Genomic DNA, 54,415 nt, shown 5'->3' on the forward strand with positions numbered 1-54,415 from the left:
CCGGGCGCAGAGACGCACCCGCGGACCGCGGGCACGTTCGCCCGCAGCCTGCGCCTGATGGTGCGCGAGCACGGCCTGTGGTCGTGGGCCGAGGCGTTCCGCCGCTGCTCGTTCCTGCCCGCCCGGGTGCTCGACGAGGTCGCTCCGGCCATGCGCGCCAAGGGTCTGCTCGCGCCGGGCGCGGACGCCGACCTGGTCGTGCTCGATCCGGCCGCCGTCACCGACAACGCCACCGTCACGGACCCGACGCGTCCGTCGAGCGGCGTGCGGCACCTGCTGGTCGGCGGCACGTTCGTGATCCGCGACGGCGAGCTCGACCTCGGCGCCTACCCGGGCCGCGCCGTCCGCGGCGAGACGAGGTAGCAGACGGGGCCGTGCTCCGTCAGCCAGGCTCGACGAGCACCGTCGAGCCCAGCCAGCGGGCGGCGACCAGGGCGAGCTCGAGCTCGAACCGGTCGTCGTCCAGCGGTCGGCCCCGCGCCTCGGTCGCTCGCTCCACGCGGTAGCGGACCGTGTTCTTGTGCAGGTGCAGCCGCTCCGCCGTGGCGGTGTAGCTGCCCTGCTCCCCCAAGAACGCGTGCAGCGTCTCGCGCAGCCGTGCCGATCCGGCGGTGTCCTCGGCGAGGCGGCCGAGGGCGGACCGCACGAGCCGGCGGGTCGACTCGAGGTCGCCGGCCAGCATCGCGCCGGCGCGCACCTCCGCGTCGTCGTACGACGTCAGCGGACGGGCTGCGTCCCCAGCGGCCATCGCGAGCTGCTGGGCACGCAGCGACTCCAGGTGGCTGGTCCGGAACCCTTCGACGCCGGCGGCGGGCGTCCCGGTCGCGACCAGGACCTGCCCGGCGTACTGCTCGATCTCGAGGGCGAGCAGCGCCGGATCGGCGAGCACCGCCTCCCGGCCCAGGGGCAACCAGGCCCAGGTGACCGCTCGGTCGCGCGCGTGGACGAGCGGCTGACCGACCGCGCGGGTGAGGCGCGAGAGTGCCTCCAGGACCCGTTCGGCCACCGCCATGTCCAGGCCCGACGTGGCGCCGCGCGACCAGAGGACGATCCCGAGGTGCTGCTGCCGCAGCCGGTAGCCGAGCGCGCGCTCGGCCGCCTCGATCGCCGGCTGCCCACCGCCCAGGATCTCGCTGACCATCGCGACCCGGACCGTGCTGCGGTGCGCGAGCCACCGCTCCCGCTCCGCCTCGTAGGTGTGGACGACCTGCTCGGAGATCGCGTCGATGTAGCCGAAGGTCAGCTCCACCAGGTGCCGCGCGGCCGCGACCGCGACGGCCGGGTCCGACTCCATCTCGGCCAGCTGGTCGAGGGCCCAGTCGAGCAGGCCCTCCTGCCCCAGTCGGTAGGCCCGGACCATGGCGTTCGAGGAGATGCCCCGCTGCGCCAGGAGCCGGGCGAACTCCTGGGCCGCGATCGGCGCCACGGGCTCGGTCGCCCGGACGGCGTAGCGCATGATCCGGGCCAGCGCGTCGAGGTTGCTCTCGGTGCTGGCGGCGAGCAGCCGCAGCAGCTGCTCGTCGCCCTGGAGCGGCTCGATCGTGGCGGCCAGGTGGCCCGCCATGTCGCCGGTGACTCCCGCGAGGTCGCGCGCCAGCAGCTCGCCCAGCTGGGCGGTTCGACGCTCCGCTCCTCGATGCACCTCCATGTGACGCACACCTCCTTTTCGGCATCAGAGACCCAAGAATCATCGACTAACGAGCCCGATTGCACCAATCGAGGGCTCGACTTCGTATCCAGCGTACAAGTTCTGGCAGTCGGAGCGGCCCTACCTTGAGGTGCACGACCATCCCGATCACGAGGACCTGAGTTGACCGTTCCGACCTACCTTCCGTGGCACAGCCGCATCGCCTACGACCTGCGGCCGTGCGTGGCCGACGAGCGACGTGCGCTCACCTACTCCGAGCTCGCCTACGAGGTCGAGGCCGTCGCCGAGCAGCTGGCCGAGCACGGCGTCGACCGCGGCTCGGTCGTCGCGCTGGCACTCCCGAACCAGGTGGAGCTCGTGGTGGCGATGCTCGCCGCCTGGCAGCTCGGCGCCGTCGCGGCCCCGATCGACCCCTCGCTCACCACCCTCGAGTCCGACAGCCAGGTCGCCGCCAGCGAAGCCGCGGTCGTCGTCGCCACCGAGGACCGCTCCGCGCGCCATCGGCGCCGGGTGCTCACCGCCGCCGGCCTGCGCCGGACCCGGATCGGGATGCGCCTGCCGGCGCCCACGACCGCGCTCGATGCGCCCGCCCTCATCGTCCACGCCAGCGACTCAGTCGGCCGGCCCCAGCGCGTCGTGCTCACCCACGGCAACCTGGCCGAGATGGCGAAGTCGCTCGTCGCCCATCTGCGGATCACCCTCGAGGACCACAGCCTGCTGGTGCTCCCGCTGGCCCACAGCACCGCGATCGGGGCGAGCTTCCTCGCGCCGCTCTCGGTCGGGGGCCGGGTCAGCATGATCGGCCACGATGCCTCCGCGGCGTCGGTCCTCGACGCGGTGAAGCGCCTGCGCCCGACGTACTTCTCGGGGACCGCCACGACCTTCTCGACCCTGGCCTCGACCCTGACCTCGACCCTGACCTCGACGCTGGAGGAGCGCCGGGCCGACACCTCCAGCCTCCGCGTCGCGCTGTGTGGCGGCACGACCCCCGCCGCGGACGTCGTCGCGGCCGGTGAGGAGGCGCTCGGCTGCCCGGTCGTGGAGGGCTACGGCCCGATCGAGGGCTCCGGCGCCACGACAGCCAACCCGCTCGACGACCGGCGGCCCGGCACCGTGGGGGTCGCCCTCCCCGGGCAGGAGGTCGCGATCATGGACCCCGACGGCGGGCTCCTGCCCACCGGTGCGTGCGGAGAGGTCGTCGTCCGCAGCCGCACGGTGATGCAGGGCTACGTCGACGACCCCGAGGCGACCGCGCTCGCACTCGGTGACGGCTGGCTGCACACCGGCGACGGCGGCGTCCTCGATGAGGACGGCTTCCTCTTCCTGGGGGCCCGCCTGCGCTCGGGCACGGGTCAGCGGCGGGACCGCTGGTAGCGGTCGAGCGACTCGCGGCGCTCGTCGCCGTGGTCGACGACCTGCTCGGGGTAGCCCTTGGCGTACCCGTCGTCGTACCGCCACGGCTCGTGCGCCTTCTTGCCCGGTAGGTGCGCGAGCTCCGGGACCCACCGGCGGACGTAGTCACCGTTCGGGTCGAACTGCAGGCCCTGCTTCACCGGGTTGAAGATCCGGAAGTACGGCGCCGCGTCGGTCCCGGTGCCCGCGACCCACTGCCAGCCGTGGTTGTTGGACGCGATGTCGCCGTCGTTCAGGTGGTCGAGGAAGTGCCGGGCGCCGACCTGCCAGCGCACGTGCAGGTCCTTGACCAGGAAGCTCGCGGTCACCATCCGCAGCCGGTTGTGCATCCAGCCGGTCTCGAGCAGCTGGCGCATCCCGGCGTCGACGAACGGGAAGCCCGTACGCCCCTGCTTCCACGCCTCGACGAGCTTCTCGTCGTCGTCCCACGGCATCCCGAGCGGGTGCAGGTCCTCCCACGCCGACTCCGGCCGGTGCCACAGCACGTCGGCGTAGAACTCGCGCCAGATCAGCTCGGTGACGAACGCCGGCTCGCTCGTGTGCGCGAGGACGGTCCGCGGGTGGATCTCTCCGTGGCGCAGGTGCTCCGAGAGCCGGCTCGTCCCCTCGACGTCGGGGCGGTCACGCGCGTCGGCGTACTCCTCCTCGCAGAACTCGCGCAGCCGGTGCCGCGCGAGCTCCTCGCCGGCGGTGGTCCGCCAGCGAACGCCGGGCGGGCGCGGCAGCGGCGGCTCTACCTCCTGCTCGCGCCAGGCCCGGGCGAACGGCGTGAACACCTGGTACGGCGTGCCCGCGCCGGTGAGCAGGGTGCCTGGACGGACGGCGTACGGCGTCCCGGTCGCGACCAGCTCGACCCGCTCCGCGACGGCCGCGTCGCGCCGGCGGGCGTACGGCGTGAACTCCTCAGTGACGTGCACCCGGCGCGCGCCGAGCTCGTCGACGAGGCCCGCGATCACGTCGACGGGGTCACCGGTGCGGACCACGAGGGCGCCGCCGGTCGCGTCGTCGAACGCCGCGAGCGAGGCGTCCAGCCGCGCCGACGTGCCGAGCCGGGGGTCGCGGACGAAGACCGGCACCACCGGCCCGTCCTCGGTGGCGGCCCACAGGGCGGGGTGGTCGTCCAGGCGCAGGTCGCGCCGCAGCCAGAGGATCGCGGTCATCGCTCGTCCGTCACCGCTGCTTGGTCAGCGCCGCCCAGGCTCGGACGGGCACGAGGCGGGCCAGCTTCATCGTGACCGCCATCGGCAGCGGGAACACGATCTCGGTGCGGTGCTTCTCCAGGCCGTCGGCGATCGCGCGGGCGGCTTCGTCGGCCTCGATGATGAACGGCATCGGGAACTCGTTGGTGTCGGTCATCGGGGTGCGGACGAAGCCCGGGCACACCGTCGTGACGCGCACGCCGTGCTTGGAGAGCGCGGCCCGCAGGCCCTCGAGCAGGTTGATCTGTGCGGCCTTGGTGGCGCCGTACGCCTCGGCACCGGGCAGGCCGCGGTAGCCCGCGACCGACGCGATGCCGACGATGTGTCCCCGGCGCCTGCCGACGAACCGCGGGATCACGGCGGCCAGCACGTTGTTGAGGCCGAGCAGGTTGACCTGGATGTGCCGCTCGAACACGTCCGCGTCCCACTCGGCGGCGTCGAACTGCTGCCAGTAGCCGGCGCACCACACGACGACGTCGACGTCGCCCAGCTGCTCGGCCGCCGCGAGCACGGCGTCACGGTCGGTCGCGTCGAGCGGCACGACCTGCATGTCGTCACCCGCGACCTCGCGCAGGTCGTCGGCCTTGCGGGCGCTGATCGCCACCTCCGCGCCACGACGGACGAGCTCCTGCGCCAGCGCTGCGCCGATGCCGCTGCTGGCCCCGACCAACCAGTACTTCACCGGCGGGCCATCCGGATCTGCGCGACGTCGAGGTAGCCCGACTGGAAGCCGACCTCGCAGTAGGCGAGGTAGAACTCCCACTTGCGGCGGAACGTCTCGTCGAAGCCGAGCGACGCGAGGTCGACGCCCGCGAACGTGTGCCGCCAGCGGCGCAGGGTCTCGGCGTAGTGCGTGCCGAACGCGTGCACCCGGTCGACGCGCAGCCCGGTGTGCGCCTGGGTGGTGGTGTCGATGGCCTGCAGCGACGGGATCATCCCACCCGGGAAGATGTGCTTCTGGATCCAGCCGTAGGAGCGCCGGGTCGCGAGGTAGCGCTCGTGGCCCATCAGGATCGCCTGGATCGCCGCGACCCCGCCGGGGGCGAGGAGCTTGTCGAGCGTGGCGAAGTACGTCGGCCAGTACTCCTCGCCGACCGCCTCGATCATCTCCACGCTGACGACGGCGTCGTACTCCCCCGTCACGCATCGGTAGTCCTCGATGCGGATGTCGACCCGCTCGCCCACACCGGAGGCATCTGCGCGCTCGCGGGCCAGCGCGGCCTGCTCCCGCGAGAGCGTCACGGTCGTGACCGTGGCACCGCGGCGGGCGGCCTCGATCGCGAGGGTGCCCCAGCCGGTGCCGATCTCGAGCACCCGGCTGCCGTCGCGCACCTCGGCCATGTCGAGGATGGCGTGCACCTTGCGCAGCTGCGCCTCCACGAGGTCCTGGCCGGCGAACGGTCGGCTCTCGTCGAACAGCGCCGAGCTGTAGCTCATGGTCTCGTCGAGGAACGCGGCGAACAGGTCGTTGCTGAGGTCGTAGTGCGCCTCGATGTTGCGGCGCGACCCGGCCAGGTCGTTGCGCTCCGCCGTCGGGATCGGCCGGTCCACGACGCGGCGCAGCTTGGCCAGCGCGGGAGGTACGGCGGTCGTCACCCGCTCCGCGAACGGGAGGAGCACCTCGGCCAGGTCGGTGCCGTCGGCCGGGCGCCACTCGCCGGCCATGTAGCCCTCGCCGATGCCGATCTTCGGGTGCTCGGCGATGCGCCGGAACAGCGCGTCCGGGCGGACGAGGTCGATCGCGGGACCCTCGCGGCGACCCAGCGACGTGCCGTCCGGCATCCGCACGTCGACCGGCACCCGGCGCAGGACGGCCTTCATGATCCGGCGGGCGAGCAGGGTGCGCACGTCGGTCCGCGACAGCACGGGCTGCGGCGGAAGGGGTGCGGTGATGGTCATCGGACGGCCTCCTGGGAGTGCGGGGGTCGGGGCTGGACGGGCAGCTTGGCGAGCCAGAGCTTGATGCCGTGGTAGCGGATCAACGCGCTGACGCGGTGGGTCATGAAGAGGTGGCGGCGGAAGGTGCGCAGGACCGTGCGGGTCGTCGCCGGCACCGGCGTGCCGGTGGTCACGGCCGTGAACACCCGGCGGTGGTCGCGCTCGAGGGCGACGCTCACCCGGACCAGGTCGGGATCCAGCCGGAGCGCGACCTCGTAGCGGCCGGAGGTGTCGTTGAACGGCGACACGTAGAACGCCTTGTCGACCGAGCCACGGCCGCGCTCGTCGGTGTCGAGCAGGTAGGCGTGCCGCTCGCCGTAGGTGTTGTGCACCTCGAACACCACGGCTCGGACCTCGCCGTCGGGGCGCAGGCACCAGAACACCGTGAGCGGGTCGAAGACATGGCCGAGGGTCCGCGCGTGAGCGAGCATCAGCACCCGGTCGTCGGGCTCGAGCTCGACCCCGCGGGCCCGGAGGAACCGGGCGAGGTCCCCACGGATCCCACCCCCACGGCGGCCGCCGTCGAGGTGGTCGCGGGCGTCGAAACGCGCGAGCAACGGCACCCGCGGCAGGTCGTCGACGTCGACCAGCCACTGGTAGTGGGCGTGCTCGAACGAGCGCTGCACGGGCGCGCGGCGCGAGTGGCTGACCGTGCCGACGACCAGGCTCGGCACGGTCGGGGCGACGATCGCGGCCTCAACGCTCACCAGGTCACCCCGAGCCGCGCGGCCGCCTCGACGCCCGAGCGGCAGCCGTCCTCGTGGAACCCCCAGCCCAGGTGCGCCCCCGCGAACGCGAGCCGGTCACCGCCCGCGGCGCGCAGCCGCTGGGCGGCCTCGACGGCCGCCGTCGTGAACACCGGGTGCGCGTACGTCATCTCCGCCACGACGGTATCCGGGTCGACGAGCTCCGCGCCGTTGAGCGTGACCACGAGGTCGTCGGCGACGTCGAGGCCCTGGAGCCGGTTCATCCAGTAGCTCACGGTGACGCCGTCCTCGACCGTGCCCGGACCACAGGACGTGCGGTGGTTCCAGGACGCGCGGGCGGCGCGACGCGCGGGCAACAGCGCCGGGTCGCGGTGCAGCAGCGTGCGGTTGACCGAGTACGTGATCGCGCCGAGGTCGTCCTTCTCCTCCGGCGTCGCGTCGCCGAGGACGGCCAGGGCCTGGTCGGCGTGCGTGGCGAGGACGACCTGGTCGAAGGTCTGGGTGCTGCCGTCCGCGGTGATGACGTCCACCCCGTCGTCGTGCCGGATCACCGACGTGACGGGCGTGCCGCGACGGACGTCGGGCAGCCGGGCGGCGAGCCGCTCGACGTAGGTCCGCGAGCCGCCGACCACGGTCTTCCAGGTGGGCGAGCCGGTGACGGTGAGCATCCCGTGGTGCTCGAGGAACGCGAACAGGTGCCGCGCCGGGTAGGCGAGGGCGTCCTGGTCGCCCGACGACCACACGCAGGACACGAGCGGGACGGCGAAGTGCCGGACGAAGTGGTCGGAGTAGCCGCCGTCGGCCAGGAACTGGCCCCAGGTGACCTCCGGACCCGCGGTCGCGAGCAGCCGACGGGCGTCGCGGTGGAACCGCGGCACCTCGGTGAGCAGCCGGACGAACCGCGGGTCGGCGGCACGCCACGGCTGGGCGAGGACCCCGCGCAGCCCGCGGCCGCCGGCGTACGACAGGCCGCACGAGGTGCAGGTGATGCTCATGCTCATCTCGGTCGGCCGGGTCTCGACACCCAGCTCGGCGAACAGCCGCAGCAGCTGGGGGTAGGTCCGCTCGTTGTGGACGATGAAGCCGCTGTCGACGGGGACCGTGCGGTCGCCGGCAGGGACGTCGTGGGTGTGGGCGTGTCCACCGAGGCGGTCGTCGGCCTCGAAGAGCGTCACCTCGCGGGCGGTGGACAGCACGTGCGCGGCGGTCAGTCCGGACACACCCGCCCCGATGACGGCGACGGTCGACCTGGTCATGGCGGCTCCTGGGGGCGGTGCGGTTGAAGGTTGTTCGACGCCGGCCCCTGGATTGGATTGCCGATCGGTGGGCGTGACGCTAGAGTCTTTGTACAAGGTTTGTCAAAGGTTAGGTCAGACATGGAAATCAGCCGCACGCTGCAGGTCCCGCGACCCCCGGAGGACGTCTTCGCCTACCTCCAGGACTTCACGTCGACCGAGGAGTGGGACCCCGGCACCGTCCGCACGACCCGCCTCGAGGGCGACGGCGGCGTGGGCACCCGCTACCGCAACGTGTCGCGCTTCCTCGGCCGCGAGACCGAGCTCGAGTACGTCGTCGAGGAGGCCGACTCCCCCAGCCGCCTCCGGCTGCGCGGGGAGAACAAGACGGTCGTCTCCGAGGACACCATGACCATGGTCCCCACGGCGACGGGCACCGAGCTGACCTACCGCGCCGAGTTCACGTTCAAGGGGTTCGCCAAGCTCGTGGCGCCGCTGCTCGCCCCGGCGTTCAAGCGTCTGGGCGACGAGGCCGAGAAGGGGCTGCACGAAGCGCTGGGCCGAGGCGTGTCGAACTAGGCATGTACACCATCAAGCGGGCCGCCGAGCAGGTCGGCGTGAGTGAGTCGACGCTGCGCGCCTGGGAGCGGCGCTACGGCGTGGGCACGGCGCACCGCAGCGAGTCCGGCTACCGGTTGTACGACGAGCAGGCGGTGCGCGCGCTGACCGCGATGAACACGCTGGTCGCCGAGGGCTGGTCGGTGAAGTCCGCGGCCGCTGAGGTGCTGCGCCGGACGGCGACGATGGTGGACGAGACCGCGCCGTCGTTCGACCGCGCGCTCGTCCAGGGCGCCGAGGAGTTCGACCTCGCGACCCTGACCGCCGTGCTCGACCACCGGTTCAACAACGCGTCGTTCGAGTCGGTCGTCGACGACTGGTTGCTCCCCTCGCTGCGCGAGGTCGGCCTCGGCTGGGAGGCCGGACGGATCTCGGTGGCCGGCGAGCACCTCGTCGCCGGGTGCGTCGTGCGCCGGCTCGCGGCGGCGTACGAAGCCGCGGGCGAGGGCCCCGTCGGTCCGCGGATCGTCGTCGGGCTGCCGCCGGGCGCGCGGCACGACCTCGGGCTGATGTCGTTCGCGACCGCGGCCCGTCGAGCAGGGCTGGCGACCACCTACCTCGGCGCCGACGTGCCCGTCGACGACTGGGTCACCGCGGTCCTCACCCGCTCGGCCGCGGCCGCCGTCCTCGCGGTGCCGATGGAGCGGGACGCGACCGCCCTCGCCGAGACCGTCGCGGCCCTGGAGGAGCGGGCCCCCGACGTGCTGGTCGCGGTGGGCGGCGGCTTCCAGGACCTGGCCCCCGAGCGGTGCCTGCGCCTCGGGCACCACGTCGGCCCCGCGGCCGCGCTGCTGGCCGAGCACCTCGCGGGGTGACCCTGGCCTAGTGCTTCCCGTGCGGGTGGGGCTTCTTCCCCGGCTTGGGCTTCTTCCCCGGCTTCGACTTCTCGGGCTCCGGTTGCTCCTCCGCCTCGGGGGCGGAGTCCTCGGAGTCCTCGGACTCTTCGGGGGCCTCGGGTGTCGGCGTAGCGGTGGGCGTGGGGGTGGGCGACTCGGCGGGCTCGGGGAGCTGCGCGGCGAGCGCCTCGGCGGCCGCGACGACCTCGGCCTCCTGGTCGTCGTCCAACCGGCCAGCGCGGTCCGCGAGCGCGGCGAGCGCGGTCCGCGCCGCGTCGTAGTCCCCGGCCGCGATGGCCGCGTCCACGCGGTCGAGGTCGCGCGTCAGCCCCGGGACGGAGTCGGCCGGGCCGGGCTCCTGTCCGCAGCCTGCGACGACCGCCGCGGCGACGAGCCCGGCCAGGAGCAGGCGCGCCCTCATCCCTCCACCGCCTCGTGGAGGTCGCGGAGCGGCTGCTGGAGCTCGGTGGGCGTGTCCGGCGGGATGTCGTTCCCGGCCTCGGCGCCACCGGACACGAGTGCCGTCACCAGCAGCAGGACCAGCAGCGCGAACACCGCGCCGGTGGCGCCCCACTGGTGCGCCGGCCGCTGCCGGACCCACGCCCGCCACGCCGGTTCGGGGGGCGGAGCGACGGCGGGCGCCACTCGGGTGCGGTCCGCCGCGGGTGCGTCGCGGAGGAGGGCGGCGACCGCGGACGCCGAGGGCCGGTCGGCCGGCTCGAGTGCGGTCATGGCCACGAGGAGGTCGCGCCAGTTCGCGGGGAGGTCGTCGGGCACGTCGGGCTGGCGCGTGAGCCGCGCGATGGCCGCCTCGGTCGGCGTGCCCGGGTAGGCGCGGACCCCGGTGATCGCCTCGAGCAGCACCAGGCCGAGGGCGTACACGTCCGTCGCGCCGTCGACCTCACGCCCGGTGACCTGCTCCGGCGCGAGGTACGCCGCCGTCCCGATGGCCTGGCCGGTCCGCGTGTGCCGGACGGTGTCACCGATCAGCCGGGCGATGCCGAAGTCGGCGAGCTTGACGCGGTCGCCGTCGCCGAGCAGCACGTTGCCCGGCTTCACGTCGCGGTGCACGACCCCGCGCTCGTGCGCGTAGGCGAGGGCCTCCGCGACCTGGGACCCGATCGCCGCCACCCGCTCCAGGTCGAGCGGGCCGTCGGCGACCAGCGCCGCGAGCGTGGGCCCCTCCACCAGCTCCATCACGAGGAACGGCCGGTCGGCCGTGCAGTCGTCGGTGATCCCGGCGTCGAGGACGGTGACCAGCCCCCGGTGCGAGAGCCGGGCCAGGGTCCGCGCCTCGCCGGTGAACCGGGCCCGGTCGGCGCCGACGTCGGCGCCGTCGCGCAGGACCTTCACCGCCACCGGCCGGTCGAGCACCTGGTCGGTGCCTCGGAACACGTCCGCCATCCCGCCGCGCCCCAGCAGGTCGCCGAGACGGTAGCGGTCGCCGAGCACTCCCGCGGCCCCGTCCGGCTGCTTCGTCTGCTGCAGGGGGCTGTCCACTCCCGTCCCCGTTCCGGCTACCGCGGCGGCAGGCTGTCGCGGCGGCTCTCGACCACGGTCGTCGACCGGGTCCGCTGCTGGTTGACGACCAGCGACACGATGATGGCGAGGACACCTGCGACGAGCAGGATCCAGCCCAAGGTGCCGGTGTCGACCGCCGAGGTGTCGATGTCGACCACGTCCAGCACGAGGACGAGCCCGAGCACGATCAAGACGATGCCCAGTCCGATGACCACAGTGAATCTCCCTGTTCTCCGCCCCCGGAACACTGATGCCGAGGACGTACCCGCTCACGCGTGGTTCGAATCTCCAGAAGGCCCGCGTCGTTCCGCTACAGGCACAGAAAAAGCAGCAGGGCCCGGACTCTCGTCCGGGCCCTGCTGTGATGTGTACTCCGTACGGGATTTGAACCCGTGTTACCGCCGTGAGAGGGCGACGTCCTAGGCCACTAGACGAACGGAGCCTGTCGTTCTTGCCCGGTTTCCCGGCCTCGAACAGCGAGCGAAACTTTAGCCGAAGCGCTTGTCTCGTTCAAAATCGCCGCCCGTGGGCGACGATTTCGCTGGGATACCAGGACTCGAACCTAGACTAACTGAACCAGAATCAGTCGTGCTGCCAATTACACCATATCCCAATGGTGACACCGTTCCGGGCGACCGGAACGAACCGGGGAAACCTTACACGGCATCGCTTTGGCCGACCAAAACGCCCTGCTCCCGGGGCGTCGCGGTGGTCGTCCTGAGCCCGCGGTGGCGGGCGATCCAGAGCACCAGGAACAGGTAGCCGAGCGACTGCGTGAGCGTCACCGGGATCGACCACCAGCTGCCGCCGCTCGGGTTCAGCGACGACGCCATGTCGCCGAACGCGAGGGCGATCCCGAACGCCAGCCAGTTGTTGAGCACGTGCATGGCGATGCCCGCCTCGAGCCCGCCGGTCCGGACGACGAGCACGCCGGCGACGAGGCCGAACGCGAACCGGTCGAAGAAGATCGGCGCGCTCTGCGAGCCGTGCGCGACCGCGAACAGGATCGCCGGGAACAGCACCGCGGCCCACTCCCGGCCGAACAGGCCGCCGAACGCCTGGGTGAGGTAGCCGCGGAAGGCGTACTCCTCCCCCGCCGCCTGCAGCGGGGTCAGCAGCAGCACGACCAGCAGGAAGTTGCGGGTGGTCTCGGTGAAGTCGTTGACGGTGGTGCTGATCTCGGTGCCCTCGCTCTGCTGTGGCAGCAGCGCGGAGACCACCAGCGTCGCGAACAGCGCGACGATCGACACCCCGAAGCAGGTCACCAGCCAGCCCCACCGCAGCCGCGGCGCCACCGACGCCAGCCAGCCCGGGCGGAGGCCGTGCAGCACCCGGCTGATCAGCCAGGTGACGAGGATCGCGCAGGCGATCGTGATGTTGAGGTACGCAAGCCCCAGCGGCGTCGGGTCGTCGAAGTCGAGCAGCTCCTCCATCCCGTCCGAGACGTCGCGGCCGGCCAGCGAGAGGCCGAGCGCGAACGGGACCTGCAGCAGCAGCGGGACGAACACCACGAACGCCGCGATCAGCGCGAGCACGCCGAGGAGCGGTCGCCACCAGCCGGGCCGGCCGCCCCGGTGGATCAGGTGGTACGGGAGCCCGGGCAGGTCGGACACGTCAGGCCAGCGCGCTCTGCAGCCGGCCGAGGCTGCGCTCGCGACCCAGCAGCTCCATGGACTCGAACAGCGGCGGCGACACCCGACGTCCGGTGACGGCCACACGGACCGGACCGAACGCGTTGCGCGGCTTGAGCCCCATCGCGTCGACCAGCTCGGCCTGCAGGGCCTCCTGGATCGACGCCGTCGACCAGGTGTCGACGGTCTCGAGCTTGGCCAGCGCCCGGGTCACCACGGCCCGGCCGTCGTCGTTCAGCAGCTTCTCGACGTCCGCCTCGTCGCGGGTGAACGCGGCCTCGTCGACGAACAGGAAGGCCAGCATGTCGGCGGCCTCGGAGAGCTTGTTGATCCGCTCGGCGACCAGCGGCATCGCCAGCTCGAGGAGCTGCGCGTCCGCGTCGGTGACCGGGTCGGACACGACGCCGGCGTCCTTGAGGAACGGCAGCACCCGGTCGGTGATCTCCTCGACGGAGAGCAGCCGCATGTGCGAGGCGTTGATGGCCTCGGCCTTCTTCAGGTCGAAGCGGGCCGGGTTGGGGTTCACGTCCCTGATGTCGAACGCCGCCACCATCTCGTCCATCGTGAAGATGTCGCGGTCCGCGGCGATCGCCCAGCCCAGCAGGGCCAGGTAGTTGAGCAGGCCCTCGGGCAGGAAGCCCTGGTCGCGGTAGGCCAGCGCGTGCGCCTCGGGGTCGCGCTTGGACAGCTTCTTGTTGCCCTGGCCCATGACGTACGGCAGGTGGCCGTACTCCGGCACGCCGGACGCGACGCCGAGCTCGACGAGGGCGTCGAACAGCGCGAGCTGGCGCGGCGTGCTCGAGAGCAGGTCCTCGCCGCGCAGCACGTGCGTGATGCCCATGAGCGCGTCGTCGACCGGATTCACCAGCGTGTAGAGCGGGTCGCCGTTGGCCCGCGAGAGGGCGTAGTCGGGCACGTTCTCGGTCTCGAAGGTGATGTCGCCACGGACCAGGTCGTTCCAGGTGATCGAGCCGCCGGGCATCCGGAAGCGCACGATCGGCCTGCGGCCCTCGGCCTCCCACGCCGCGCGCTGGGCGGGGTCGAGGTCGCGGCAGAACCCGTCGTACCCCATCACCTTGGAGCCCGACGCCTTGCGCCGCGCGTCGACCTCCTCGTTGGTGCAGAAGCAGTCGTAGGTGTACGACGAGTCGCGCAGCCGGGCGAGGACGTCGCGGTAGATGTCGCCGCGCTCGCTCTGCCGGTAGGGGCCGTGCGGGCCGCCGACCTCGATGCCCTCGTCCCAGTCCAGACCGAGCCAGCGCCACAGGTCGAGGATCGCGTCGTACGACTCCTGGGTGCTGCGCTCCTTGTCGGTGTCCTCCATCCGGAAGACGATCGTGCCGCCGTGGTGGCGGGCGAACGCCCAGTTGAAGAGCGCCGTGCGCACCAGGCCGACGTGGGGCGACCCGGTCGGGGACGGGCAGAAGCGGACGCGGACGTTGCTCAACGCAGTGCCACCTTGTTCGTGAGGGTGCCGAGGCCGGCGATCGAGATCTCGACCTCGTCACCGACCTCCATGGGGCCGACACCCTCGGGGGTGCCGGTGAGGATCACGTCGCCGGGCAGCAGCGTCATCACGCTGGAGATGTGCGCGATCAGCGTCGGGATGTCGAAGATCAGGTCCTGGGTCGACCCGTCCTGCTTGAGCTCGCCGTTGAGGTGCGTCTGCAGACGGCGGCCCTCGGCGAAGTCGTGCGGGTCGAGGTCGGTCTCGATCCACGGCCCGAGCGGGCAGAACGAGTCGAAGCCCTTGGCGCGCGTGAACTGCACGTCGCTCTTCTGCAGGTCGCGGGCGGTCACGTCGTTCGCGATCGTGTAGCCGTAGATCACGTCGGTCGCCTGCTCCGCGGGCACGTCGCGGCAGATCCGGCCGATCACGACGGCGAGCTCGCCCTCGAAGTGCAGGTTCTGCGTCTGCGGCGGGTAGTAGATCGCGTCGCCCGGCCCGACCACGCTGGTGTTCGGCTTGAGGAACATCAGCGGCTCGGTCGGGAGGTCGTTGCCCATCTCCGCGGCGTGGGCCGCGTAGTTGCGGCCGATGCCGACGACCTTGCTGCGCGGGAGCACCGGCGCGAGGAGGCGGACGTCCTCGAGCCGGTGCTCCTCGTCGAGCAGCTTGACGCCGACGTAGAGCGGGTCGCCGGCGAGCGCGACCACCACGCTGTCGGGTTCGGGCTGGCCGAACTCGTCGAGGTCGCCGGTGACCACGCCGTACAGGGGGTCCTCGCCAGTGGTGAATCTCGCGATACGCACCTGGCGAGCCTATCGACTCGCCAGTGCTAGCCGACCAGGTGGATGGTGTCGACCAGGTGGGCCTCGACCTGCTTGGCGGTCCAGGGAAGGCGCACCCACTTCTCCTTGCTGAACAGTCGGGTCTGGTCGTCCGACCAGGGCGAGGTCGGGTCCTCGTACTGGCTGTACGTGAGGATCGTGCGGGCGTTGAGGCCCTTCTTGCCGGTGAACGCGATCGTCTGGATGTACGACGACCCGCGGGTCACCGGGTCGAGGACGCGGTCGCCCGTGGCGCTGCTGACGGCGTTCGCGTCTCCGGACAGGTCGCCCAGGCCACCGCCGAGCGGCCACTTCTCCGAGCCGCGGTCACCTGAGTAGTGGAGCTCGCCGTACGACTTGCCGAGTCCCTTGTCCTCCACCTTCGCGATCGCCGCGGCCATCGCGTCGACGACCGGCTGGGCGGTCGACAGGGTGTTCGGCGTCGTGAACGGCTTCCTGAAGTCGTACGGGACCGCCCAGATCTTCAGGTCGCGGGCATCCGCGACCTGCACGAACTCCTGGAAGATCGCGGCACCGGCGTTCGACGTCGCGTCCGAGCGGCCGTCCCAGTCCCGCAGGACCTGGCAGGCGTCGGTCTCGTCCGTGGCGGCGCAGACCTGGTCGAGGCGACCGCCCTGGCGCGCGACCTCGGCGGCGTACACGCGGTTGGCGTACTGGTGCGAGGCCAAGGTCTCCGGGGTCTCCTTGCCCTGCTTCAGCTGGTCGCGCACGTAGGCCATGACGACCTTGGTCCGCATCGTGCGGTCGCAGCCGACATCGCCGGCCTCGCAGCCGATGATCCGCGGGTAGCCGGTGAGCCGGACCTTGTCGTTGGGCGCCCAGTAGGAGTCGTTGGCGTTCATCACCCAGTCGCGACGGAACGTCTCCGGCAGGTGCTGCGGCCCGAGGATGCCGGGCCGCTGCGCGTCCTTGTCCGTGCCCCACCTGCAGTCGGTGGTGGCGCGGGTGCCGTCGAGGCCGGGCAGGCCGGCCGAGGCGAAGATGAGGCGGCCGACACCGGTCATGCAGCGCTCCGCCATCTCGTCGGTGACGTGCGGGACGACCGAGTGGTCGGCGTACACGACGTCGCCCTTGCGGTCCGCGGCGATCGTGTTGACCCACGGCATGCCACCACCCCGGTCCTGCCGCTGCAGCAGGTCGCGCACCGACGACGCCATGCCCATCGACAGGAACGTGTCGAACGTGCGCAGGTGCTCGGCGTTGGCGTCGCGGATCGCCCAGAAGCTGGTGGCCGACCACGGCATGAACAGGCTCGGCGCGGAGAGCACGTAGCCCTGCGGGGTGCGCCACAGCGTCCGGGTCACGGTCTCGACGCCGTCGGCGGTCTTGACCTCGACCTCCACGTCGCGCCGGTCGAGCTCCGCGGTGCCGGTCGCGGTCTTGTAGCTGGTCGGCGTGCCCGCCGTCGGGTACTGGTACGGCGTGAAGCGGTAGCCCGTCGAGACCGTGTGGCTCCAGGCGACCCGGCGGTTGAAGCCGATGTTGATCGCCGGGAAGCCGGTGAGCGCGCCGCCCGCGGCGTTGAACTCGCCCGGCACCGTCAGGTGCATCTGCGTGAACCGGTAGCGCCCGAGCCACGGGAAGTGCGGGTTGCCGAGGATCATGCCGCGACCGGTGGAGGTGTCGTCACCGCCGACGGCGGTGGCGTTCGAGCCGAAGTCCTGCTCCTGGAAGGCCTTCCAGCCACGAGCCGTGGGCTTGGCGGCCGGCGTGTTCGCGGTCGGCGGTGTCGCGGTGGTGATCTGCGGCAGCAGGCGGCTGGTCGAGGAGATCAGCTGCGCCAGGTAGAAGGCGTACCAGACGTCGGTGGTGGTGATGTCGGGCTTGATCCACTCGGCGTCCGCGCACGCGGGGTCGGTGATCTCGTTCTCGGTGAGCCAGCGGTTGAAGGCCGCGGTCTCGGCGACGACCATCGCCTCGGCGCGATCGGTCGGCCCGGCGACCTCGTCCTCGAGCAGCTTCTCGACCACCTGGCGGTCGTGGAGGTCGGTGACCAGGGTGTCCCACTGCAGGTTCGTGCCCTTCCCACCCACGTTGTCCTCGTACGTCGCCTCCGGGCCGAGGTACTTCGAGCGCTCGCCGCGCGCGGTCAGGATCGTGTCCATGAGGTTGCAGGTCGCCGCGGACATCGTGGCCCAGCCGGCGCCGTACGCCATGCCCTCGAACGTGTCCGAGGTGATGTGCGGGATCCCGTGCTCGGTGATCTCGATGGTCACGTCGTACGCCGGCGCGGCGGCCGACTTCGCGGGTGCCGCGGTCTGAGGGGCGGCCATGGCCGAGGCGGCCGGAACGAGCATCAGCAGACTGGTGAGCGCGACGAGGGGGCCCTGGAGAACCTTCACTACCGAAAGGTAACCGACGTCACACCTTCATCGGATGCAAGGGGTCCGTAAAAACCTTCCTACGATCGTCCCGTGGAGGAGCTGACCCGGGACGCCTGGCAGGCGAGCGCCCACGCGCACGCCGCCCGGGTCGACGCGTTCGTCGCCCCGCACCTCGCGCGCCGCGAGTCGCGCGTGAAGCACCCCGTGCACGACTTCCTGTTCACGTACTACTCCCATCGCCCCGCGCAGCTGCGCCGGTGGCACCCCGGCTACGGCGTCACGCTGCTCGACGCCCCGGAGTACGACGGGCTCAAGGGCTACTCCGGGGGCGCGGTCACCGCGTCGTACGTCTCCTCTCAGCGGGTGCTGCTCGAGACGCTGCACCGCTGGCTGGCCGCGACCGCCGGGCGGGCCGCGAACTTCGGCTGCTTCGGGATGCACGAGTGGGCGATGGTCTACCGGACCTCCGACACTCGCCACGACTGGCCGCTCCGATTGGGACCGGCCGGCACCGACGAGGTCGTCGAGTCGCATCGGATCGCCTGCTCGCACTTCGACGCCTACCGCTTCTTCACGCCGGCGGCGCTGCCGCTCAACACGTTGCGACCTACGTCTGCCGATCGCCCGGACTTCGAGCAGCCCGGCTGCCTGCACGCCGGCATGGACCTCTACAAGCACGCCTTCCGGCTCACCCCGATGATCTGCTCCGACCTGGTGGCCGACTGCTTCGAGCTCGCGCGCGACATCCGCGAGCTCGACATGCGCGCGGCGCCGTACGACCTCGAGGACCTAGGCTTCTCCCCCATCAAGGTCGAGACCGCCGCCGGCAAGGCGGAGTACGCCGAGGCGCAGCGCGGGTTCGCCGATCGCGGCGCGCCGCTGCGGGCCGCGCTGCTCGCCGAGTGCGAGCGGCTGCTGGCGGTGGATGGTGCGAGCCGGTTGTCGGTCGGGACCGCGCCACCACCCAGCTAGCGGAGGTGGTCGATCAGCGTCACCCAGGCGAGCACGAGCACCAGCGCCGCCACCCAGGACGCCACCTTGGTCGTGCGTGACCAGCTCTGCCGCGGACCTCGCCACTCCTGCCACACCCTCACGAGGACCTCGTCCCCGAGCCCGGCCCGGGGCAAACCTCGTCGGGCGCCACCGCCGCCGGCGGGCCGAGTGACCTTCGCCCCTACGGCGGACGGAGCGGCCGACCTAGCGTGGAGCCATGGCCAGACCCGACGCCCAGTGCCCGATCCGCATCGGCGACGCGTGCTCGTTGTGCGTGCCCGGGGCAACCGGCCCGGCGGACTGCGCGCTGGTGGCCGAGGTGATGCGCGACCCCGAGCTCCGCGCGCGCCTGGCCGAGCTGCGGCGGGAGCACCTGGCCGCCCACTGACGGACTGTTGGGCCAATCCCTGACCTTCTGGGGTGAAGTTTCGGCCGAGAACGTCAGGTTTCCCCGGCCCACCGGGGAATCCGTCAGCACCCGAGCCGTGGAGCAGAGATCCCGCATCCCGGATCCGGGCTTGCACATCCGACCGAGAGTGACTTAGGTAAGCCTTACCTAAATCCCATTCTCGGAAGGATGAACGGTGTCCATCTCCCCTGCCCGCACGGGGCTCGAGCACCTGCTCCACCCCGACCACGTCGAGCAGTACGTCGCGACCATGCGCACCGGCGTCGACCACCTCGCCGACACCCTCCGCCGCGTCTCGGGGCCGGCCACCGGCGTGCTGCCGGAGCAGGCCGCGAAGGCCGTGGTCGACATCGACCTCGACCGCCCGCTCGGGGACGTCGCGGCGGCGCTGGCCGAGGTCAGCAGCGTCTACCTCGACGACGCGATCTGGTTCCACGAGCCGTCCTACGCCGCCCACCTCAACTGCCCGGTCGTGATCCCCGCGCTGCTCGCCGAGGTGTTCGTGAGCGCGGTGAACTCCAGCCTGGACACGTTCGACCAGAGCGTCGGCGCGACGTTCGTCGAGCGGCACCTGGTCCGCTGGACCGCGGACCGCGTCGGCTTCGGTCCGGACGCCGACGGGGTCTTCACCAGCGGCGGAACCCAGTCCAACCTGCAGGCGCTGCACCTGGCCCGCGACCGAGCGGTCGCCGCCGGCGCCGACCTGCGCACCCTGCGGATCGTGGCCAGCCGCGACAGCCACTTCAGCGTCCAGAAGTCCGCGCGGCTGCTCGGGCTCGGCGACGCCGCCGTGGTGACCGTGCCCACCGACGGCGACCGCCGGATGGACGTCGGCGCCCTCGGGCGCGCGCTCGCGCTCATCGCCGACGCCGGCGACGTGCCGATGGCGGTCGTCGCGACCGCGGGCACGACCGACTTCGGCGCGATCGACCCGCTCCCCGAGGTCGCCGCGCTCTGCGAGGGGTACGGCGCCTGGCTGCACGTCGATGCGGCGTACGGCGGCGGCCTGCTGGTCTCCCCTACCCGCCGGCACCTCCTGCACGGCGTTGACCGAGCCGACTCGGTCACCATCGACTACCACAAGACCTGGTTCCAGCCGGTGTCCGCGAGCGCGCTCGTCGTGCGCGACGGGCGCGACCTGCGGCACGTCACGTGGCACGCCGACTACCTCAACCCCCACGACGCCGCGCACCCCAACCAGGTCGACAAGAGCCTGCAGACGACCCGCCGCTTCGATGCGCTCAAGCTCTGGATGACGCTGCGCGTGATGGGACCCGACCGGATCGGCGAGTACGTCGACGCGGTGGTCGACCTCGCCGCGCAGGTCGGCGCCGCGCTCGACGCCGACCCGGCGGTCGAGCTCGCCGCGACGCCGCAGCTGAGCACGATCGTCTTCCGACCGGCCGGCCTCACCGAGGCAGACGCCGAGCGGCTGCTCCCCGAGATCCGGGAGCGGCTCTACGCGAGCGGCCGGGCGATGGTCGCGGCCACCCGCACCGACGGGCGCCGCTGGCTGAAGCTCACGCTGCTCAACCCGATGGCGACCCGCGACGACGTCCTCGCGATCGTCGGTGCCGTCGTCGAGGCGGGCGACCGGCTGCAGGAGGCGGTCGCATGAGCCGGGTCCACGACGTCGTCGGCATCGGCCTCGGCCCGTTCAACCTCGGCCTGGCCTGCCTCGCCGACCCGGTCGACGACCTCGACGGCCTGTTCCTCGAGGCCCGCGACGACTTCTCCTGGCACCCCGGGATGATGCTCGACGACGCCACGCTCCAGGTGCCGTTCCTGGCCGACCTGGTCACGATGGCCGACCCGGCCTCGCGCTGGTCGTTCCTGAGCTACCTCAAGGAGACCGGCAACCTCTACCCGTTCTACATCCGCGAGTCGTTCTACCCGCTCCGCCGTGAGTACGACGACTACTGCCGCTGGGCGGCCGCTCGTCTCGGCTCCGTGCGGTTCGGCCAGCGGGTGACCGCGGTCGAGCACGACGGGGCGGCGTACGTCGTGCGCACCGCCACCGACACCCACCGCGCCCGGAAGCTCGTGCTCGGGGTCGGCACGACGCCGCGGGTGCCGGAACCCCTGCAGGGCCTGGGGATCCACTCGTCGGAGTACCTCGACCACAAGGCCGAGCTGCAGCGGCTCGACTCGATCACGATCGTCGGCAGCGGGCAGAGCGCGGCCGAGATCTACCGCGACCTGCTGCTGGAGAGTCCCCAGCACGGCTACCGGTTGACCTGGCTCACCCGCAGCCCGCGGTTCTTCCCGATGGAGTACACCAAGCTCACCCTCGAGATGACGTCGCCGGAGTACGCGTCGTACTTCCACGGGCTGCCCGAGCCCACGCGCGACCGGCTGGTCCGGGACCAGCGCTCGCTCTACAAGGGCATCAGCGCCGACCTGGTCGACGAGATCTTCGACCTGCACTACCGGCTGCGCGTGCAGGGCGACGGACCGCACACCACGCTGCTGACCAACACGACGGTGACTGGCGGCTCCGGCGACCAGCTGACCTGCCGCCACGACGAGACCGGCGACGAGTTCACGCTCACCACCCAGGGCCTGGTCCTGGCGACCGGGTACGCCGCCACGGTGCCGACGTTCCTCGACCCGGTCCGCGACCGGATCCGGTGGGACTCGCAGGGACGGTTCGCGGTCTCAGCGCAGTACGCCGTCGACGTCCACGGCAGCGAGATCTTCGTGCAGAACGCCGAGGAGCACACCCACGGCCTGGTCGCGCCCGACCTCGGCATGGGCGCCTACCGCAACTCGGTGATCCTGGCGGCGCTGACCGGCCGCGAGGTGTACCCGATCGAGAAGCGGATCGCCGTCCAGACGTTCGGGGCACCGCGATGAGGACGACGATCGAGCCCCTCGACCTGGATGCGCACCTCGCCCTCGTGCACGCGTGGGTCACCCACCCACGCTCGGCGTTCTGGCAGATGCAGGGTGCGACGCCCGCCGACGTCGAGCGCGAGTACCGCCTCGTCGAGGACAGCCCGCACCACCACGCCTGGCTCGGCCGGGTCGACGGGGTGCCGGCGTTCCTCGCCGAGACCTACGACCCGTTCCACTCCGAGCTGGGCGGCCTGCCCGAGCTGCGCCCCGGCGACCTCGGGATGCACGTGCTGGTCGCCCCGCCCGAGCAGCCGGTGCGCGGCTACACCCGCACGGTCTTCCGGGCCGTGCTCGACCACTGCTTCGCCGACGCGTCCGTACGCCGGGTCGTCGTGGAGCCGGACTCCCGCAACGACAAGATCCGCGCGCTCAACCGGGCGTTCGGGTTCCGGGAGCTGCGCACCATCACCCTGCCCACCAAGGAGGCGACCTTGTCCGTCCTGGATCGTGACCACCTGACCCCCGAGAACCTCGAGCGTGCGCAGCGGCACCTGGTGGCCAAGGCGATCGCGGAGTTCGCGCACGAGCGCCTTCTGTCACCGGCACCCGATGGGGACCGGTGGCTCCTGACGACGCCGGCGGGCGACACGACGTACTCGTTCCGCGCCAGCCGGCTCGCCCTCGACCACTGGGCCGTCGAGCCCGCGTCGCTCGAGCGGTCGGTCAAGGACCAGCCCGCGCCGCTCGACGCGCAGGAGCTCGTCGTGGAGCTCGCCGAGGTGCTCGGTATCCCGGACCCGCTGCTGCCGACCTACCTGGAGGAGGTCGCCGCGACCCTGGCGGCGGCGTGCTGGAAGCTGACGCACTCCACCGCGAGCGTCGACGACCTGCTCACCGCCGACCACCAGACCGTGGAGGCCGCGATGACCGAGGGGCACCCCGGGTTCGTCGCGAACAACGGGCGCGTCGGGTTCGGCGCCGACGACTACGCGGCCTACGCCCCGGAGACCGGCAGCACCGTGCGGCTGCACTGGCTGGCGGCGCGGCGCGAGCACACCCACCTCTCGGGCGACCCGAGCGTCCAGGACACGCGGGTGCTGCTGGACGCGGGCCTGGACCCGGAGGAGTACCTCCTCATCCCCGTGCACCCGTGGCAGTGGCGGAACAAGATCGCGATCACGTTCGCACCCGAGCTGGCGCGCGGAGACCTGGTGCACCTCGGCGAGAGCGCCGACGAGTACCGCGCGCAGCAGTCGATCCGCACGTTCGCCAACGTGACCCGGCCCGAGCAGCCGTTCGTGAAGACCGCGCTGTCGATCCAGAACATGGGGTTCATGCGCGGGCTGTCGCCGCGCTACATGGCGGCCACGCCGGCGATCAACGCGTGGGTCCACGACCTGGTGTCGTCCGACCCGACCCTGCAGGAGTGCGGGTTCTCGGTGCTGCGCGAGCACGCCGCGATCGGCTTCACCGGAGACGCGTACCACCGGGCCGGGGTGCGCTCGCCGTACCAGAAGATGATCGCGGCGCTGTGGCGCGAGAGCCCGGCTCCGCGGGCCGGGGAGGCTGAGCGGCTGGTCACGATGGCCGCGCTGCTGCACCGCGACGACGACGGCCGGTCGCTGGCCGCCGCGATGATCACCGCGTCGCCCCTGGACCCCGCGGCCTGGGTGCGGGCGTACCTGAGCTGCTACGTGCGGCCGATCGTGCACTGCCTGCTCGCGCACGACCTGGCGTTCATGCCGCACGGCGAGAACCTCATCCTCGTGCTGCGTGACCAGGTGCCGGTGCGCGCGCTGATGAAGGACATCGGCGAGGAGGTCTGCGTGATGGACGGCCGCCGGCCGGTGCCGGAGGAGGTCGAGCGGATCCGCGCGGACGTCGAGCCGGACGTGCGCGCCCTCGCGCTGCACACCGACGTGTTCGACGGGGTGCTGCGGCACCTCGCCGCGATCCTGCACACCGACGGCGTGCTCGACCAGGACGCGTTCTGGGCCGAGGTCGCGCGCTGCCTGCGCGAGCACGCCGAGGAGCACCCGGAGCTCGCCGAAGCGGTGGCGACGTACGACTTCCACCGCGCGGAGTTCCGGCACTCGTGCCTGAACCGGCTGCAGCTGCGCAACACCGTGGAGATGGTGGACATCGCCGACCAAAGCCAGTCGCTGATCTACGCGGGGACGCTGCATAATCCGGTCGCATGACCTCCCGACTGACCGAGATCGCGTTCGACTGTGCCGACCCCGCCGCCCTCGCCGAGTTCTGGTGCGCGGCCCTCGGGTACGTCGTCGTCGACGCCGAGGAGCAGGTCGTCGAGATCGCGCCCTCGAAGGTCCCCGACGCCGAGCTGGTCGAGGCGTTCCGGCGCGGCCCGGCCGACCCGTCGCTGATCTTCATCCAGGTGCCCGAGGGCAAGTCGGCCAAGAACCGCCTGCACCTCGACATCTCGCCGGTCGACTGCACGCACGCCGAGGAGGTGGCGCGGATGGAGTCGCTCGGCGCGCGCCGGGCCGACCTGCCGCGCGCGGAGAACCAGTCGTGGACGGTCATGCTCGACCCGGAGGACAACGAGTTCTGCGTGCTGCGCAGTCTCGCTCCGGGCGAGTTCAGCCTGTGAACCCAGCTGGGACTGGGCACTCGGTCCTGCAGGTCCCGGTGCCGCAGCTCGAGGAGTTCGTGCGGGCGCGGACGATCCACCACGACGCGTCGTACCTCTCCTCCGACCCGGCCTACACCCACGCGCACGTCACGGCGCTCGGGCCGTTCGCCCCGACGCTCACCGAGGACGTCGCGCGACGGGTGGCCGCCGTCGCCGCTGCGACCGAGCCGTTCACGTTCGTGCTGAAGCCCGTGGTCGGCCGGTTCGCCGACGGCATCCTGCACCTGCGCCCCGAGCCGGACGAGGCCTTCCGCGACCTGACCGCGCGACTGGTCGCGGAGTTCCCCGAGTTCCCGCCGTACGGCGGGACGTTCGAGCCGGTCCCGCACCTGACGCTCGACCTGGCGACCGCCGAGGTCACCGCCGAGTCGACGCTGGCGCTGATCGGCGCCGCGCTGCCCGCCACGTGCCGCGCCGAGCGGGTCGACCTCGCGTGGTACGAGCCGCACCGGACCCGCGCGATCGCGTCCTGGACGTTAGGTTGTGGTCCATGCGACGTCTCGGTGCGCTGATCATCGCCGTCCTGCTCGTGCTCGGCCTGGCGCCGGCGGCCGGTGCGGGAGGCGACCCGCGGTGGGTGTTCTACACGAAGGACAAGACCCGCTACACCTCGCCGTGGTTCCACGGCGGGCACCGGATCATGATCCCGTTCGGCTGCACCTCCGCGCCGTACTACTCCCCCGACCCGCGGTGCAGCGACGGCCGCGGCTTCCACCACGGCCTGGACATCGCGATGGAGTGCGGGACGCCGCTCTACGCGCGGTTCCGCGCGCGTGTGGTCTCGAACGACTCGCTCGGCTCGGCGTACGGCGTGAACCCGGTGCTGCTGCGCAACCGCAAGCGGCACTTCGACCTGGTCATCGGGCACACCGAGAAGGTCTACGTCCGCGAGGGCCAGGTGGTGCGCGCCGGCACCATGTTCGCGCGCGCTAACGACAGCGGGGCACCCGACGGCTGCCACCTGCACTTCGAGCAGCGCGCGGTCGGCGGTGGCCTGTCCACCGCGGTCTGGCCCCGCAAGCTGCTCGACCTCACCCCGAGGCGGCGATGAGCGACGTGCTGTCGCGGTTCCTCGACGCCGAGGGCCGGTTGCACACGATCCCGTCGAAGCGCGCCAAGCTGCTCGTGGTGCTCGACCACGTCGCGCAGGTCTTCGAGCCCGGGCAGCGCTACGCGGAGGCGGAGGTGAACCTGGTGCTCGGCCGGATCCACCCCGACCACGCCGCGCTGCGGCGCTACCTGGTCGAGAACGGCTTCTTGGACCGCGAGGCCGGTGTCTACTGGCGCAGTGGCGGCACCGTCGATGTCTGACGCCGCGGAGCTGCGCGACCTCGACTGGTACGGCGACGACCTCGGCGCGGCGTCGTACTCCGGAGTGACGTTCGTCGACGTCGACCTCAGCGAGGTCGTCACGCGGGGAGCGACGTTCGAGAGCTGCACCTTCCACAACTGCCGCTTCAACTCGTCGACCCACGTCGCGTCGGCGTTCGTGGCCTGCGACTTCCGGCGCTGCAGCTTCTTCGACGCGATGTTCGACGGCTGCAAGCTGAACGGCTCGGTGTTCGCCGAGTGCACGCTGCGCCCGATCTCGGTGCGCGGCGGGCAGTGGCGCGGCGTGACGCTCCGCGGCGCCAACCTCGCGCGCCTCGAGCTCGCCGACCTCGACCTGCGCGAGGCCGACCTGTCGATGGCCGACCTCACCGGCACGTCGCTGCGCGGCGCCCGGCTCGGTGGCGCCACCCTGCGCGACGCGAACCTCGCCGACGCCGACCTGCGCGGCGCGATGCTCGACGGCGTGGACCTGTCCGCGGCGCGGTTGCACGACACCCGGCTCGACCTCGGTGGCGCGGTGCTGCTCGCGGAGCTGCACGGCGCGGTCGTCGACACCGCCTAGGTCGACCTCGTCGCGTCGACCCGGGCCAACACCCGGGAGAACACCTCGGAGGCGGTGCGGAGGTCGACGTCATGGGTCGGTGTCGCGGGGACGAGCTCGTCAGCCTCGGGCAGTCCGGCGTGCGCGGCGATCAGCGCGCACGTCCGGGTCGCCACCTCGACCGGCCCGGGCTCCAGGCTCCAGACCAGCTCGAAGGCCCGGTCCCGGTCGCGGATGGCTTCCTGGCCGGGGATCTCCCACGCAACCAAGGCGACCCCGAATCCCGGGTCGGCCGCCACGACGATCCACTCCCATCGCACCGGGGCGTCCGTGGGTGTGCGCAGCACGCGCACACCGGTGTCCGGTGTCGGAGCGCCGTCCGCCGGCTCCTCCACGAAGACGACCACGGACCTCGCGCGACGCGCGAGCTCCTGCCACCGCGGCAGGGGGATCGTCAGGTGCCGCACCTGCTGGAAGCCGCCGAACAGGACCGGGTGATCACAACGCGCGGCGATCTCGTCCTCGAGGGCGTGGCTCAGCGCGCTCAGGGTCTGCTTGCGCACGCGGACCGCCGGCAGTGTGGGATGTCGTCTCCGCACCGCTAGATAGACCGACAGTGGCAGACCGTCGGGTCGCGTTGGCTCCTGCGCCACCTGACCATCGTCACGCGGCGGGCGCTCCCGGTCGAGAGCCCGAGGAACATTTCCCGGGTCAGCCGGCAGCCCTGCGGACCAGCTCCTCGATCCTCTCGGCGTCGGCGTCCGTCAGGGTCGTGATGGCGTACTCCGTCGGCCACATGGTCCCGTCGTCGAGGTGGGCGCCGTCGTTGAAGCCGAGGTTCGAGTAGCGGTTGCCGAACTTCGAGGCCGGCTTGAAGAAGATGATCGCCTTGCCGTCGCGGCAGTACGCCGGCATCCCGTACCACGTCTTCGGGTCGAGCTCGGGCGCCACCGCGGTCACGATCGCGTGGATGCGCTCGGCCAGGACCCGGTCCTCGTCGGGCATCTCGGCGATCTTGTCGAGCTGGTTCTGGAGGTCGTCGGCCTTCTTCGCCCCCTTCTTGCCCTCGGCGCGCAGCTCCTCGGCACGCGCCTTCATCGCATCGCGCTCGGCCTGGCTGAATCCCTCGGTCTGCTTGGTCTTCTGGGTCGTGGTCATGACCACCACGCTAGGAACTGCTCAGCGGCGGCGCTTCTCGATTCCTGACCGGTCCGCGACGCGCACGCGGATGCCGTCGAGGACGATCCCCAGACCGACCGCGAAGTCGGACTCCGTGCGGGGATCGTCCTCGAGGGCGCCGGCACTGCCGGCCTGCAGGTGGGTCTGCTCGTCGGTCACGTGACCGAACACGAAGTGCAGCAGCGTGCGGGCCGCGGTCGGCACCAGCGCTGGGTCGAGGCCGCCGTCGGCGAGCGCAGCCGTGAGCTCGTCGTACGGCGTCCGCGCGCCGAGGCCGAAGGAGTACGCCGTCGCGACCAGCTCGGCGCCGTCGCGGTAGGCGAGCATCGCGTCGCGCAGTCCCGAGCAGATCGAGACCACGCGCTCGTGCCACGGGTCCGGGCGCTGCCCGCGCGCGCCGCGGGCGAGGATCTCGTCGGCGACCGCGGCGAGCAGCAGCTGCTTGTTCGCGAAGTGGTGGTAGAGCGCGCTCGGCTGCACACCGAGCTCCGCGCCGAGGCGGCGCATGGTGAGGTCGGCGAGGCCGTAGGTGTCGAGGACGCCGAGCGCCTGGTCGACCACGTCCGTGCGGCGGTAACGCATGTCACACCCTTCGTACTGCCCGGTCACCGTTGACCTGTCGAGAGTCCGAACCCTAACCTGAACGCCGTTCACCTGACCAGCGTTCAGGTGTTCCCCGAGACGGACGGCGAAGGAACAATCATGGCCATGGCAGAGACCACCCCCACCTCGACCGAGGCACCGGCGAAGCGGCGTAACAAGACGACGACCGACCTCGCGCTGATCGCCTCGTTCGCGGCGCTGATCTCGGCCTGCGCCTACATCGGCGGCATCCCCACCGGTGGCTCCGGGATCCCGATCACCCTGCAGACGTTCGGCGTCATGCTCGCCGGCTGCGTGCTCGGCCCGGCCCGCGGGTTCCTCGCGGTGTCGCTGTACCTGCTGCTCGGCGCGATCGGGCTGCCGGTCTTCGCCGACCACTCCTCCGGCTTGGGCGTCTTCAGCAGCGCCAGCGCCGGCTACCTGATCGCGTTCCCGTTCGCCGCCGCGCTCGCCGGGTTCCTGGTGAAGTACGTCGCGCGAGAGAACCGCACCCGCGCCGTCTACGTCTTCTTCTGCTCCCTGGCCGGCAGCGTCCTCGTGATCCACCCGCTCGGCATCATCGGCATGAAGCTGTACTTCGACGTCTCCTGGCACGAGGCGTTCACCTACGACACGCCGTACTGGATCGGCGACCTGCTGAAGACCACCCTGGTCGCGCTGGTCGCGGCCGAGGTGCACCGCGCCTTCCCATGGCTGCTGAGCCGACGCTGATCACGTTCGCAGCCGCGGGGGTCAGCGTCTCGACCCCGACCGGCGACAAGGTCCTCCTCGAGCCCACGACGCTCGAGCTGACCGAGCACCGGATCGGCGTGATCGGCGCCAACGGGTCCGGGAAGTCGACCCTGGCACGGATGATCAACGGGCTCGTGACCGCGACGACGGGGCAGGTCCTGGTCGACGGCCTGGACGTGGCGAAGCAGGGAGCCGCCGTACGCCGCAAGGTCGGGTTCTGCTTCACCGACCCGGCCGCGCAGCTGGTGATGCCGACCTGTGTCGAGGACGTCGAGCTGTCGCTGCGGCGTACGGTCAAGAAGGCGTCGGAGCGCCGTGCCCGGGCACTCGAAGTCCTGGAGCGGTTCGGCCTCGAGCACCGCGCCGACGTCAGCGTGCATGCGATCTCCGGCGGGCAGCGCCAGCTGCTCGCGCTGGCCGGTGTGCTCGCCACCGACCCCGCGATCGTGGTGGCCGACGAGCCCACGACGCTGCTCGACCTCGCGAACACACGCCGGGTCGCCGACCTGCTGTTCGGGTTGGAGCAGCAGCTGGTGCTGGTGACCCACGACCTCGAGCAGGCGCGCCGCTGCGACCGCGTGATCGTGGTCGAGGACGCCCGCGTCCGCTTCGACGGCCCAGCGGAGGCCGCCGTCGCCGACTACCTGGCGTCGGTCGCATGAGCGCCACCGACCTCGTCGGCGTCTACCAGCCCGGGAGCTCGATCCTGCACCGGTTGCCGGTCGGGGTGAAGCTGGGCGGGCTCGCCGGGTTCAGCCTGGCGATCGTGCTCGTGCGCAGCATGCCCGCGTCCTGGGTCTTCCTGGCGGTCGCCCTGCTGATCGCCCTGCTCGCGCAGATCCGGCTGGCGACCCTGCTGCGGGCCGCCCGCCTGGTGCTGCTGATGGCAGTCTTCATCGCGGCGCTGCAGTGGTTCTGGAGCGGGCCGGACAAGGCGATCGAGACGGTCGTCGACCTGCTCGCCCTGTCGCTGGCTGCCGTCGTCGTCAGCGCGACGACGCCGGTCAACGAGATGCTCGACGCGTTCATCCGCTGGATCACGCCGCTGCGGCGCGTCGGCGTCGACCCGGACCGGGTGGCTCTCACCATCGGCCTCGCGATCCAAGCCCTCCCCGGCACCATCGCGCTCGCCTACGAGACCCGCGACGCGGCCCGGGCGCGTGGCCTCGGCCGGCACCCGCGGTCGTACCTCACGCCGTTCGTGATCCGCGTGGTCGCCCGCGCTCAGGAGACCGGCGACGCGTTGCACGCACGCGGGATCGGTGAGGACTAGTCAGTCCGCGACGACAGCCAGGCGCGACCACGGGCAGTGGAGGCACGCGACAACCAGGCGTCCTGGACGACCTCGGCGAGCTCGTCGTACGACAGCTCCCCGATCCGGCTGCCGCGCAGCAGGACCGACTTGTGGCCGTTGAAGTGCGGGGTCGTGAAGAACGGCGTCGACTCGTCGAGCACGAGGGCCTCCTTGTCCTGCTCCTCGGCGACCCAGAAGACGATGACGTCGTCGTACCGCTCCCCGGTCTCGGGGTCGAACGCGTCCGGCCGTGGATTGCGGAAGAAGATGAACGACTTGCCGCCGACCTGATAGACGGGGTTCGCCTTCTCCGGGTCGTGCACGGTCACGTGCGGCATCGCGAGCGCGAGCGCGTGCACGTCCTCGATCCGGGCCTGGCGCATGCCGATTACGGTAGCCGCGTGCAGATCACAGCGAACGGCATCGACCTCGAGGTCCGCACCGCCGGGCCGGCGGACGGCCCGCCGCTCGTGCTGCTCCACGCCCTCGGCAAGGACGCGGCGGACTGGGACCCGATCGTCCCGGCCCTGGCCGAGCACTGGCGGGTGCTGGCCGTCGACCTGCGCGGGCACGGTGCGAGCGACCACCCGGGCGAGTACTCGCTCGAGCTGATGCGCGACGACGTGCTCGCGCTGCTCGACGCGCTCGACCTCGACCGGATCGACCTGATCGGCCACTCGCTCGGCGGCTTCGTCGCCCACCTCGTCGCCCAGCACGCGCCGGACCGCGTCGCCAGGCTGGTGCTCGAGGACGTGACCGCGCCGCTCCCCCGGTCGGTGCCGCCGCCGGAGCGCCCGGACGGCGAGCTCGCGTTCGACTGGGACATGGTGCTCGCCGTCCGCCGCCAGATCGACGACCCGGACCCCGCCTGGCTCGACGGGCTCGGGCGGATCACCGCGGAGACGCTCGTCGTGTACGGCGGCGCACCGAGCCCGATGCCGCGCGAGCGGGTCGAGGAGATCGTGCGCCGGATCCCGAAGGCGCAGATGGCGACGATCGAGGCGGGGCACCTCGTGCACGCGGCCGAGCCCGAGCGGTTCACGGCCGTCGTGCTCGACTTCCTTCAGCCCGCGTAGACCCCGAGAAGCACCACGGGGACGGCCGGCGCGAATCCCACGAGCAGCACGACGCCCAGCTCGGCACGTCGCATCCACCCGAAGGCGCAGGCCGCGACCGCTACCACCAGGCCGAGGACGATCGGCCCGCCACCGAGCATGTTCGTGGCCCAGGTGAGTCCGGCAGCGATCGCGAGCAGGTAGCCGACCGGCGCGGGTCGCGGCCGGCCGAGCATCGTCAGGGCCAGCGCGGCCAGGATCAGCGCGGCGCCGGCGTACCAGATGGCGTGACCGACGACCTCGTCCCAGAGGTGGGCGGTGTCGCTCGGGTGCGCGTTGTAGATGGAGTTCGCGGCGAGGTGGATGCCGTGTCCGGTGAGGTACAGGACCGACCCGGCGCCGAACCACAGCCAGGCGCGCTGGGTCGCGGGCGCGTCCCGCATCGTGAAGGCGGCGGGGACGAGCACCGCCCACGGGACGAGGAGGTCGATCCAGTCCGCCCACCGGGTCTGGTCCGGCCCGTCGCCGAGACCCTCCGGCAGCAGGCCGAGGTGGTGGACGACGGCGTACGAGAGGGCCGTGACCGCCAGCCACCGTGAGTACATGGCCGCCAGCATGCCGGTTCCGTCAGCCGGCGTACGGCACCTCGACCTGCCAGTCGGCGACGACCTGGTGCGCGGCGGACCAGAGCGCGTCCGCGACGTTGTCGGGCGTGAACGCGCCCTCCGTCGACAGCGTGCCGCGCACGGTCACCGTGACCGCGCGGATGCCGTCCGGGGCGAGGGTCGCGTCGAGGCTGCGGACCAGGTTGCGCACGCCCGCTTTCTGCACGCCGAGCGACGCGGCGCGGTTCCAGGGCTTGTCGGCCGCCATGCTGCCGGTGACTGTGACCCGGCCACCCCCGGACATGAAGGGGCGGGCGGCCTGGACGGCGGTCAGCAGCGCGCCGACACCGAGCGCGACGTCCTCGAGCAGCTCGGGCACGGTGAGCTCGAGCGGGTCCTTCTCCCGGAACGCGCTGGGATTGAAGTGCAGGACGTCGATGCGGTCGGCGAACCCGCCGAAGCGCTGGATCGCCGCGGTCGTGGCCTCGGCGTCCGTCACGTCGACGACCGTCCGCCCGACCGCGGCACCGAGCGCCTCGAGCTCGCCGGCGAGCTGCACCAGCTGCTCCCCGTCGGTGCCGAGCAGGCCGACGTCGTACCCCTCGCGCGCGAACCGGCGCGCCACCGATCCACTCACACCGGGTCCGGCTCCGACGACGACGATCACGGGACGGGTCACGGGACGACTCTTCACCAGACGTCGCCGTCGCGCCAGTCGCACGCGACAGGTGCGTCGAGATCGAGCACGACGGCGCCGGGGAGGACGTACACGGAGTCGTCGTCATCCTCGGTGCGCACCAGGCCGTCGGGCGAGATCGCCGAGGTGGGACCACGCCAGCGCAGCCAGCCACGCGCCTCGTACAACGCCACGCCCTCGTCGGAGGCGCTCAGTGCGAGCAGGTCGTACGCCGGCGCGAGCTCCTCGAGCGACGCCATGACGGCCGATCCCAGCCCGGCGCGGCGGTGCTCGGGATGCACGGCGACGGCCTCGACGTACCCGCACGAGAGGGCACGGCCGGCGACCAGGAGCCGGCGCTGCACCACCGCGCCGTGCGCGACCAGCCCGCGCTGGTTGCGGACCGTGACGTGCATGCCGCCGAGGGCGTGGGCCCAGTCGTGGGCGTCGAAGTCACCCTCGAACGCCACCTCCATCAGGCCACGGACCTCGGCGAGCTCCGCGTCGGTCAGCTCCCCGGTGTGGCAGCGGCGCACCGTCACCACAGGGGCGGCCTCCGCTCGAGCCACGGTGCGGCCGCCTCGACCTGCGCCGACAGCGCGAGCAGCAGCGCCTCCTCCGCGGGCCGGGCGGCGAGCATCACGCCCACCGGGAGGCCCTCCGGCGTCCAGTGGAGCGGCAGCGAGACCGCCGGCATGCCGGTCACGTTCCACGCCGAGGTCCACGGCGTGAACGCCTTCTGGGCCTCGAAGTCGGCCGCCGGGTCGGCGTCGTCGCGCATCGCCCCGACCGGGACCGGCGGGGTCGCCAGGGTCGGGGTGAGCACGGCGTCGTACGGCGCGAGCGCGGTCAGCGCGGCCGCGGCGTAGCGGCGGATCGCGCCGATCGCCAGGCCGAACTCCGGCGCGCTGACCGCCCGGCCACGCTCGCTGAGCCAGCGGGTCAACGGCCGGACAAGGTGCTCCCTCTCCGGCGGCACGACCGACAGCGCGGTCAGCACCGCCCAGCAGGTCTCGAACGTCGAGACCGCCTCGCGCGGCAGCGGCACCTCGATGTCGACCACCTCGTGGCCCAGCGACTCCAGCAGCCGCGAGGCGTCCTCGTACGCCGTCACGCACGCGGGGTCGACGGCGACGTCGGTGATCACTGGTTCGATGAAGCGAGCGACCCGGAGCCGCCCCGGGTCGCGGTCGCAGGACGACAGGAAGGTCTCGGAAGGAGGTGGCGCCCAGGACGGATCCCCCACCCGACGACCGGCGAGCACGTCGAGCATCGCCGCCGCGTCGCGCACGGTCCGGGCGATCGGCCCGGCCGTCGCCAAACCCACCGGGTCGCCGTACATGGGGTGACCACTGATCCGCCCGCGGCTGGGCTTGAGGCCGAACAGCCCGCAGCAGGAGGCGGGGATCCGGATCGAGCCGCCACCGTCGGAGCCCTGGGCCAACGGCACCAGGCCGGCCGCGACCGCGGCGGCCGCGCCGCCCGACGAGCCGCCCGCGGTGCGGGTGCGGTCCCACGGGGTCACCGCCGGCGGGGCGACGTCCGGCTCGGTGTAGCACGGCGAGCCGAACTCCGGGGTGTTGGTCTTGCCGAGGCTGACCAGCCCGGCCTCCTCGATCGACTGCGTCACCCCGTCGGACACCTCGGGGACGAAGTCGGCGAACGCCGCGGAGCCGAACGTCGTGCGGACCCCGGCCGTCAGGTTGAGGTCCTTGATCGCGGTGGGCACACCCCACAGCGGCGTGTGCGGCTCCGACACCGCGAGGGTCGCGGTCAGCTCGGTCGCCCGGTCGCGCGCCAGGTCGGGCGTGAGCGTGACGAACGCGCCGACCGAGTCGAGCCGGTCGGCGCGTTCGAGGTAGTGGTCGGTCAGCTCGAGCGGCGACACCTCGCGGCGTCGTACCAGCTCGCCCTGCTCGACCGCGGTCAGGTCATGGAGTTCGGCCACGACCCGACGGTAGCGCTCAGGCGGCGCTGGACTCGGTGTCGTAGTCGGCCAGCACCCGCACGGCGTTGGTCAGCTTGGCCAGCACGTCGGGGTCGGTGAGCACGTCGACCTCCAGGGCCGACTGCGAGACGGTGACGTCCTCGACCGGGACGGCGCCGGCGATCTTGGCGGACTTCAGCGCGTCCTCGTGCGCCCACTTGCCGCCGTACGGCGTCGGGGTCGCACCCACCACGCCGAACGGCTTGCCGAAGACCGCACCCTGGCCGTAGGGCCGCGAGACCCAGTCGATGGCGTTGTTGAGGACGGCCGGCATCGTCGCGTTGTACTCCGGGGTGACCGCGAGGACGCGGTCGGCACGGCCGATCTGGTCGCGCAGCCGCGCGGCGGCGGCCGGGATGTCACTCGGGTTGTCGAGGTCCTCGTTGTAGAACGGCACCTGGTCGAGACCGTCGACGATCTCGACGGTGACGCCCTCCGGAGCCTGGGCGACCAGGATCTCGGCGAGCTTGCGGTTCGTGGACTCGGCGCGGAGGCTGCCGACGAGGACGGCGATCGTGGTGTCAGTCATGCCGGGCTAAACGGACTATGGTCCGTTTTCTATTCCAGGGCACCGCGTGGTCGCGGTCACTAGGGTGGCGGCGATGCCCGAGCCCGTCCTCCTCCCCCTCGCCGACACGCCCCCGGCCGAGCGCCGTGACGCCGCACGCAACCGGGTCGCGCTGCTCGAGGCGGCCGAGCGGCTGGTCGCCGCGCATGGCGTGGCGGGGGTGACCATGGACGCGGTCGCCCACGAGGCCGGGGTCGGCAAGGGCACGGTCTTCCGGCGCTTCGAGTCGCGCGAAGGGCTGATGGCGGCGCTGCTCAACCACTCCGAGACCGAGTGGCAGGCCGCGGTGATCTCCGGGCCGCCGCCGCTCGGTCCCGGCGCCGACCCGTGGGACCGGCTGCTCGCGTTCGGGCGCTCGCGCCTGGAGACCACGATCGTGCACGCCGAGCTGATTCGCGCCGCGGGCCGCGCCAGCACCCGGTCGACCGCGGCCTACTCGTTCATCGCGATGCACGTGCGCTACCTGCTCGCCGAGCTCGGCGTCACCGGCGACCTGCAGCTGCTCGCGATCGCACTGCTGGCGCCGCTGGAGGCGCCGATCCTGGACCAGGTCGAGCTCGACGGCATCCCGGTCGACCGGGTCTACGCCGGCTGGGTGGACCTGGCCAGCAGGATCGTCGGTCAGGGCAGGTAGCGCCGCGCGCCGGCGTACTCCTCGGCGTAGCCCGGGGTCGAGGTCGCGATGACCTCGACGGTCTGACCGGTGCCCGGGCTGTGCACCATGCGGCCGTGCCCGACGTACATCGAGACGTGGTGCACCTTGCCGTCGGTCGCATAGAACTGCAGGTCCCCGGGGCGCGGAGGCCTGGCCGCGGCGCCGTTCTCGGACTGGGGCGAGGAGTCCCGCGGGATCGTGATGCCGTGCACGCGGTAGTCGAGAGAGGTCAGGCCCGAGCAGTCGAGCCCGAACCCGGACGTGCCGGCCCACAGGTACGGCAGGCCGCGGAACATCTTCGCGGTCCGCACCAGGCTGGCGCGGGTGGGCGCCAGCGCAGGCCGGCCGGCGGCATGGAGGGCGACCGCGCTGCGGGACAGCCGGGCGACCACGCCGCCGGGCGCCGAGACGCGCACGAACTCGGCCGTCGTCCCGACGACGGGCAGCTCGGTGCCGAAGCTGATCCGCTCCAGCCGTTCGGCCTCGTCGGTGTCCGCGCGGAGCCACGTCAGGCGGGTCACCACGGTCGCGTGCCGGCGCTCCCGAACGGGTGCCTCGCCGGCCAGCTGGCGGACCGGCACCCAACCCGGGTAGCCGCGGGGATCCTGCGGAGTGGGCTGCGACGGGACGACGACCTTGGCCCAGCCCGGCGAGCTCTTCGGCAGCTCGAGCACGACGACCCGGTCCCCCAGCAGCGCCTGGGTGTCCGAGCGGCCACCGAGCGCCCGCCGCTGGTCGGTCGTCATGTCGTCGAGCCACCGGCTGATCCGCGCCGGGTTCTCCAGGGCCGGGGCGTCGACCGCGCGCGGGCTCTCGGGCGAGCGCCACACGGTGGCCACGGAGACCGAGACCCACGCGGGCCGGCCCACCCTCAGCGGAGCTTCGGCGCCCCGCGCCGGGGAGTCGGCGGAGAAGGTCGCCCGGTCGTCAGGTCGCGCGGAGGGAGAGTCCGGAGCGGCGCAGCCGACCAGCACGAGCGCCGTGCCGATCCCGAGCGCCACCGTCCGCAGGACCCTGTCCTTCATACCTCCACGCTCCCTCGTTGCCTCGGACCTGGACAGGGCCGAAGGTCACGCCCCCTGGCGGCGCAGCCCGAAGGTGAGCCCGTCGACCAGTGCGCCCCAGGACGCTTCGATCACGTTCGCACCGACGCCGACCGTGACCCACGACGACTCGCCGTCGGTGGTCTCGATCAGCACCCGCGTGATCGCGTCGGTGCCGTGGCCCTGGTCGAGGATGCGCACCTTGTAGTCGATGAGCTCGAACTTCGAGACCCCCGGGTACGCCTGCCCGATCGCCTCGCGCAGCGCGTGGTCGAGCGCGTTGACCGGGCCGTTGCCCTCGCCGGTCTGCACGTAGCGCACACCATCGGCGCGCAGCTTGACCGTCGCCTCGGAGATGGCGTCATCGCCGGGCCGGGTCTCGGTGATGACGCGCCACGACTCGACGTCGAAGTACGACGGGCGCACGCCCTCCACCTCCTCGACCAGCAGCAGCTCGAACGACGCGTCGGCGGCCTCGAACGTGTAGCCGCGGTTCTCCAGCACCTTCACCCGCTCGGTGATCCGGGTGACCAGCTCGCGGTCGCCGGACAGGTCGAAGCCGAGCTCGCGACCCTTCAGCTCGATCGACGCGCGCCCGGCCATGTCGGAGACCAGCAGCCGCATGTCGTTGCCGACCCCGGCCGGGTCCATGTGCTGGTAGAGGTCCGGGTCCACCTTGATCGCGCTGGCGTGCAGGCCGGCCTTGTGGGTGAACGCCGAGCTGCCGACGTACGGCTGCCGCGACGCCGGCGGGAAGTTCGTGACCTCGGCGACCGCGTGCGCGATCCGGGTGGCCTCACCGAGCAGCCCCTGCGGGAGCACCCGCTTGTCGAGCTTGAGCTCGAGGTTCGCGACCACGGCGACGAGGTCGGCGTTGCCGGTGCGCTCGCCGTACCCGTTGATCGTGCCCTGCACGTGCGTGGCACCCGCGTCGACAGCCGCGAGGGTGTTGGCGACCGCGCAGCCCGTGTCGTTGTGGCAGTGGATCCCCACGCGCACCTGGGCGTTCTCGCGGACGTCGTGGACGACGTCGGCGACCCAGCCGGGGAGCATGCCGCCGTTGGTGTCGCAGAGCGCGATCACCTCGGCGCCCGCGTCGTACGCCGTGCGCAGCACCTCGAGCGCGTAGTCGCGGTTCGCCCGGTAGCCGTCGAAGAAGTGCTCGGCGTCCAGGAACACCGACTGCCCCTCCTCGCGCAGGTGCGTGACCGTGTCGCGGATCATCGCGAGGTTCTCCTCGAGCGTGGTCCGCAGCGCCAGCTCCACGTGCCGGTCGTGCGACTTCGCCACCAGCGTCACGACCGACGCGCCGCTGTCGCGCAGCGCCGCGACCAGCGGGTCGTCGGCGGCCTTCACGCCCGCGCGGCGGGTGGCGCCGAACGCCGCGAGCTTGGCGTTCTTCAGGTCGAGGTCGGTCTTGGCGACCCGGAAGAACTCGGTGTCCTTGGGGTTGGCGCCCGGCCAGCCGCCCTCGATGAAGCCCACGCCGAGCCCGTCCAGCTGCCGCGCGATCGACAGCTTGTCGGCGACGGAGAGGTTGAGCCCCTCCTGCTGCGCACCGTCGCGCAGGGTGGTGTCGTAGACGTGGAAGGCGCCGTGCAGGTCCATCTGAGGTTCCTGTTCCGAGGTCGGGCTGAGCAGTGGGTCGGGCAACAAAAAAGCCTCTCGGAGTACGAGAGGCAGCGCGTCGGGCGGGAGCTCGACGCGCTAGGAAATGATGATCTGCTGGTGCAGCACGGATTCATCGTGCCACGAGCGAGCCGTCAGCGGCGAGGATTCTCGACATGCGGGCGGTCGCCCGCGGGCGTCCAGGTGACCCCGGAGAGGTCGGCGCGCAGGCCCAGGGCGAACGCGACACCGACCAGCACGAGCAGCGCGACCACCCAGCGCCGCGGGTCCGCGGCGAGCGGGATCACGATCTGCGACACCGGTCCGCGCACCCGCGAGCCACCCGGCCCGAGCCACAGCGACACGGTGAGCACCGTGCCGCACACGAACAGCGACAGCGCCAGCCCGGTGGCGATCGCGTAGCAGACCAGCGCCGCCGCGACCGCGAGACCGAGGCTCCACAGCTGCAGCAGCACGGTGCCCGGGATCGACTGCACGAGGTGCCACGGCGCGGCGACGAGCAGCTGGATGCCGTCGTACCACCGGCGGCCGCGGTACTGCCGGCGCTGGTCGTGCGCGGCGGCCGCGAGCGACCAGCTGCGCAGCAGCCAGACGAGCAGCATCAGCAGCGTGAGCGTGACCCACGGGAACGCCGCGCATCCGGCGCCGGCGACGGCCGCGAGACCGACCAGCAGCGAGCCGCGGCGCAGGCGCTCGCCGACGGACACCGGCTCGACGTACTCCTCGGGCTCGCCGGGGAGGTACGCCGTCCCGCCCTCGGGCGGCAGCGCGAGCGTGTAGGGCTCGGCCTGGTTGTGGCCGGGCCACACGTCGGTGACGTCGTCCGCGCCGGCCTGGGCGGCGAGCGCGAGCGGCACGGTGTACGGGTCGTGGGGCGGGTTGACCGGAGGTGGCGTACGCCGGTCGTGCGGCCGCATCGTCAGCGGGCGCAGCCACGCGAGGAGCTGGTCGACGGTCGGCCGGTGGAGCGGGTCGGGGTCGAGCGCGGCGGCGACGACCTGGTGCAGGTCGCCGGGCAGCCCGTCGAGGTCGAACTGGCCGCGGCGGACCCGGTCCATCACCGCCATCGACGGGCCGCCGCCGAACGGCGAGTGACCGGTGCCGGCGTACGCGACCGTCGCCGCCCAGGAGTGCACGTCGGAGGCCTCGGTGGCGTCCTCGCCGTACAGGATCTCGGGCGCGAGGTAGCCGGGGGTGCCGAGCAGCCAGCCGGTGTGGGTGAGCCGCGGGTCGTCGGCGACGCGGGCCAAGCCGAAGTCGATGAGGATCGGGGTGCGGCCCTCCATGAGCACGTTGGACGGCTTGACGTCGCGGTGCAGCACCCCGGCGGCGTGCACCGAGGCGAGGCCCTCGGCGAGGCAGGCGGCCAGCCAGTAGAGGTCCGCGCCCTCGATCCGGCCCTCGTCGAGGACCAGGTCGTGCAGCGACGGGCCGGGCACGTAGCGGGTGGCGACGTACGGGATCTCGGCCCACGGGTCCGCGTCCACGATCCCCGCGACCCACTTGCTGTGCACGCGCTGCAGCGAGCCGACCTCGCGGGCGAGCCGGTGCCGGCCCTCGTCGTCGCCGACGATCTGCGGCCGGAGCACCTTCAGCGCGACCCGGTCGCCGTCGCCGCGGCGGGCCAGGTGGACGACGCCCATCCCGCCCTCGCCGAGCTTGGTGAGCAGGGTGTAGCCGCCCACCGTCGGGCGCCCGGACTGCTCCGCCGTCGTCACGGACCGAGGCTACCTGTGGCCGAGGCCACGAGACGTCACCTGGGACCCCTCTGCCCGGCGCGTCCGAGATCTACTAAGGTAAGCCTTACCTTTTCATCCGTGAGGACCTCCATGACCACGATCGCGACGGCACCCGACGCCGCGCCGGCGACCCCGCGTCCCGCACGCCGGGGCTCGTTGCGCGGCGTCCTGGTGCTGACCGGACTGCTGGTCTTCGCCGGGCTGCTCAGCCTGGCGATCGGCAGCCGCAACATCCCGCTCTCGACCGTGGTCGACGTGCTCTTCGACCCGGACGGCTCGGACGCGTCGACGATCGTGCACGGGCTGCGGCTCCCCCGGACCGTGCTCGCGATCGCGGTCGGGGTCGCGCTCGGCGTCGCCGGCGCCCTGATGCAGGGCCACACCCGCAACCCGCTCGCCGAGCCCGGCCTGCTCGGGGTCGAGGCCGGCGCCGCGTTCGCGGTGGTCATCGGGATCTACGCGTTCGGCGTCACCGACCTGACCGGCTACGCCTGGTTCTCCCTCGTCGGCGCCGGGCTCGCCGCGGCCGCGGTCTTCACGATCGGCTCGACGCGCGGCGGGCCCGACCCGGTCTCGCTGGTGCTCGCGGGCATGGCGATCAGCGCGCTGCTGTACGCACTCACCCAGGTCGTGGTGCTCCGCGACGTCGACACCCTCGACGCGTACCGGTTCTGGGCCGTGGGCTCGGTCGCCGGCCGGGGCATGGACGTGTTCTGGCAGGTGCTGCCGTTCATCCTGGTCGGCCTCCTGCTCGCGGCGTTCAGCGCCTCGACCCTCAACCTGCTCCAGCTCGGCGACGACGTCGCGTCCTCGCTGGGCCTGCACCCGATGCGCGCGAAGATCATCGGCGTCCTCGGGGTGATGATGCTGACCGGCGCGGCGACCGCGGCCTGCGGCCCGATCGCGTTCCTCGGCCTCGTCGTCCCGCACGTCGCCCGCTTCTTCTCCGGCATCGACTACCGCTGGGTGATCCCCTACTCCGCGTTGCTCGGCGGACTGCTGCTGGTGGTCGCGGACGTCGTCGGCCGCGTGGTCGTCCGCCCGGGCGAGCTCCAGGTCGGCATCGTGATGGCGATGCTCGGCGGGCCGGTGTTCATCTACCTCGTACGACGGACCCGGATGGTGCGGATATGACGACGTTGATGTCCACGATGACCGTCCCGTTCCGCCTCGGCGTCGCCTCGTGGCTGGTCCCGCTGCGCGCCGGCCTGGTCGCCCTGGCCGGTCTCGTCGTGCTCGCCGTGCTGGTCGCGCTCGACCTCGCGCTCGGCGACTTCGACGTACCCGTCGCCGACGTCGTGCGCACGCTGCTCGGCGGCGGCGACCCGGGCCAGCGCTTCATCGTGATGGAGCTGCGGCTCCCGCAGACGATGGTGGCCGTGCTCGCCGGCGCCGCGCTCGGCCTGTCCGGTGCGCTCACGCAGACGTTCGCCCGGAACCCGCTGGCCAGCCCCGACACCCTCGGCATCAACCACGGTGCCGCGTTCGGCGCGGTGGCGGTGATCGTGCTCACCGGCTCGTCCGGGTACGGCGGCGGCCTGGTCTCCGGGACCCTGCAGGAGGTCGGCCTCCCCCTTGCGGCGTTCGCCGGGGCCCTGCTGACCGCGGCGCTCCTGTACGCGCTGTCCTGGCGCCGCGGCATCGACGGGCAGCGTCTGGTGCTGATCGGCATCGGGCTCACCGCCACGATGGTCGCGGGCACGAACTGGCTTCTGGTCAAGGCGCGCATCCAGGACGCGGCGTCCGCGCAGGTCTGGCTGAACGGGTCGCTCAACGCCCGCGGCTGGGAGCAGGGCAAGCCGCTGCTCTATGCGCTGATCGTGCTGGTGCCGGTGTCCCTGCTGATCGCCCGCACCCTCAACGTCATGCAGCTCGGCGACGACTCCGCCCGCGGGCTCGGCGTACGCCTCCAGGTCACCCAGCTGCTCACGCTCGTCGCCGCGTGCGGCCTCGCGGCGGTCGCGGTCGCCGCGGTCGGCCCGCTGGGCTTCGTCGCGTTCGTCGTCCCCCAGATCGCGCTGCTGCTCACCGGTGGCTCGCGGCCACCGATGCTCGCGTCGATGGTGTTCGGCTCGGTCCTCGTGGTCGGCGCCGACCTCCTCACACGGGTGGTCATCCCGTTCCCGCTGCCCGCGGGACTGGTCACCTCGGCGATCGGCGCGCCGTACCTCATCTGGCTCCTGCTCCGTACCAACCGAAAGGTCACGGCATGACCATGTCCGACGTCCAGGCCAGCCGGCTCCGCTCCGAGTCCGTCACCGTCGGGTACGGCGAGGAGCCCGTCGTCCGCGACCTCAGCCTCGCCATCGCGGAGGGCAAGGTCACCACGATCATCGGCCCCAACGGCTGCGGGAAGTCCACGCTGCTGCGCACGATGGCCCGGCTGCTCAAGCCGACCGACGGGCGGGTGCTCCTCGACGGCGACCCGGTCCACGACCTGTCCACCAAGGACGTCGCACGCCGGATGGCCCTGCTGCCGCAGAGCCCGATCGCGCCGGAGGGCCTGCTGGTCCGCGACCTCGTCGGCCGTGGACGCCACCCGCACCAGCGCTGGTTCAGCCAGTGGTCGCCCGAGGACGAGGCGATCGTCGAGACGGCGCTGGAGATGACCGACACCGCCGAGCTGCGCGACCGCGCGCTCGACCAGCTGTCCGGTGGGCAGCGCCAGCGCGCGTGGATCGCGATGACGCTCGCGCAGGACACCGACCTGCTGCTGCTCGACGAGCCGACGACCTACCTCGACCTCGCGCACCAGGTCGAGGTCCTCGACCTGGTCTCCCGGCTCAACCGGGAGCGCGGCCGCACGGTCGTGATGGTGCTGCACGACCTCAACCTGGCCGCGCGCTACAGCGACGTGATCGTCGTGATGAAGGACGGCGCGATCGTCACCGAGGGCACGCCCAACGACGTGTTCACCCCCGACCTGCTCGCCACGACGTTCGGCCTGGACGCCGACGTGCTCGCCTGCCCGCGCACGGGCCTGCCGATCGTGGTGCCGGTCTCCTCTGCCCCCGTCCCCGACACCCTCGACACCGTGGAGCTCGCCGATGCGTAACTTCCTGATCGCTGGAGCACTCGTGCTCGCCCTGGCCGGCTGCGGCAGCGACAGCGACGACCAGCCGACCACCGAGCCCGAGGCCGCCAGCGGTCCGTGGACCTGGACCGACGACGTCGGCCAGACCATCGAGCTCGACGAGACGCCCACCCGGATCGCGGCGTACGGTGACGCCGGCGCGGCGCTGTGGAACTTCGGCATCACGCCGGTCGCGCTCTTCCACTACATGGACCCGGCCGAGGACCCCACGTTCGAGGACCTCGACCTCGGCGAGACCGAGGTGATCGGGACGGCGTACGGCGAGCTCAACCTCGAGGAGCTCGCGGCCGCCCAGCCCGACCTCATCGTCACGACGTCGTACGACGGGGACACCCCCGAGTCGATGTACGGCTTCAAGGACGAGGCGCAGCTGGAGAAGGTCAAGGCGATCGCGCCGGTCATCGCCGTCGAGCAGTCCGGCAGCGCGCTCGACGTGATCGCGACCAACGAGGAGCTCGCCGCGTCCCTCGGCGTCGACACCGGCGCCGGCTCCGACGTCGCCGAGGACAAGGCGGCGTTCGAGGACGCGTCGGAGGCGCTGACCGAGGCCGCGGGCCTGGGCCGCACGGTGCTGCCGATGTACGCCGAGGACTCCGGGCTGTACGCCGTCATCCCCGCCGACGACCCGGCGATGGCGTACTTCGCCGACCTCGGCGTGCAGTTCGAGGAGACCGGCGGCAAGGACGACTACTACTGGGAGATCCTCAGCTGGGAGAACTCCGACAAGTACGACCCCGACATCGTCTTGAACTCCCAGCGTGGCTCATACACGACCGAGCAGCTCGAGGACCAGCCGGTCTTCGGCTCACTGGCCGCCGTGGAGGCGGGCCAGGTGCACGCCTGGAAGTTCAAGTCGATGGACTACCCGTCGCTCACCTCGTACATGACCGAGCTGACCGACTGGCTCACCAACGACGCGGACGTCGCCTGAGCCTCAGGCTCAGAGGTAGCGGCCGCAGTTCGGCCACGGCGAGCGGCCCCGCTGGGAGTAGAGGATCTGCGCCCGGTGGGTCTGCTCGCCCGCCGACGCGTGGTGCGGCATGCCGGAGCCGCCGACGCTGCGCCACGTGCCGAGGTCGAACTGATACAGGCCGTAGTAGCCGGCCGGGTTCACCGCGCGCGGGTTGCCGCCGGACTCGCAGTTCGCGAGCGCGGCCCAGTTGAGGCGCGAGCCGACGAGGACGACGCGCGGCAGCGGGCGGCGCTCCCAGTGCTTGCGGATCTGGCGGTCGACGACGCGCCCGTTGTGGACCTCGGCGCGGACGTGGACCTTGCGGATACCCACGCGGCCCTTCTTGACGACCTTGCGCTTGCCCGGGGGCAGCGAGGTGACGTGCTTGGTCCGGGTCTTCGGCTCCCAGCGAGCCGTGTGGACGTGCTCGCGGTGCCACACCCGCACGACCTTCACCAGGTCGCCGTCACGCAGCTCGCGCCGGTCCTTGTCCTGCACGAGCCGGCCGTTGCGGAACAGGTCGATCTGGTCGAGCCGGCTGAGCTCCACGCCGTTCTGCTCGAGCACGCCCCGGGCGCGCGTGGCGTCGGTGTCGACGGGGTCGGCGTCGCGGGAGCCGACCTTGAGCTTGACGGTCGTCGGGTCGGAGCTCCGCAGCAGGTCGGGGCCGGCGGCGTTGGCCGCCAGGCTGCCGGCCCCGGCGACGAGGGCGCCGGCGAGGAGGACGGATGAGCTGCGTCGTGCGACGCGGGTGATGGCACGCATGGACATGCGTCTCTCTCCCTACAGGTGGATGACATCGGACGGGGCGCCGTCCCCGCCCAACGCCGCCTCAGGAAGGGCAGCGGGACGACCACCGGACTACCCGGTTCGGGACGAACGCGCTCCACGAACGTAGGCGACGCCGCCAGGCACCCGAAATCGGTCGACCGCGATTTGCGCGACGCAGGTCACAGATCCGGGCGCTCCACCGCTCGGCGTTACACCGATCCGCGTGATGAAGCCCACTCAGGCGTACGGCGCCTATCCGTCGATCCAGACCCGCTGCTCGCCCGGCGACACGCTCATCTGCCCGAACGTCGGGTACCTCTTGTACGTCCCCGGCGTGTACGGCACCACGACGACCAGCGCGATCCCGTCGCGGTGCTCGAGCTCGACCTGCACCGCGTCGGAGCCCTGGACGAGGACGTCGGTGACGAACGCCGCCGCCCGGTGGTCGGCGGCGGTGGCGCGCGCTCCGTCGTACACCCCGGCCAGCACCCGCTCGGGTCGCGGGTGCTCCCCCAGGCTCGGGTCGGACGCGGTGACCGCGGCCTCGCCGTCGTTCGAGACCGAGGCGCCGAACGGGTAGAACCGCCCGTTCTTGCCGAGCAGCTCCTGCGCGAGCGGGAGGACGAGGTTGAGGAGGCCGTCCAGGTCCTCCTGCGCCGAAGCGGATGCGGTGTCGCGCCAGGAGGTCATGTCTGGGGATCCTGGCACACGGGGTGCCGGGGCGTTCAGCGCCAGGGGTCCTCGCGGCGCCAGATCGTGGGGAAGTGCACGCTGACACCGGAGCCCGCGGCCAGGTCGTCGAGCACCCGCATCGTCTCGTCCAGGTCGTCGCCGAGGTACGGCAGCGCCCTGAGCTCGCGGTCCAGTGGGCAGAAGAAGTCGTCCCAGTGCGTGACGACGACCCGCCGCGCGCCGACTGTCTCGACGGTCTCGGCCCAGTAGGTGCGGATGTACTCCTCGCTCTGCACGCCGAGCTGGCCGATCCCGAGGTAGGCGACGTCGGCGCGGTGCCCCGCGAGCGACCCGGCGATGAAGCCGGCGCTGCCCTGCAGCAGCGCCGACGACCCGTTCGCGTGCGCGACCAGGATCGACCACGCCTCGCCGCACTTGTACGCCGCCGCCTTCACCGGCGGGACGACCGGCGCCGTGATCTCGCCGGGGAACCGGTCCGGCGGGCAGTGGTGCGACTCGACCAGCGTGAGCGTGAAGGCGCCGTACGTGATCGGCTCCCCGGGCGTCACGACGCGGATCCGCTCCTCGGGCAACCCGTGCCCGCGCCCGACGTGCGCGGTCGACTCGCCGCCGACGAGGACGGCGCCGGTCCGGTCGGCGACGACCGCGGAGTCCATCGCGTGGTCGAAGTGGGTGTGCACGGGCAGCACCGCCGCGAGCCGGTCGACGCCGGCGCGCGCGAGCACCGAGTCGATGCGGGCGCGGTCCGGGGCGATCCGGCCGAGCAGGACCTTGGGCAGCGACGGTCGGGAGAAGAAGCCGTCGGTCATCAGCGCGGTCTCGCCGTCGTCGATCAACAGGCTCGCGACACCGAGGAACGTGACGCCGAGGTCGCTCTCGGCCGCTGGGACGTCGAAGCGGCCGGCGTAGCGGGAGATGTCGGGACGGCCGAGCTTGAGGCGCATGGGCGCACGCTACCGACCGGCACCGGCCCGGGTCAGGTGAGCGCGGCGAGCACGGCCGTGCCGCCGGCGAGGGCGAGCAGCGCGAGCACCAGCGTCTGGAAGCGTTCCGGGCTGAGCAAGGCGCGGGCGCGCCAGCCGGCGTACCCGCCGGCGAGCAGCCCCGGCAGGCACCAGTAGGCGACCTCGAGCAGGGAGCGGTCGAGCTCGCCGCCTGCCGCGAACATCGCGACCGCGGCCACATCGACCACGAGGAACACCGCGGTCAGCGTGGCGCGGAACTCCTGCTGCGGCAGGCGGCGGCCCGACAGCAGCAGCACCACGGGCGGGCCGTTGGTCGCGGTGGACGTCGTCAGCACGCCCGCGCAGGCGCCGGCCACGAGGTCCGCGGCCGGCGACCGCGACGAGAACATCAGGCCCTTGGCCAGGGCGGCCGTCGCCACCAGGACGAGCACGCCGATCAGCAGGGTGAGCAGGTCGGCGTCGATGCGCCGGAACACGAGGTAGCCGACCGGCAGCCCGGCCGCCGCTCCGGCCAGCAGCCGGGCGACGACCCAGCCGTCGCGGTGGCCGCGGCCCTCGATCGCCTGGTACGCGCAGAACACCGCACCCGCGAGGACCGCCAGCAGCACCGCGTCGTGGGCGCCGACCACGACCGCGAGCATCGGCACCGCCATCAGGGCGAAGCCGAACCCGCTCGCCATCTGGACCGCGGCGGCGAAGCCGAGGACCAGGACGGCGAGCAGGGTCGTCAGCACCTGCCGGACACTAGCGTCAGCTGGTGACGGCGGGCGGCTCCGTCTTCGGGTCGCCGTCGGCGGCCGCGACGAGCTGCGGCACGTAGCGGTCGAGCAGGTACGGGATGCTCAGCGGCGTCACGAAGCTGTGCGCGACGTAGTAGGAGCCGTCAGCATCGCTGATGTTGCACCAGCGGCCCTCGGCGTACGCCGGGGTCCCCTCGAAGATCTCCCTGACCTGCTTGTCGGCGTCGAAGTCGATCCACACGGCGGTGCCGATGTCTCCGAGGTCCGCGGTGCGCTCCGCGCTCAGCGAGATGCCGAACTCGCTGTCGTCGGCGTCGGTGATGACCCGGTGCAGGTCGAAGCCGAGGTCGGTGAGCATCCGCGAGCGCGGGTCCTCGGGGCCGTAGATGAACAGCCCCTCCCACGGCGTGATGACCGCAGCGGTCTGGCCCTTGAACTCCGGGTGCGCGGCGGCCTCGTCGGCGATCCGCTTCTTCACCGAGTCGACGAGCTCCTGCGCGGCCTTCGGCTTGCCGACGGCGGCACCGAGGGTCAGCGCGGCCTCGTCCCATGGCGTCCCGTAGTCGGTGTAGTCGCCGTTCTGGGCGACGACCGGCACGCCCATCGCGGACAGCTTCTTGTAGTCCTGCTCGGTGAGACCGGCGTACTGGCCGATGATCAGGTCCGGCGCCAGCCCGGCGATCTTCTCGATCTCGACGCCGTTGGTGTCCTTCAACAGGGTCGGCAGCTCAGCGTCGCCGAGCGCCTCCTGCGCCCAGGGGTAGATGCCCTTGAGCTCCTCGTCACCGAACCAGTACGTCACGCCGACCGGCACGACACCGAGCGCCAGCAGGGTGTCCTGGTCGGTGAGGCCGATGCACACGACGCGCTTCGGCGCCGACTCGATCGTGGTCTCGCCGTACTTGTGCGTGATGGTGACGGGGAACGCCGCCTCCTCGGGCGCGGCCGAGCCCGAGGGGCTGTCCGTGGCCGCGGTGCCGCCGCCGGAGTCCGAGCCGCAGGCGGCGAGGACCGGCGCGACGGCCAGGACGGAGAGGCCGGCGAGGAATCGGCGGCGAGAGGTGTTCATCGTGCTCCTTGACTGATCTGGGTGGTGACGGGTCATGACGGGTACTCCCGAGGTGCTTCGCCCGCGACGGCCTGCTCGAGCATCGGAACGAGGCGCTCGAGCGTGTACTGGTGGGCCAGCGGGGTGTCGAAGTAGATGGCACCGGCGAGGATGTCGTCGGTGTAGACGGCGCGGTTCTCGGTGACGGCCGACAGCGAGGAGACGGTCCCGAAGTCCTGCAGCTCCTCGAGCATCTCGGCGCTCTCGGTGGCGAAGACGATCACGTCGGCGTCGATGAGACCGACGTTCTCCGCGGAGATCTCGGCCTGCGAGCCCTTCGGCGCGTACTCCTCGAACCCGGTCGTGATCGTGAAGCCGAGGTCGGTGAGGAAGTCGGTGCTCAGGCCCGGCGGGTAGACGTAGAGGAGGCCGTCGTACGGCCCGCCCTGCGAGAACGTCGCCGTGAGGTCGGCCCACTCGGGGTGCGCCTCGGCGACCGCGGCGTACTCCGCGGCCACCTCGTCGATGATCGCCTGGCCGTCGGCCTCCCGGCCGAGCGCGCGGGCGATCTGGAGGGTCTGCTCGGGCCACTCGGAGAAGTAGTCCGTCGAGCCCTCGACCGACGTGATCGTGGGCGCGATCGCGGACAGCAGCTCGTAGTCCTTCTCGCTCAGGCCCGCGTTGGTGCCGACGATCAGGTCGGGCTCGAGCGCCGCGATCTTCTCGAACTCGAGGCCGTCGGAGGTCTGGAGCACCTCCGGGTGCGCGCCGTCGAGCAGGTCGTGGGCCCAGGGCCAGGTGGCGTCCGGCTGCTCGCCGTACCACTCGGTGACGCCGACCGGCACGACGCCGAGCTGCAGCAGCACGTCCTGCTCGGTCACGCCGACCGAGACCACTCGGGTCGGCTCCTCCGGCACGACGGTCTCGCCGTACTTGTGCGTCACGGTCACGGGGAAGACCGCGTCGGTGCTCGCGCTGGACTCCGGCGTGGCAGCGGCGGGCTCGTCGTCGGAGCCGCAGGAGGTGAGGAGGAGCGGCAGCGCGAGGGCGGCGGCGAGGACTCCGGCAAGACGCATGATGAGGGCACCCTTTCTTAGGTGAGCCTTACCTTAGGGCACGCCGGGAGCGCCCCGACACGGGGTCCGGTTCGTGGAAGTCCGCTACGGTCGAGCGCACCAGCCCGACGAGAGGCCACTCGGAGGCCAGCAGTGGATGACGCCGGATACCTGTACTTCCGCAACCTGTTCGGGGAGTACGCCGCCGACTTCCGGCGCGACCCGCTCCGGAAGCGGGTGCACGACCTCTTCCTCGAGCTCTGCCTGCGGCTCGAGCCCACGATCGGGCTGGAGATCGGTGCCCACGAGGCGTCGTTCAGCCAGTGGCTCAAGGCGGCGTCGCCGTCGACGCGGTGCCTGGCGTTCGAGGCGAACCCGCACGTCGCGGAGAAGTACCGCGACCGGGTGCTTGCGACCGGCGTCGAGTACCGCCATCTCGCGGTGGGACCGACCAACGGCCCCGCCCAGCTGGTGATCCCGACCAGCGTCCGGCACAAGGAGCGGCGGCTCACCAACCGGATGGCCAGCCTCAGCCTGCACACCGAGTCCGACAGCGCCGAGACGGTCGAGGTGGAGTCGGTCCGGCTCGACGACTTCCTGACGCTCGACGCCGACGACCGGCTGGTCGCCTGGGTGGACGTGGAGGGCGCGACCGAGGTCGTGCTCGGCAGCGGCCCCGAGGTGCTGCGCCGTACGTCGCTGCTCTACATCGAGGTCGAGCGCGAGGCGAAGTGGCACGACCAGTGGCTCGACGTGGACGTCGCCCGGCACCTGGCCGGACTCGGCTTCACGCCGATCGCGCGCGACGCCCAGCGCCCGCACCAGTACAACGTGGTCTTCGCGGCGCCCGACCTGGCGACCGACCCCGAGGTCGCCCGCCTGGTCGCCGACGTCTACCGGGTGAAGCGGAACGCGAAGAGGGGCACGAAGGGACGCTGAGCCCTCAGACGATGCGGTGCATCCAGCCGAACGTGTCCTCGGCGCGGCCGTACTGGATGTCCACCAGGGCCTGCCGGACCTGCGTGGTGACCTCGCCGCCCTCGGACGCGCCGGGCACCTCGCCGCCGGCCCACTTCAGCGAGCCGACCGGGGTGACGACCGCGGCGGTACCGCACGCGAAGATCTCGGTGATCCGGCCGCTGGTGACGCCGTCGCGCCACTCGTCGATGGAGAACTTCCGCTCCTCGACCTGGTGACCGAGCTTGCCGGCGAGCTCGATGATCGAGGAGCGGGTGATGCCCTCGAGGATCGTGCCGGTCGCGGGGGTGACGATGTGCCCGTCGTCGTAGACGAAGTACATGTTCATCCCGCCGAGCTCCTCGACGTACCTGCCCTCCTGGCCGTCGAGGAAGACGACCTGGTCGCAGCCGTGGGCGGTGGCCTCCTGCTGCGCGACGAGCGACGACGCGTAGTTGCCGCCGGTCTTGGCCGCGCCCATGCCGCCGCGGCCGGCCCGGGTGTACTCCTCGGTCAGCCACAGCGACACCGGCTTGATGCCGCCCTTGAAGTAGGCGCCGGCCGGGCTGGCGATCACCATGAACGTCACGTGCTGCGACGGCCGGACGCCGAGGAACGCCTCGGAGCCGAACATGAACGGCCGCAGGTAGAGGCTCTTCTCCCCCGCCGCGTCCGGGACCCAGCGCTGGTCGATCTTCACGAGCTCGTCGACGGCCTGGATGAAGTCGGGGACCTCGAGCACGGGCAGCGCGAGGCGGTGGCTGGAGCGCACCATCCGCCCGGCGTTCTCCTCGGGCCGGAACGACCAGATCGAGCCGTCCTCGTGGCGGTAGGCCTTCATGCCCTCGAAGATCTCCTGCGCGTAGTGCAGGACCGAGGTGGCCGGGTCGAGGGTCAGCGGGCCGTACGGCTCGATGCGGGCGGCGTGCCAGCCGGCGTCCGGGGTCCACTCGACCGTGAACATGTGGTCGGTGAAGTGCTGGCCGAAGCCGGGGTTCGCGAGGATCTCCGCGAGGCGGGCGTCGTCGACGGGCGTGGTCGACGCAGTGGTGCTGATCTCCATGGGTGACAACTTAGTAGGCCTTCCAGGTAAATGCCGACGGCCGGGCGCACCAAAGGTGGCCCGGCCGTCCGTGCGAATGGACGAGGGGCGTCAGCCGGCTACTCGGGCGGCGATCGCGTCGCCGACCTCGGAGGTACGGCGACCGCCCGTGGGCCCACTGCCCGCGGGGCGCTCGGCGATGTCGGCGACGGCCGCGGCCTCGATGGAGGCGGCGGCGTCGGCGAAGCCGAGGTGGTCGAGGAGCAGCGCCGCCGAGAGGATCGCGGCGGTCGGGTCGGCCTTCTGCTGGCCCGCGATGTCGGGCGCGGATCCGTGGACCGGCTCGAACATGGAGGGCGCGGTCCGGTCGGGGTTGACGTTGCCGGACGCGGCCAGGCCGATGCCGCCGGTGATGGCGGCGGCGAGGTCGGTGATGATGTCGCCGAAGAGGTTGTCGGTGACGATCACGTCGAAGCGCGACGGGTCCGTGGTCATGAAGATGGTCGCGGCGTCGATGTGCAGGTAGTCGGTGGTCACGTCGGGGTACTCCGCGCCCACCTCCTGGAAGAGGCGCCACCAGACCGAGCCCGCGTGCACGAGAACGTTGGTCTTGTGGACCAGCGTGAGCTTCTTGCGCGGGCGGCGCTGGGCGCGGGCGAACGCGTCACGCACGACCCGCTCGACGCCGAACGCGGTGTTCACCGAGACCTCGGTCGCGATCTCGTGCGGCGTACCGACGCGCAGCGCACCGCCGTTGCCGGTGTACGGCCCCTCGGTGCCCTCACGGACGACCACGAAGTCGACCTCGCCCGGGCTGGCCAACGGGCCGGGGACGCCGGGGAAGATCCGCGACGGGCGGAGGTTCACGTAGTGGTCGAGCGCGAAGCGCATCTTGAGCAGCAGCCCACGCTCGAGGATGCCCGGGGGCAGGTTCGGGTCGTTGGGCTTGCCGCCCACGGCGCCGAGGAGGATGGCGTCGTGCTGACGGATCTCGTCGAGCACGGAGTCAGGGAGCACCTCGCCGGTCGCGAGGTACCGCTCGGCCCCGAGGTCGTAGCGGGTCTGCTCGAACTTCACGCCGGCCGGCGAGGCGACCTCGAGCACCTTGAGGGCCTCGGCGGTCACCTCCTGCCCGATGCCGTCGCCGGGGATGACGGCGAGCTTGATCGTGCCGGTGGATGCGAACGAGTCAGTGGTCATGGGCCGAACGCTAGTTGTCGTCCGGGCGCTGGCCGCCGTTGTCCCGCAGGTCGAGAGACGCCTGCAGGGCGGCAGTCACGTTCTCGTGGCTGCGCGGGTTGTCCGGGTGGTGCTGGGCGGGTCCCCAGTCGGGGTACATGTCGTACATCGGTCTGCTCTTCCTGTCTGGTGTCGGTTCCGGATGGTGCGGTCATCGGTATTGATCGGCCCGATACACCTGAAACGAAGACACCACGGACGAAAGTCAGTCCGGGCTCGTGGATCGCACGAGGGGAGCTAGAACCATGCAGACGGCGGATCGCGCGGAGTGCTGGCGACCTCGCCGGGGCGTCTTCGATGCAGATGTATCGAGAAGCCCATGCAACGCCGAACTCCGCGGCGAGGTGGCCTCTCTCAGGCCCCGCCGCGGCGCTCAATAAGTACGAAGACGCTCCGCATGGTGCGATTACCGTACGGTAGCGATCGCGCCGATGGGCGCAGTTTCCACGGAGTGTTCGACATGCGAGACGGTTGATCCGAAATGCAAGACTCCCTCGCATGAGTGCTCCCCCGGACCTTCCCGACGTCGTCGCGCGCGCGTTCGACGTGTCCCGCAAGGCCGGGTACGTCTCGTTCTGCCGCAACGAGACCGGTCGGCTGCTGGCCGCGCTGGCCGCGACCCGCGAAGGCACGATGGCGGAGTTCGGCACCGGCTGCGGCGTGGGTACGGCGTGGCTGCGATCCGGCGTCCGCGGCCCCGACACCAAGATCGTCACCGCCGAGCTCAACGCGAAGCTCGCCGACGCCGCCGCCGAGATCTTCGTGGACGACGAGCAGGTCGAGGTCCTCTCGGCGGACTGGTCGACGCTGCTCGACAAGGGCCCGTTCTCGCTGCTGTTCCTCGACTCCGGGGAGCCGAGCGAGGTCGGCGTCGACTCCGTCGCCGACCTGGTCGAGCCCGGCGGCATCGTGGTGCTCGACGACTTCACGCCCTGCGAGGTCTGGCCGCCGATCGCCTACGGCCGCGTCGACACCCTGCGCGAGCAGTGGCTCACCGACGAGCGGTTCACGTCCGTCGAGGTGATGGTCGCCCCCGACGCGAGCGCCTTGATCGCCACCAAGCGGTAGGTCACCGGGCGTCGTCGCAGGTTCACCATGGTGCCCTGGTGAACCAGCACTTCCCATGGTGTGCACGCCCTGGGAAGTGCAGGTTCGGCTACATACCGTGGTGAACCGGCAGCAGCGACACCAGCCGGCTCGGCGAGCTCACTCCCCCTCGGCGGCCCGGCGCACGACGATGCGGGTCCAGGCGCCGACGTAGATCCGGTCGTCGTCGGAGACCTCCTGCTTCTGCCCGACCGGCACCGGCGTGGACGGCAGGGCGCCGACGTTGCCGCCGACGTACGTGCCGTTCGACGAGCCGAGGTCCTCGACCCACCAGCGGGTGCCGTCGGTGGTGAGCTGGGCGTGCCGGCGGCTGATCCCGTTGTCGGACGAGAGGTCGATGTCGGGGGTGATGTTGCGGCTGCGTGAGGCGCGGCCGATCAGGATCGAGGTGTTCTCGAGGCGTACGACGCGCGGCAGCCCCGGTGACGGGAGCGGGTCGGTCGACTCCTGGTCGGCGTACCAGTCCGGGTCGATCCAGATCTCGGCCACCCAGCGCTCGGTGAGCGGCGGCGACGGGTTCGCGGAGGCCGCGGGCTCGGCCGGGGCGGCGCTCGCGGGCGGGGTCAGCGGCCGCGGCATCGAGCCGGTGGTGAAGTCGTAGCCGCAGGCCTCGCAGAAGAGCGCGTTCGGCGGGTTGGCCGCCGAGCAGTTCGGGCAGCTGCTGGTGTCCACCGGAGCGTCGGCGGGGGCAGCGGCAGCAGCAGGGGCTCCCATCGCGAGGCCGCAGACGTCGCAGTAGTCGGTGGCGGTCGACTCGTGACCGGCGGGGCAGGTGCTCACTTCTTGATCCGGGTGGTCTTGGTGGACGCCGTGTCGAGGGCCATCTCGTCGGCCTTGTTCACCGCAGCCTTGAGCC

Annotated in this window: 62 protein-coding genes and 2 tRNA genes (2 of these 64 cut by a window edge); 25 read left to right on the plus strand and 39 right to left on the minus strand. The window is 72.0% G+C overall.

The genetic code is table 11. The features are described 5' to 3' along the window. A protein-coding gene (locus ABD875_RS06155) for an amidohydrolase family protein (protein ID WP_345172274.1) crosses the window boundary here: on the plus strand, positions 1-363 show its 3' portion. The gene continues 1,116 nt to the left of window position 1, outside the view; 363 of the gene's 1,479 nt are visible here — the last part of the coding sequence; its start codon lies off the left edge, out of view; its stop codon occupies positions 361-363. A gap of 19 nt (positions 364-382) precedes the next feature. Here the strand turns inward: ABD875_RS06155 and ABD875_RS06160 are convergent, their stop codons facing one another. Continuing rightward, positions 383-1,648: a PucR family transcriptional regulator gene (locus tag ABD875_RS06160; protein WP_345172276.1), complete on the minus strand. Its 1,266-nt coding sequence runs from the start codon at positions 1,646-1,648 to the stop codon at positions 383-385. A gap of 162 nt (positions 1,649-1,810) precedes the next feature. On the opposite strand from ABD875_RS06160, the gene ABD875_RS06165 reads away from it, so the two are divergent. After that, complete coding sequence (locus ABD875_RS06165; protein ID WP_345172278.1) at positions 1,811-3,022, plus strand: class I adenylate-forming enzyme family protein; 1,212 nt, start codon at positions 1,811-1,813, stop codon at positions 3,020-3,022. Here the strand turns inward: ABD875_RS06165 and ABD875_RS06170 are convergent. The 5 genes from ABD875_RS06170 to ABD875_RS06190 are packed head-to-tail and all read right to left on the minus strand — an operon-like array spanning position 3,001 to position 8,161. Continuing rightward, complete coding sequence (locus ABD875_RS06170; RefSeq protein WP_345172280.1) at positions 3,001-4,221, minus strand: cryptochrome/photolyase family protein; 1,221 nt, start codon at positions 4,219-4,221, stop codon at positions 3,001-3,003. The genes ABD875_RS06165 and ABD875_RS06170 overlap by 22 nt on opposite strands. A 10-nt stretch (positions 4,222-4,231) precedes the next feature. Continuing rightward, positions 4,232-4,942, minus strand: a complete 711-nt coding sequence (locus ABD875_RS06175; RefSeq protein ID WP_345172282.1) for an SDR family NAD(P)-dependent oxidoreductase — start codon at positions 4,940-4,942, stop codon at positions 4,232-4,234. Further along, positions 4,939-6,159 (minus strand): class I SAM-dependent methyltransferase, encoded by a 1,221-nt coding sequence (locus ABD875_RS06180; RefSeq protein ID WP_345172284.1) that lies wholly within the window; start codon positions 6,157-6,159, stop codon positions 4,939-4,941. The genes ABD875_RS06175 and ABD875_RS06180 overlap by 4 nt, the downstream gene beginning before the upstream one ends. Then, positions 6,156-6,905, minus strand: coding sequence for a DUF1365 domain-containing protein (locus ABD875_RS06185; RefSeq protein ID WP_345172286.1), 750 nt, complete (start codon positions 6,903-6,905; stop codon positions 6,156-6,158). The genes ABD875_RS06180 and ABD875_RS06185 overlap by 4 nt, the downstream gene beginning before the upstream one ends. After that, on the minus strand, positions 6,902-8,161 hold the full coding sequence (locus ABD875_RS06190) for an NAD(P)/FAD-dependent oxidoreductase (protein ID WP_345172288.1): 1,260 nt from the start codon (positions 8,159-8,161) through the stop codon (positions 6,902-6,904). The genes ABD875_RS06185 and ABD875_RS06190 overlap by 4 nt, the downstream gene beginning before the upstream one ends. 120 nt (positions 8,162-8,281) lie before the next feature. Between ABD875_RS06190 and ABD875_RS06195 the strand changes: the two genes are divergently transcribed. Further along, the gene (locus tag ABD875_RS06195) at positions 8,282-8,719 is read left to right on the plus strand and encodes an SRPBCC family protein (protein WP_345172290.1); all 438 of its coding nucleotides are present in this window, start codon (positions 8,282-8,284) and stop codon (positions 8,717-8,719) included. A gap of 2 nt (positions 8,720-8,721) precedes the next feature. Next, a complete protein-coding gene (locus ABD875_RS06200; RefSeq protein WP_345172292.1) occupies positions 8,722-9,573 on the plus strand; it encodes a MerR family transcriptional regulator in 852 nt (283 codons plus the stop codon). A gap of 7 nt (positions 9,574-9,580) precedes the next feature. Here ABD875_RS06200 and ABD875_RS06205 read toward each other — a convergent pair whose 3' ends face one another. The 9 genes from ABD875_RS06205 to ABD875_RS06245 all read right to left on the minus strand — a co-directional run bounded on the left by ABD875_RS06205 (position 9,581) and on the right by ABD875_RS06245 (position 17,380). Further along, positions 9,581-10,015, minus strand: coding sequence for a hypothetical protein (locus ABD875_RS06205; protein WP_345172294.1), 435 nt, complete (start codon positions 10,013-10,015; stop codon positions 9,581-9,583). Then, a complete protein-coding gene (locus tag ABD875_RS06210) occupies positions 10,012-11,094 on the minus strand; it encodes a serine/threonine-protein kinase (RefSeq protein WP_345172296.1) in 1,083 nt (360 codons plus the stop codon). Before ABD875_RS06210 ends, ABD875_RS06205 begins: the two co-directional genes overlap by 4 nt. Positions 11,095-11,111: 17 nt before the next feature. Then, positions 11,112-11,330: a DUF6458 family protein gene (locus ABD875_RS06215; RefSeq protein WP_345172298.1), complete on the minus strand. Its 219-nt coding sequence runs from the start codon at positions 11,328-11,330 to the stop codon at positions 11,112-11,114. A 154-nt stretch (positions 11,331-11,484) separates the two neighbouring features. Further along, positions 11,485-11,557 (minus strand) — tRNA-Glu (locus ABD875_RS06220). Positions 11,558-11,656: 99 nt separating this feature from the next. Then, positions 11,657-11,728: transfer RNA gene (locus ABD875_RS06225), tRNA-Gln, on the minus strand. 43 nt (positions 11,729-11,771) lie between these two features. Next, a complete protein-coding gene (locus tag ABD875_RS06230; RefSeq protein ID WP_345172300.1) occupies positions 11,772-12,728 on the minus strand; it encodes a CPBP family intramembrane glutamic endopeptidase in 957 nt (318 codons plus the stop codon). A gap of 1 nt (position 12,729) precedes the next feature. Then, positions 12,730-14,193, minus strand: coding sequence for a glutamate--tRNA ligase (gene gltX / locus ABD875_RS06235; protein ID WP_345172302.1), 1,464 nt, complete (start codon positions 14,191-14,193; stop codon positions 12,730-12,732). Continuing rightward, on the minus strand, positions 14,190-14,999 hold the full coding sequence (locus ABD875_RS06240; RefSeq protein WP_345172304.1) for a fumarylacetoacetate hydrolase family protein: 810 nt from the start codon (positions 14,997-14,999) through the stop codon (positions 14,190-14,192). Before ABD875_RS06240 ends, gltX begins: the two co-directional genes overlap by 4 nt. Before the next feature lie 26 nt (positions 15,000-15,025). Beyond that, positions 15,026-17,380: a penicillin acylase family protein gene (locus ABD875_RS06245; protein WP_345172306.1), complete on the minus strand. Its 2,355-nt coding sequence runs from the start codon at positions 17,378-17,380 to the stop codon at positions 15,026-15,028. A gap of 72 nt (positions 17,381-17,452) precedes the next feature. On the opposite strand from ABD875_RS06245, the gene ABD875_RS06250 reads away from it, so the two are divergent. Continuing rightward, positions 17,453-18,334: a 3-methyladenine DNA glycosylase gene (locus ABD875_RS06250; RefSeq protein WP_345172308.1), complete on the plus strand. Its 882-nt coding sequence runs from the start codon at positions 17,453-17,455 to the stop codon at positions 18,332-18,334. On the opposite strand, the gene ABD875_RS06255 is transcribed toward ABD875_RS06250, so the two are convergent. Further along, positions 18,331-18,456, minus strand: coding sequence for a hypothetical protein (locus ABD875_RS06255; RefSeq protein ID WP_345172311.1), 126 nt, complete (start codon positions 18,454-18,456; stop codon positions 18,331-18,333). The genes ABD875_RS06250 and ABD875_RS06255 overlap by 4 nt on opposite strands. 116 nt (positions 18,457-18,572) lie before the next feature. Between ABD875_RS06255 and ABD875_RS06260 the strand changes: the two genes are divergently transcribed. The 9 genes from ABD875_RS06260 to ABD875_RS06300 all read left to right on the plus strand — a co-directional run bounded on the left by ABD875_RS06260 (position 18,573) and on the right by ABD875_RS06300 (position 26,152). Continuing rightward, a complete protein-coding gene (locus ABD875_RS06260) occupies positions 18,573-18,743 on the plus strand; it encodes a DUF6767 domain-containing protein (protein WP_345172313.1) in 171 nt (56 codons plus the stop codon). Between the two features lie 196 nt (positions 18,744-18,939). Next, positions 18,940-20,382, plus strand: a complete 1,443-nt coding sequence (locus ABD875_RS06265; protein ID WP_345172315.1) for a pyridoxal phosphate-dependent decarboxylase family protein — start codon at positions 18,940-18,942, stop codon at positions 20,380-20,382. Further along, positions 20,379-21,620 (plus strand): lysine N(6)-hydroxylase/L-ornithine N(5)-oxygenase family protein, encoded by a 1,242-nt coding sequence (locus ABD875_RS06270; protein ID WP_345172317.1) that lies wholly within the window; start codon positions 20,379-20,381, stop codon positions 21,618-21,620. Before ABD875_RS06265 ends, ABD875_RS06270 begins: the two co-directional genes overlap by 4 nt. Further along, a complete protein-coding gene (locus ABD875_RS06275) occupies positions 21,617-23,803 on the plus strand; it encodes a GNAT family N-acetyltransferase (RefSeq protein ID WP_345172319.1) in 2,187 nt (728 codons plus the stop codon). Before ABD875_RS06270 ends, ABD875_RS06275 begins: the two co-directional genes overlap by 4 nt. Then, positions 23,800-24,216, plus strand: coding sequence for a VOC family protein (locus ABD875_RS06280; RefSeq protein ID WP_345172321.1), 417 nt, complete (start codon positions 23,800-23,802; stop codon positions 24,214-24,216). The genes ABD875_RS06275 and ABD875_RS06280 overlap by 4 nt, the downstream gene beginning before the upstream one ends. A 38-nt stretch (positions 24,217-24,254) precedes the next feature. After that, positions 24,255-24,770 carry a 2'-5' RNA ligase family protein gene (locus ABD875_RS06285; RefSeq protein ID WP_345172323.1) on the plus strand — a complete coding sequence of 172 codons (516 nt, stop codon included), beginning with the start codon at positions 24,255-24,257 and terminating at the stop codon, positions 24,768-24,770. After that, complete coding sequence (locus ABD875_RS06290) at positions 24,749-25,309, plus strand: M23 family metallopeptidase (protein ID WP_345172325.1); 561 nt, start codon at positions 24,749-24,751, stop codon at positions 25,307-25,309. Before ABD875_RS06285 ends, ABD875_RS06290 begins: the two co-directional genes overlap by 22 nt. Next, a complete protein-coding gene (locus ABD875_RS06295) occupies positions 25,306-25,569 on the plus strand; it encodes a DUF2087 domain-containing protein (protein WP_345172327.1) in 264 nt (87 codons plus the stop codon). The genes ABD875_RS06290 and ABD875_RS06295 overlap by 4 nt, the downstream gene beginning before the upstream one ends. Beyond that, entirely contained in the window at positions 25,562-26,152 is a 591-nt protein-coding gene (locus ABD875_RS06300) for a pentapeptide repeat-containing protein (protein ID WP_345172329.1), read from the plus strand. The genes ABD875_RS06295 and ABD875_RS06300 overlap by 8 nt, the downstream gene beginning before the upstream one ends. On the opposite strand, the gene ABD875_RS06305 is transcribed toward ABD875_RS06300, so the two are convergent. The 3 genes from ABD875_RS06305 to ABD875_RS06315 are packed head-to-tail and all read right to left on the minus strand — an operon-like array spanning position 26,149 to position 27,892. Then, entirely contained in the window at positions 26,149-26,784 is a 636-nt protein-coding gene (locus ABD875_RS06305; RefSeq protein WP_345172331.1) for a DICT sensory domain-containing protein, read from the minus strand. The two genes, ABD875_RS06300 and ABD875_RS06305, sit on opposite strands and share 4 nt — an antisense overlap. A 58-nt stretch (positions 26,785-26,842) precedes the next feature. Next, the gene (locus ABD875_RS06310) at positions 26,843-27,289 is read right to left on the minus strand and encodes an iron chaperone (RefSeq protein WP_345172333.1); all 447 of its coding nucleotides are present in this window, start codon (positions 27,287-27,289) and stop codon (positions 26,843-26,845) included. Positions 27,290-27,310: 21 nt separating this feature from the next. After that, a complete protein-coding gene (locus ABD875_RS06315) occupies positions 27,311-27,892 on the minus strand; it encodes a TetR/AcrR family transcriptional regulator C-terminal domain-containing protein (RefSeq protein WP_345172336.1) in 582 nt (193 codons plus the stop codon). A gap of 126 nt (positions 27,893-28,018) precedes the next feature. On the opposite strand from ABD875_RS06315, the gene ABD875_RS06320 reads away from it, so the two are divergent. Genes ABD875_RS06320 through ABD875_RS06330 form a run of 3 tightly spaced genes read left to right on the plus strand, consistent with a single transcriptional unit; the run spans position 28,019 to position 29,918 of the window. Then, positions 28,019-28,624 carry a biotin transporter BioY gene (locus ABD875_RS06320; protein ID WP_345172338.1) on the plus strand — a complete coding sequence of 202 codons (606 nt, stop codon included), beginning with the start codon at positions 28,019-28,021 and terminating at the stop codon, positions 28,622-28,624. Further along, positions 28,603-29,307 carry an energy-coupling factor ABC transporter ATP-binding protein gene (locus ABD875_RS06325; protein WP_345172341.1) on the plus strand — a complete coding sequence of 235 codons (705 nt, stop codon included), beginning with the start codon at positions 28,603-28,605 and terminating at the stop codon, positions 29,305-29,307. The genes ABD875_RS06320 and ABD875_RS06325 overlap by 22 nt, the downstream gene beginning before the upstream one ends. After that, complete coding sequence (locus ABD875_RS06330; protein ID WP_345172343.1) at positions 29,304-29,918, plus strand: energy-coupling factor transporter transmembrane component T family protein; 615 nt, start codon at positions 29,304-29,306, stop codon at positions 29,916-29,918. The genes ABD875_RS06325 and ABD875_RS06330 overlap by 4 nt, the downstream gene beginning before the upstream one ends. Here ABD875_RS06330 and ABD875_RS06335 read toward each other — a convergent pair. After that, positions 29,915-30,322, minus strand: coding sequence for an MmcQ/YjbR family DNA-binding protein (locus ABD875_RS06335; RefSeq protein WP_345172345.1), 408 nt, complete (start codon positions 30,320-30,322; stop codon positions 29,915-29,917). The two genes, ABD875_RS06330 and ABD875_RS06335, sit on opposite strands and share 4 nt — an antisense overlap. An 18-nt stretch (positions 30,323-30,340) precedes the next feature. Here ABD875_RS06335 and ABD875_RS06340 point away from each other — a divergent pair, with 18 nt between their 5' ends. Continuing rightward, a complete protein-coding gene (locus tag ABD875_RS06340; RefSeq protein ID WP_345172347.1) occupies positions 30,341-31,015 on the plus strand; it encodes an alpha/beta fold hydrolase in 675 nt (224 codons plus the stop codon). Here the strand turns inward: ABD875_RS06340 and ABD875_RS06345 are convergent. The 5 genes from ABD875_RS06345 to ABD875_RS06365 are packed head-to-tail and all read right to left on the minus strand — an operon-like array spanning position 31,003 to position 34,791. Further along, complete coding sequence (locus ABD875_RS06345; protein WP_345172349.1) at positions 31,003-31,599, minus strand: hypothetical protein; 597 nt, start codon at positions 31,597-31,599, stop codon at positions 31,003-31,005. The two genes, ABD875_RS06340 and ABD875_RS06345, sit on opposite strands and share 13 nt — an antisense overlap. A 22-nt stretch (positions 31,600-31,621) precedes the next feature. Then, positions 31,622-32,278, minus strand: a complete 657-nt coding sequence (locus ABD875_RS06350) for an SDR family oxidoreductase (protein WP_345172351.1) — start codon at positions 32,276-32,278, stop codon at positions 31,622-31,624. Between the two features lie 11 nt (positions 32,279-32,289). Next, positions 32,290-32,844 (minus strand): GNAT family N-acetyltransferase, encoded by a 555-nt coding sequence (locus tag ABD875_RS06355; protein WP_345172353.1) that lies wholly within the window; start codon positions 32,842-32,844, stop codon positions 32,290-32,292. Then, positions 32,814-34,223: an amidase gene (locus ABD875_RS06360; protein WP_345172355.1), complete on the minus strand. Its 1,410-nt coding sequence runs from the start codon at positions 34,221-34,223 to the stop codon at positions 32,814-32,816. The genes ABD875_RS06355 and ABD875_RS06360 overlap by 31 nt, the downstream gene beginning before the upstream one ends. Before the next feature lie 16 nt (positions 34,224-34,239). Then, complete coding sequence (locus ABD875_RS06365; protein WP_345172357.1) at positions 34,240-34,791, minus strand: NAD(P)H-dependent oxidoreductase; 552 nt, start codon at positions 34,789-34,791, stop codon at positions 34,240-34,242. 73 nt (positions 34,792-34,864) lie between these two features. On the opposite strand from ABD875_RS06365, the gene ABD875_RS06370 reads away from it, so the two are divergent. Beyond that, positions 34,865-35,464 (plus strand): TetR/AcrR family transcriptional regulator, encoded by a 600-nt coding sequence (locus ABD875_RS06370; protein ID WP_345172360.1) that lies wholly within the window; start codon positions 34,865-34,867, stop codon positions 35,462-35,464. On the opposite strand, the gene ABD875_RS06375 is transcribed toward ABD875_RS06370, so the two are convergent. The 3 genes from ABD875_RS06375 to ABD875_RS06385 all read right to left on the minus strand — a co-directional run bounded on the left by ABD875_RS06375 (position 35,452) and on the right by ABD875_RS06385 (position 39,875). Continuing rightward, positions 35,452-36,510 (minus strand): C40 family peptidase, encoded by a 1,059-nt coding sequence (locus ABD875_RS06375; protein WP_345172362.1) that lies wholly within the window; start codon positions 36,508-36,510, stop codon positions 35,452-35,454. The genes ABD875_RS06370 and ABD875_RS06375 overlap by 13 nt on opposite strands. Positions 36,511-36,555: 45 nt before the next feature. Beyond that, entirely contained in the window at positions 36,556-38,136 is a 1,581-nt protein-coding gene (gene cimA / locus ABD875_RS06380; protein WP_345172364.1) for a citramalate synthase, read from the minus strand. A gap of 155 nt (positions 38,137-38,291) precedes the next feature. After that, entirely contained in the window at positions 38,292-39,875 is a 1,584-nt protein-coding gene (locus ABD875_RS06385; RefSeq protein ID WP_345172366.1) for a serine/threonine-protein kinase, read from the minus strand. Positions 39,876-39,974: 99 nt separating this feature from the next. Between ABD875_RS06385 and ABD875_RS06390 the strand changes: the two genes are divergently transcribed. From ABD875_RS06390 to ABD875_RS06405, 4 genes are read left to right on the plus strand one after another with little or no spacing between them, the layout of a single operon-like run. Further along, positions 39,975-41,030 carry a FecCD family ABC transporter permease gene (locus tag ABD875_RS06390; RefSeq protein ID WP_345172368.1) on the plus strand — a complete coding sequence of 352 codons (1,056 nt, stop codon included), beginning with the start codon at positions 39,975-39,977 and terminating at the stop codon, positions 41,028-41,030. Then, on the plus strand, positions 41,027-42,109 hold the full coding sequence (locus tag ABD875_RS06395) for a FecCD family ABC transporter permease (RefSeq protein WP_345172370.1): 1,083 nt from the start codon (positions 41,027-41,029) through the stop codon (positions 42,107-42,109). Before ABD875_RS06390 ends, ABD875_RS06395 begins: the two co-directional genes overlap by 4 nt. Next, complete coding sequence (locus ABD875_RS06400) at positions 42,106-42,951, plus strand: ABC transporter ATP-binding protein (protein ID WP_345172372.1); 846 nt, start codon at positions 42,106-42,108, stop codon at positions 42,949-42,951. The genes ABD875_RS06395 and ABD875_RS06400 overlap by 4 nt, the downstream gene beginning before the upstream one ends. Next, entirely contained in the window at positions 42,944-43,921 is a 978-nt protein-coding gene (locus tag ABD875_RS06405; RefSeq protein ID WP_345172375.1) for an ABC transporter substrate-binding protein, read from the plus strand. Before ABD875_RS06400 ends, ABD875_RS06405 begins: the two co-directional genes overlap by 8 nt. Positions 43,922-43,930: 9 nt before the next feature. Here the strand turns inward: ABD875_RS06405 and ABD875_RS06410 are convergent, their stop codons facing one another. The 6 genes from ABD875_RS06410 to ABD875_RS06435 all read right to left on the minus strand — a co-directional run bounded on the left by ABD875_RS06410 (position 43,931) and on the right by ABD875_RS06435 (position 49,235). Beyond that, positions 43,931-44,707 (minus strand): resuscitation-promoting factor, encoded by a 777-nt coding sequence (locus ABD875_RS06410; protein WP_345172377.1) that lies wholly within the window; start codon positions 44,705-44,707, stop codon positions 43,931-43,933. Between the two features lie 258 nt (positions 44,708-44,965). Then, the gene (locus tag ABD875_RS06415) at positions 44,966-45,403 is read right to left on the minus strand and encodes a hypothetical protein (protein WP_345172379.1); all 438 of its coding nucleotides are present in this window, start codon (positions 45,401-45,403) and stop codon (positions 44,966-44,968) included. 35 nt (positions 45,404-45,438) lie between these two features. After that, a complete protein-coding gene (locus ABD875_RS06420) occupies positions 45,439-46,350 on the minus strand; it encodes an MBL fold metallo-hydrolase (RefSeq protein WP_345172381.1) in 912 nt (303 codons plus the stop codon). A 32-nt stretch (positions 46,351-46,382) separates the two neighbouring features. Continuing rightward, positions 46,383-47,105: a sulfite exporter TauE/SafE family protein gene (locus tag ABD875_RS06425; protein ID WP_345172383.1), complete on the minus strand. Its 723-nt coding sequence runs from the start codon at positions 47,103-47,105 to the stop codon at positions 46,383-46,385. A 16-nt stretch (positions 47,106-47,121) separates the two neighbouring features. After that, positions 47,122-48,180 carry an ABC transporter substrate-binding protein gene (locus ABD875_RS06430; RefSeq protein WP_345172385.1) on the minus strand — a complete coding sequence of 353 codons (1,059 nt, stop codon included), beginning with the start codon at positions 48,178-48,180 and terminating at the stop codon, positions 47,122-47,124. Between the two features lie 32 nt (positions 48,181-48,212). Then, positions 48,213-49,235, minus strand: a complete 1,023-nt coding sequence (locus ABD875_RS06435) for an ABC transporter substrate-binding protein (RefSeq protein ID WP_345172387.1) — start codon at positions 49,233-49,235, stop codon at positions 48,213-48,215. Positions 49,236-49,367: 132 nt separating this feature from the next. On the opposite strand from ABD875_RS06435, the gene ABD875_RS06440 reads away from it, so the two are divergent. Beyond that, entirely contained in the window at positions 49,368-50,153 is a 786-nt protein-coding gene (locus tag ABD875_RS06440) for an FkbM family methyltransferase (protein ID WP_345172389.1), read from the plus strand. Between the two features lie 4 nt (positions 50,154-50,157). Here the strand turns inward: ABD875_RS06440 and ABD875_RS06445 are convergent, their stop codons facing one another. The 3 genes from ABD875_RS06445 to ABD875_RS06455 form a co-directional block, all read right to left on the minus strand. Further along, positions 50,158-51,234 (minus strand): branched-chain amino acid aminotransferase, encoded by a 1,077-nt coding sequence (locus ABD875_RS06445; RefSeq protein WP_345172391.1) that lies wholly within the window; start codon positions 51,232-51,234, stop codon positions 50,158-50,160. Between the two features lie 90 nt (positions 51,235-51,324). Continuing rightward, positions 51,325-52,413 (minus strand): 3-isopropylmalate dehydrogenase, encoded by a 1,089-nt coding sequence (locus tag ABD875_RS06450; RefSeq protein WP_345172394.1) that lies wholly within the window; start codon positions 52,411-52,413, stop codon positions 51,325-51,327. Between the two features lie 10 nt (positions 52,414-52,423). After that, positions 52,424-52,561 (minus strand): hypothetical protein, encoded by a 138-nt coding sequence (locus ABD875_RS06455; protein WP_345172396.1) that lies wholly within the window; start codon positions 52,559-52,561, stop codon positions 52,424-52,426. Between the two features lie 389 nt (positions 52,562-52,950). Between ABD875_RS06455 and ABD875_RS06460 the strand changes: the two genes are divergently transcribed. Continuing rightward, positions 52,951-53,520, plus strand: a complete 570-nt coding sequence (locus ABD875_RS06460; protein WP_345172398.1) for an O-methyltransferase — start codon at positions 52,951-52,953, stop codon at positions 53,518-53,520. A 138-nt stretch (positions 53,521-53,658) separates the two neighbouring features. On the opposite strand, the gene ABD875_RS06465 is transcribed toward ABD875_RS06460, so the two are convergent. Beyond that, on the minus strand, positions 53,659-54,339 hold the full coding sequence (locus ABD875_RS06465) for a double zinc ribbon and FHA domain-containing protein (protein WP_345172400.1): 681 nt from the start codon (positions 54,337-54,339) through the stop codon (positions 53,659-53,661). Further along, positions 54,336-54,415: the 3' portion of a vWA domain-containing protein gene (locus tag ABD875_RS06470; protein ID WP_345172402.1), read on the minus strand. The gene runs 1,198 nt beyond the window's last position; the window shows 80 of its 1,278 coding nt (coding positions 1,199-1,278); the start codon falls outside the window, past its right edge; its stop codon occupies positions 54,336-54,338. Before ABD875_RS06470 ends, ABD875_RS06465 begins: the two co-directional genes overlap by 4 nt.

Origin of the sequence: Nocardioides caricicola, assembly GCF_039541135.1 — a bacterium.
In the GTDB taxonomy this organism is placed as follows: domain Bacteria; phylum Actinomycetota; class Actinomycetes; order Propionibacteriales; family Nocardioidaceae; genus Nocardioides; species Nocardioides caricicola.

Coding starts and splice junctions, on each gene's coding strand:
- ABD875_RS06160 (WP_345172276.1), bottom strand. CDS start 1,648: ATGGAGGTGCATCGAGGAGCGGAGCGTCGAACCGCCCAGCTGGGCGAG.
- ABD875_RS06170 (WP_345172280.1), bottom strand. CDS start 4,221: ATGACCGCGATCCTCTGGCTGCGGCGCGACCTGCGCCTGGACGACCAC.
- ABD875_RS06180 (WP_345172284.1), bottom strand. CDS start 6,159: ATGACCATCACCGCACCCCTTCCGCCGCAGCCCGTGCTGTCGCGGACC.
- ABD875_RS06190 (WP_345172288.1), bottom strand. CDS start 8,161: ATGACCAGGTCGACCGTCGCCGTCATCGGGGCGGGTGTGTCCGGACTG.
- ABD875_RS06195 (WP_345172290.1), top strand. CDS start 8,282: ATGGAAATCAGCCGCACGCTGCAGGTCCCGCGACCCCCGGAGGACGTC.
- ABD875_RS06200 (WP_345172292.1), top strand. CDS start 8,722: ATGTACACCATCAAGCGGGCCGCCGAGCAGGTCGGCGTGAGTGAGTCG.
- ABD875_RS06205 (WP_345172294.1), bottom strand. CDS start 10,015: ATGAGGGCGCGCCTGCTCCTGGCCGGGCTCGTCGCCGCGGCGGTCGTC.
- ABD875_RS06260 (WP_345172313.1), top strand. CDS start 18,573: ATGGCCAGACCCGACGCCCAGTGCCCGATCCGCATCGGCGACGCGTGC.
- ABD875_RS06270 (WP_345172317.1), top strand. CDS start 20,379: ATGAGCCGGGTCCACGACGTCGTCGGCATCGGCCTCGGCCCGTTCAAC.
- ABD875_RS06275 (WP_345172319.1), top strand. CDS start 21,617: ATGAGGACGACGATCGAGCCCCTCGACCTGGATGCGCACCTCGCCCTC.
- ABD875_RS06280 (WP_345172321.1), top strand. CDS start 23,800: ATGACCTCCCGACTGACCGAGATCGCGTTCGACTGTGCCGACCCCGCC.
- ABD875_RS06290 (WP_345172325.1), top strand. CDS start 24,749: ATGCGACGTCTCGGTGCGCTGATCATCGCCGTCCTGCTCGTGCTCGGC.
- ABD875_RS06295 (WP_345172327.1), top strand. CDS start 25,306: ATGAGCGACGTGCTGTCGCGGTTCCTCGACGCCGAGGGCCGGTTGCAC.
- ABD875_RS06300 (WP_345172329.1), top strand. CDS start 25,562: ATGTCTGACGCCGCGGAGCTGCGCGACCTCGACTGGTACGGCGACGAC.
- ABD875_RS06310 (WP_345172333.1), bottom strand. CDS start 27,289: ATGACCACGACCCAGAAGACCAAGCAGACCGAGGGATTCAGCCAGGCC.
- ABD875_RS06315 (WP_345172336.1), bottom strand. CDS start 27,892: ATGCGTTACCGCCGCACGGACGTGGTCGACCAGGCGCTCGGCGTCCTC.
- ABD875_RS06320 (WP_345172338.1), top strand. CDS start 28,019: ATGGCAGAGACCACCCCCACCTCGACCGAGGCACCGGCGAAGCGGCGT.
- ABD875_RS06325 (WP_345172341.1), top strand. CDS start 28,603: ATGGCTGCTGAGCCGACGCTGATCACGTTCGCAGCCGCGGGGGTCAGC.
- ABD875_RS06330 (WP_345172343.1), top strand. CDS start 29,304: ATGAGCGCCACCGACCTCGTCGGCGTCTACCAGCCCGGGAGCTCGATC.
- ABD875_RS06335 (WP_345172345.1), bottom strand. CDS start 30,322: ATGCGCCAGGCCCGGATCGAGGACGTGCACGCGCTCGCGCTCGCGATG.
- ABD875_RS06345 (WP_345172349.1), bottom strand. CDS start 31,599: ATGTACTCACGGTGGCTGGCGGTCACGGCCCTCTCGTACGCCGTCGTC.
- ABD875_RS06365 (WP_345172357.1), bottom strand. CDS start 34,791: ATGACTGACACCACGATCGCCGTCCTCGTCGGCAGCCTCCGCGCCGAG.
- ABD875_RS06370 (WP_345172360.1), top strand. CDS start 34,865: ATGCCCGAGCCCGTCCTCCTCCCCCTCGCCGACACGCCCCCGGCCGAG.
- ABD875_RS06375 (WP_345172362.1), bottom strand. CDS start 36,510: ATGAAGGACAGGGTCCTGCGGACGGTGGCGCTCGGGATCGGCACGGCG.
- cimA (WP_345172364.1), bottom strand. CDS start 38,136: ATGGACCTGCACGGCGCCTTCCACGTCTACGACACCACCCTGCGCGAC.
- ABD875_RS06395 (WP_345172370.1), top strand. CDS start 41,027: ATGACGACGTTGATGTCCACGATGACCGTCCCGTTCCGCCTCGGCGTC.
- ABD875_RS06400 (WP_345172372.1), top strand. CDS start 42,106: ATGACCATGTCCGACGTCCAGGCCAGCCGGCTCCGCTCCGAGTCCGTC.
- ABD875_RS06405 (WP_345172375.1), top strand. CDS start 42,944: ATGCGTAACTTCCTGATCGCTGGAGCACTCGTGCTCGCCCTGGCCGGC.
- ABD875_RS06410 (WP_345172377.1), bottom strand. CDS start 44,707: ATGCGTGCCATCACCCGCGTCGCACGACGCAGCTCATCCGTCCTCCTC.
- ABD875_RS06415 (WP_345172379.1), bottom strand. CDS start 45,403: ATGACCTCCTGGCGCGACACCGCATCCGCTTCGGCGCAGGAGGACCTG.
- ABD875_RS06420 (WP_345172381.1), bottom strand. CDS start 46,350: ATGCGCCTCAAGCTCGGCCGTCCCGACATCTCCCGCTACGCCGGCCGC.
- ABD875_RS06430 (WP_345172385.1), bottom strand. CDS start 48,180: ATGAACACCTCTCGCCGCCGATTCCTCGCCGGCCTCTCCGTCCTGGCC.
- ABD875_RS06435 (WP_345172387.1), bottom strand. CDS start 49,235: ATGCGTCTTGCCGGAGTCCTCGCCGCCGCCCTCGCGCTGCCGCTCCTC.
- ABD875_RS06445 (WP_345172391.1), bottom strand. CDS start 51,234: ATGGAGATCAGCACCACTGCGTCGACCACGCCCGTCGACGACGCCCGC.
- ABD875_RS06450 (WP_345172394.1), bottom strand. CDS start 52,413: ATGACCACTGACTCGTTCGCATCCACCGGCACGATCAAGCTCGCCGTC.
- ABD875_RS06455 (WP_345172396.1), bottom strand. CDS start 52,561: ATGTACGACATGTACCCCGACTGGGGACCCGCCCAGCACCACCCGGAC.
- ABD875_RS06460 (WP_345172398.1), top strand. CDS start 52,951: ATGAGTGCTCCCCCGGACCTTCCCGACGTCGTCGCGCGCGCGTTCGAC.